General features: G+C 71.0%; 44 protein-coding genes and 1 tRNA gene (2 of these 45 running past the window's edge). 22 read left to right on the top strand and 23 right to left on the bottom strand.

The features are described 5' to 3' along the window. A protein-coding gene (locus ACYVLP_RS16325) for a LacI family DNA-binding transcriptional regulator (protein WP_460628400.1) crosses the window boundary here: on the bottom strand, nt 1-384 show its start. Its footprint begins 693 nt before the window's first position; only the first 384 of its 1,077 coding nucleotides appear in the window; its start codon is at nt 382-384; the stop codon falls past the left edge of the window. Between the two features lie 190 nt (nt 385-574). Here ACYVLP_RS16325 and ACYVLP_RS16320 point away from each other — a divergent pair, with 190 nt between their 5' ends. The 6 genes from ACYVLP_RS16320 to ACYVLP_RS16295 all read left to right on the top strand — a co-directional run bounded on the left by ACYVLP_RS16320 (nt 575) and on the right by ACYVLP_RS16295 (nt 8,654). Then, entirely contained in the window at nt 575-1,888 is a 1,314-nt protein-coding gene (locus ACYVLP_RS16320; protein WP_460628399.1) for an ABC transporter substrate-binding protein, read from the top strand. A 78-nt stretch (nt 1,889-1,966) separates the two neighbouring features. Then, nucleotides 1,967-2,881, top strand: a complete 915-nt coding sequence (locus ACYVLP_RS16315) for a carbohydrate ABC transporter permease (protein ID WP_452270227.1) — start codon at nt 1,967-1,969, stop codon at nt 2,879-2,881. A 3-nt stretch (nt 2,882-2,884) separates the two neighbouring features. Further along, nucleotides 2,885-3,805: a carbohydrate ABC transporter permease gene (locus ACYVLP_RS16310; RefSeq protein ID WP_460628398.1), complete on the top strand. Its 921-nt coding sequence runs from the start codon at nt 2,885-2,887 to the stop codon at nt 3,803-3,805. A gap of 27 nt (nt 3,806-3,832) precedes the next feature. Continuing rightward, a complete protein-coding gene (gene yicI / locus ACYVLP_RS16305) occupies nt 3,833-6,214 on the top strand; it encodes an alpha-xylosidase (RefSeq protein ID WP_460628397.1) in 2,382 nt (793 codons plus the stop codon). Further along, nucleotides 6,211-7,665 (top strand): GH1 family beta-glucosidase, encoded by a 1,455-nt coding sequence (locus ACYVLP_RS16300; RefSeq protein WP_460628396.1) that lies wholly within the window; start codon nt 6,211-6,213, stop codon nt 7,663-7,665. Before yicI ends, ACYVLP_RS16300 begins: the two co-directional genes overlap by 4 nt. 116 nt (nt 7,666-7,781) lie before the next feature. After that, on the top strand, nt 7,782-8,654 hold the full coding sequence (locus tag ACYVLP_RS16295) for an LLM class F420-dependent oxidoreductase (RefSeq protein WP_460628395.1): 873 nt from the start codon (nt 7,782-7,784) through the stop codon (nt 8,652-8,654). Nucleotides 8,655-8,675: 21 nt separating this feature from the next. Here the strand turns inward: ACYVLP_RS16295 and ACYVLP_RS16290 are convergent, their stop codons facing one another. The 6 genes from ACYVLP_RS16290 to ACYVLP_RS16265 form a co-directional block, all read right to left on the bottom strand. Beyond that, a complete protein-coding gene (locus ACYVLP_RS16290; protein ID WP_460628394.1) occupies nt 8,676-9,356 on the bottom strand; it encodes an alpha/beta fold hydrolase in 681 nt (226 codons plus the stop codon). Between the two features lie 12 nt (nt 9,357-9,368). Next, nucleotides 9,369-10,265 carry an ABC transporter permease gene (locus ACYVLP_RS16285; protein ID WP_460628393.1) on the bottom strand — a complete coding sequence of 299 codons (897 nt, stop codon included), beginning with the start codon at nt 10,263-10,265 and terminating at the stop codon, nt 9,369-9,371. Beyond that, nucleotides 10,262-13,117: an alpha/beta fold hydrolase gene (locus tag ACYVLP_RS16280; RefSeq protein WP_460628392.1), complete on the bottom strand. Its 2,856-nt coding sequence runs from the start codon at nt 13,115-13,117 to the stop codon at nt 10,262-10,264. Before ACYVLP_RS16280 ends, ACYVLP_RS16285 begins: the two co-directional genes overlap by 4 nt. Nucleotides 13,118-13,249: 132 nt before the next feature. Next, nucleotides 13,250-13,519, bottom strand: a complete 270-nt coding sequence (locus ACYVLP_RS16275) for a hypothetical protein (protein WP_460628391.1) — start codon at nt 13,517-13,519, stop codon at nt 13,250-13,252. Between the two features lie 230 nt (nt 13,520-13,749). Further along, nucleotides 13,750-14,007, bottom strand: a complete 258-nt coding sequence (locus ACYVLP_RS16270) for a hypothetical protein (protein WP_460628390.1) — start codon at nt 14,005-14,007, stop codon at nt 13,750-13,752. Then, nucleotides 14,004-14,693 carry a ceramidase domain-containing protein gene (locus ACYVLP_RS16265; RefSeq protein ID WP_460628389.1) on the bottom strand — a complete coding sequence of 230 codons (690 nt, stop codon included), beginning with the start codon at nt 14,691-14,693 and terminating at the stop codon, nt 14,004-14,006. The genes ACYVLP_RS16270 and ACYVLP_RS16265 overlap by 4 nt, the downstream gene beginning before the upstream one ends. Before the next feature lie 103 nt (nt 14,694-14,796). On the opposite strand from ACYVLP_RS16265, the gene tpx reads away from it, so the two are divergent. Further along, nucleotides 14,797-15,288: a thiol peroxidase gene (gene tpx, locus ACYVLP_RS16260; protein WP_460628388.1), complete on the top strand. Its 492-nt coding sequence runs from the start codon at nt 14,797-14,799 to the stop codon at nt 15,286-15,288. Here the strand turns inward: tpx and ACYVLP_RS16255 are convergent. Further along, a complete protein-coding gene (locus ACYVLP_RS16255) occupies nt 15,258-16,604 on the bottom strand; it encodes an MFS transporter (RefSeq protein ID WP_460628387.1) in 1,347 nt (448 codons plus the stop codon). The two genes, tpx and ACYVLP_RS16255, sit on opposite strands and share 31 nt — an antisense overlap. Before the next feature lie 89 nt (nt 16,605-16,693). Between ACYVLP_RS16255 and ACYVLP_RS16250 the strand changes: the two genes are divergently transcribed. Next, complete coding sequence (locus tag ACYVLP_RS16250) at nt 16,694-17,197, top strand: MarR family winged helix-turn-helix transcriptional regulator (RefSeq protein WP_460628386.1); 504 nt, start codon at nt 16,694-16,696, stop codon at nt 17,195-17,197. An 89-nt stretch (nt 17,198-17,286) separates the two neighbouring features. On the opposite strand, the gene glpK is transcribed toward ACYVLP_RS16250, so the two are convergent. Next, on the bottom strand, nt 17,287-18,813 hold the full coding sequence (gene glpK / locus ACYVLP_RS16245; protein ID WP_460628385.1) for a glycerol kinase GlpK: 1,527 nt from the start codon (nt 18,811-18,813) through the stop codon (nt 17,287-17,289). A 79-nt stretch (nt 18,814-18,892) separates the two neighbouring features. Between glpK and ACYVLP_RS16240 the strand changes: the two genes are divergently transcribed. Continuing rightward, nucleotides 18,893-20,617, top strand: coding sequence for a glycerol-3-phosphate dehydrogenase/oxidase (locus ACYVLP_RS16240; protein WP_460628384.1), 1,725 nt, complete (start codon nt 18,893-18,895; stop codon nt 20,615-20,617). Between the two features lie 108 nt (nt 20,618-20,725). Beyond that, nucleotides 20,726-21,628, top strand: coding sequence for a carbohydrate kinase family protein (locus ACYVLP_RS16235; RefSeq protein WP_460628383.1), 903 nt, complete (start codon nt 20,726-20,728; stop codon nt 21,626-21,628). Between the two features lie 276 nt (nt 21,629-21,904). Here the strand turns inward: ACYVLP_RS16235 and ACYVLP_RS16230 are convergent, their stop codons facing one another. Continuing rightward, nucleotides 21,905-22,348, bottom strand: a complete 444-nt coding sequence (locus ACYVLP_RS16230; RefSeq protein WP_460628382.1) for a VOC family protein — start codon at nt 22,346-22,348, stop codon at nt 21,905-21,907. Between the two features lie 72 nt (nt 22,349-22,420). After that, nucleotides 22,421-23,227: a DNA-formamidopyrimidine glycosylase family protein gene (locus ACYVLP_RS16225; protein ID WP_460628381.1), complete on the bottom strand. Its 807-nt coding sequence runs from the start codon at nt 23,225-23,227 to the stop codon at nt 22,421-22,423. A gap of 86 nt (nt 23,228-23,313) precedes the next feature. On the opposite strand from ACYVLP_RS16225, the gene ACYVLP_RS16220 reads away from it, so the two are divergent. Next, a complete protein-coding gene (locus tag ACYVLP_RS16220; RefSeq protein ID WP_460628380.1) occupies nt 23,314-26,388 on the top strand; it encodes a glycosyltransferase in 3,075 nt (1,024 codons plus the stop codon). On the opposite strand, the gene ACYVLP_RS16215 is transcribed toward ACYVLP_RS16220, so the two are convergent. Both ACYVLP_RS16215 and ACYVLP_RS16210 read right to left on the bottom strand, forming a co-directional pair. Next, complete coding sequence (locus ACYVLP_RS16215) at nt 26,360-27,568, bottom strand: glycosyltransferase family protein (RefSeq protein WP_460628379.1); 1,209 nt, start codon at nt 27,566-27,568, stop codon at nt 26,360-26,362. The two genes, ACYVLP_RS16220 and ACYVLP_RS16215, sit on opposite strands and share 29 nt — an antisense overlap. A gap of 13 nt (nt 27,569-27,581) precedes the next feature. After that, the gene (locus tag ACYVLP_RS16210) at nt 27,582-29,462 is read right to left on the bottom strand and encodes a glycosyltransferase family protein (protein ID WP_460628378.1); all 1,881 of its coding nucleotides are present in this window, start codon (nt 29,460-29,462) and stop codon (nt 27,582-27,584) included. Between the two features lie 187 nt (nt 29,463-29,649). Between ACYVLP_RS16210 and ACYVLP_RS16205 the strand changes: the two genes are divergently transcribed. Genes ACYVLP_RS16205 through ACYVLP_RS16175 form a run of 7 tightly spaced genes read left to right on the top strand, consistent with a single transcriptional unit; the run spans nt 29,650 to nt 38,266 of the window. Beyond that, the gene (locus tag ACYVLP_RS16205) at nt 29,650-31,362 is read left to right on the top strand and encodes a glycosyltransferase family 4 protein (RefSeq protein ID WP_460628377.1); all 1,713 of its coding nucleotides are present in this window, start codon (nt 29,650-29,652) and stop codon (nt 31,360-31,362) included. After that, entirely contained in the window at nt 31,359-32,264 is a 906-nt protein-coding gene (locus ACYVLP_RS16200) for an ABC transporter permease (RefSeq protein ID WP_460628376.1), read from the top strand. Before ACYVLP_RS16205 ends, ACYVLP_RS16200 begins: the two co-directional genes overlap by 4 nt. Then, a complete protein-coding gene (locus tag ACYVLP_RS16195) occupies nt 32,251-33,192 on the top strand; it encodes an ABC transporter ATP-binding protein (protein WP_460628375.1) in 942 nt (313 codons plus the stop codon). The genes ACYVLP_RS16200 and ACYVLP_RS16195 overlap by 14 nt, the downstream gene beginning before the upstream one ends. Before the next feature lie 5 nt (nt 33,193-33,197). Beyond that, nucleotides 33,198-34,565, top strand: coding sequence for a glycosyltransferase (locus ACYVLP_RS16190; protein WP_460628374.1), 1,368 nt, complete (start codon nt 33,198-33,200; stop codon nt 34,563-34,565). Continuing rightward, on the top strand, nt 34,499-35,761 hold the full coding sequence (gene wecC / locus ACYVLP_RS16185) for a UDP-N-acetyl-D-mannosamine dehydrogenase (RefSeq protein WP_460628373.1): 1,263 nt from the start codon (nt 34,499-34,501) through the stop codon (nt 35,759-35,761). The genes ACYVLP_RS16190 and wecC overlap by 67 nt, the downstream gene beginning before the upstream one ends. Before the next feature lie 21 nt (nt 35,762-35,782). Next, a complete protein-coding gene (gene wecB / locus ACYVLP_RS16180) occupies nt 35,783-36,976 on the top strand; it encodes a non-hydrolyzing UDP-N-acetylglucosamine 2-epimerase (RefSeq protein ID WP_460628372.1) in 1,194 nt (397 codons plus the stop codon). Nucleotides 36,977-36,994: 18 nt separating this feature from the next. After that, nucleotides 36,995-38,266, top strand: coding sequence for a nucleotide sugar dehydrogenase (locus ACYVLP_RS16175; RefSeq protein ID WP_460628371.1), 1,272 nt, complete (start codon nt 36,995-36,997; stop codon nt 38,264-38,266). 12 nt (nt 38,267-38,278) lie between these two features. Here ACYVLP_RS16175 and ACYVLP_RS16170 read toward each other — a convergent pair whose 3' ends face one another. Then, the gene (locus ACYVLP_RS16170) at nt 38,279-43,393 is read right to left on the bottom strand and encodes an Lhr family helicase (RefSeq protein ID WP_460628370.1); all 5,115 of its coding nucleotides are present in this window, start codon (nt 43,391-43,393) and stop codon (nt 38,279-38,281) included. A 242-nt stretch (nt 43,394-43,635) separates the two neighbouring features. Here ACYVLP_RS16170 and ACYVLP_RS16165 point away from each other — a divergent pair, with 242 nt between their 5' ends. After that, on the top strand, nt 43,636-44,265 hold the full coding sequence (locus ACYVLP_RS16165; RefSeq protein WP_460628369.1) for a hypothetical protein: 630 nt from the start codon (nt 43,636-43,638) through the stop codon (nt 44,263-44,265). A 54-nt stretch (nt 44,266-44,319) separates the two neighbouring features. On the opposite strand, the gene selB is transcribed toward ACYVLP_RS16165, so the two are convergent. The 4 genes from selB to ACYVLP_RS16145 form a co-directional block, all read right to left on the bottom strand. Continuing rightward, nucleotides 44,320-46,104: a selenocysteine-specific translation elongation factor gene (gene selB / locus ACYVLP_RS16160; RefSeq protein WP_460628368.1), complete on the bottom strand. Its 1,785-nt coding sequence runs from the start codon at nt 46,102-46,104 to the stop codon at nt 44,320-44,322. A gap of 2 nt (nt 46,105-46,106) precedes the next feature. Further along, nucleotides 46,107-47,399 carry an L-seryl-tRNA(Sec) selenium transferase gene (selA, locus tag ACYVLP_RS16155; protein WP_460628367.1) on the bottom strand — a complete coding sequence of 431 codons (1,293 nt, stop codon included), beginning with the start codon at nt 47,397-47,399 and terminating at the stop codon, nt 46,107-46,109. Nucleotides 47,400-47,436: 37 nt separating this feature from the next. Next, a tRNA-Sec gene (locus ACYVLP_RS16150) sits at nt 47,437-47,532 on the bottom strand. Nucleotides 47,533-47,651: 119 nt separating this feature from the next. Continuing rightward, nucleotides 47,652-48,671 carry a patatin-like phospholipase family protein gene (locus ACYVLP_RS16145; protein WP_460628366.1) on the bottom strand — a complete coding sequence of 340 codons (1,020 nt, stop codon included), beginning with the start codon at nt 48,669-48,671 and terminating at the stop codon, nt 47,652-47,654. 292 nt (nt 48,672-48,963) lie between these two features. Between ACYVLP_RS16145 and ACYVLP_RS16140 the strand changes: the two genes are divergently transcribed. Further along, nucleotides 48,964-50,217 carry a M48 family metallopeptidase gene (locus tag ACYVLP_RS16140; RefSeq protein WP_460628365.1) on the top strand — a complete coding sequence of 418 codons (1,254 nt, stop codon included), beginning with the start codon at nt 48,964-48,966 and terminating at the stop codon, nt 50,215-50,217. Nucleotides 50,218-50,249: 32 nt separating this feature from the next. Here ACYVLP_RS16140 and ACYVLP_RS16135 read toward each other — a convergent pair whose 3' ends face one another. Then, a complete protein-coding gene (locus ACYVLP_RS16135; RefSeq protein WP_460628364.1) occupies nt 50,250-52,220 on the bottom strand; it encodes a right-handed parallel beta-helix repeat-containing protein in 1,971 nt (656 codons plus the stop codon). A 220-nt stretch (nt 52,221-52,440) separates the two neighbouring features. Between ACYVLP_RS16135 and ACYVLP_RS16130 the strand changes: the two genes are divergently transcribed. After that, nucleotides 52,441-52,968, top strand: coding sequence for a DivIVA domain-containing protein (locus tag ACYVLP_RS16130; protein WP_460628363.1), 528 nt, complete (start codon nt 52,441-52,443; stop codon nt 52,966-52,968). Between the two features lie 37 nt (nt 52,969-53,005). Here the strand turns inward: ACYVLP_RS16130 and ACYVLP_RS16125 are convergent, their stop codons facing one another. Beyond that, nucleotides 53,006-53,839: an AraC family transcriptional regulator gene (locus ACYVLP_RS16125; protein ID WP_460628362.1), complete on the bottom strand. Its 834-nt coding sequence runs from the start codon at nt 53,837-53,839 to the stop codon at nt 53,006-53,008. A gap of 217 nt (nt 53,840-54,056) precedes the next feature. Between ACYVLP_RS16125 and ACYVLP_RS16120 the strand changes: the two genes are divergently transcribed. Continuing rightward, nucleotides 54,057-54,833, top strand: coding sequence for a class I SAM-dependent methyltransferase (locus ACYVLP_RS16120; RefSeq protein ID WP_460628361.1), 777 nt, complete (start codon nt 54,057-54,059; stop codon nt 54,831-54,833). Between the two features lie 84 nt (nt 54,834-54,917). Here the strand turns inward: ACYVLP_RS16120 and ACYVLP_RS16115 are convergent, their stop codons facing one another. The 3 genes from ACYVLP_RS16115 to ACYVLP_RS16105 form a co-directional block, all read right to left on the bottom strand. Continuing rightward, the gene (locus ACYVLP_RS16115; RefSeq protein ID WP_460628360.1) at nt 54,918-55,577 is read right to left on the bottom strand and encodes a VOC family protein; all 660 of its coding nucleotides are present in this window, start codon (nt 55,575-55,577) and stop codon (nt 54,918-54,920) included. A gap of 83 nt (nt 55,578-55,660) precedes the next feature. Then, a complete protein-coding gene (locus tag ACYVLP_RS16110; RefSeq protein ID WP_460628359.1) occupies nt 55,661-57,364 on the bottom strand; it encodes a sialidase family protein in 1,704 nt (567 codons plus the stop codon). 246 nt (nt 57,365-57,610) lie between these two features. Next, nucleotides 57,611-57,671: the 3' end of a Type 1 glutamine amidotransferase-like domain-containing protein gene (locus ACYVLP_RS16105; RefSeq protein WP_460628409.1), read on the bottom strand. Its footprint extends 611 nt past the window's final position; 61 of the gene's 672 nt are visible here — the last part of the coding sequence; its start codon lies off the right edge, out of view; the stop codon is at nt 57,611-57,613.

The following is a 57,671-nucleotide window of genomic DNA, read 5'->3' as shown; positions in this document are numbered from 1 at the left end:
GCGGCTGACGGCCTCGGGCCCTTCGTCCTTGGTGAGCAGCAGGACGTCGTAGTCGAACCGCCGGCACTCCAGGGTGATCGCCGCGACGAACTGCATGATGACCGGCACGTTGACGTCGGTGCGCAGCGGCACGACGAGGCCCACGATCTTGGTGCTCGCGCTGGCGAGGGCGCGGGCTCCGGCGTTCGGGCGGTAGCCGAGCCTGGCGATGCCGGCCTCGACCCGGGCGCGGGTCTCCGCGGAGATGGCGCGCTTGCCGCTCAGCACATACGACACGGTGCTCGGTGCGACCCCGGCCTCGCGGGCCACATCGGCGATCGTCGGCATGCGATCACCATAGGCGAGCGACGGCGCGCCGGCGGTCGGTGCCAGCGTGGGTCTCACGGTCGGCCTCCTTCGGGTCGGGTGCGCGCAGGTGCACCATCGCACAATAAGTCTTTTCGCGAAACTATTGACGCCCTCCGGTCGGGGATGGGACAGTCGAAGCGCTTCGACACTCCCCACCCTCACCGTACGGGAGAACTCGCGGCTGACGAGTCGAAGCGCTTCGACAACTCTCGACCAAGGAGCAACAATGAGGTTTTCCTTCCCCCGGGCGGCCCTGGCGGCAGCGGCCGCCGGCGTCCTCGCCCTCACCGCCTGCAGCGGCGGCTCGTCCGGAGCGGGAGGCGACGACTCGAGCGCCACCACTCTGCGGCTCTGGCACTACGAGAGCGCCAACGGCGCCATGGGTGTGGCCTGGGACAAGGCCATCGAGATCTTCAAGAAGGAGCACCCGGGCGTCACCGTCGAGTTCGAGCGCAAGGCGTTCGAGCAGATCCAGCAGAACGCCGGCATGATCCTCAACTCCGACCAGGCGCCTGACGTCATGGAGTACAACAAGGGCAACGCGACCGCCGGCCTGCTCGCGAGCCAGGGCCTGCTCACCGACCTCACCGACGTCGCCAAGGACCGCGGCTGGGACAAGAAGCTCAGCCCCAGCCTGCAGACGACGGCCAAGTACGACGACAAGGGCGTCATGGGCGGCAACACCTGGTATGGCGTGCCGAACTACGGCGAGTACGTGATGGTCTACTACAACAAGAACCTCTTCACGAAGTACGGGGTCAAGCTGCCGACGACGTTCGCCGAGCTCGAGACCGCGCTGGCCGCCTTCAAGGCCAAGGGGGTTGCAGGGCTGGGGATGTCCGGCGCCGAGTACCCCGCCGGCCAGCTCTACTACCAGCTGGCCCTGTCCAAGGCGGACCGCACCTTCGTCAACAGCTACCAGCTCTACAAGGGCGCGGTCGACTTCCACTCCGACCCGTTCAAGTACGGTGCGGAGACCTTCGACAAGTGGGTCAAGGCGGGTTACATCGCCAAGGACACCGCGAGCGCCAAGGCCGAGGACATGGGCACCGCGTTCATCGCCGGCAAGACCCCGATGATCGTCTCCGGCAGCTGGTGGTTCGGCCGGTTCACCGACGAGATCAAGTCCTTCGACTGGGGCACGATGCTGTTCCCGGGCAACACCCTCGACGCCGGCTCGTCAGGGAACCTGTGGGTCGTCCCGACGAACTCCAAGGCCAAGTCGCTCGCCTACGACTTCATCGACATCACCATGCGACCCGAGGTGCAGAACCTCCTCGGTGAGAAGGGCGGCCTGCCCGTCGCCGGTGACCCGTCGACCATCAAGGACGCCCGCACCCGCCAGATGACGGAGAACTTCGCGACGCTCCTCAAGCAGGACGGCCTCGCCTTCTACCCCGACTGGCCCGTCCCCGGCTACTACGACGTCATCGTGGCGAGCCTGCAGGGGCTCATCAACCAGTCCCAGACGCCGAGCGCGGTGCTCGACTCGCTGGCCAAGCCGTACCAGGACGGCATCAAGGAGATCCAGGCCAAGTAGGCCTGGACCCGCGACTCGAGTGCCGCGGGGTGGGGCGGGCCGACCGTCCGTCCCACCCCGACGCCGGAGGTGACCTCAATGACGACCATCACCCACAGCCGCCGTCGGACTCGCGACGGCTCCTACTGGACCTACTTCCTGCCGGGCGCGGTGCTGTTCACCGTGGTCATCGCGATCCCGTTCGTCTACAACATCTACCTGTCGCTGACCCGGTGGTCGGGTGTCGGCCAGCCTCGGTTCGCCGGGCTGCACCAGTACACCAGGCTCTTCGCCGACGAGGTCTTCTGGCAGTCGTTCCGCAACTCGCTGTCGATGATCGTGGCGATGGTCGTCATCCCGACCGTCATCGGGCTGGTCCTGGCCGCCGCCTTGTTCGACGTCCTCGGCCGCAGGTTCGGCCAGCGGGTCGTGTCGGTGCTGCGAGCGACCTTCTACCTACCGCAGATCCTGCCCGTCGTCGTCGCCGGCATCGTGTGGGGCTGGATCCTGCGCCCCGACGGCGCGCTGAACGGCATACTCGACGCGGTCGGGCTCGGCGGGCTGACGCAGGACTGGCTCGGCGACCCGACCTATGCGATGCCGTCGGTGATGCTCGTCATGGTGTGGGTGCAGATCGGCTACCCCGTCGTCATCTTCATGGCGGCGCTGGGCCGCGTCGACCCGGAGCTCTACGAGGCGGCCGAGCTCGACGGTGCCGGCTGGTGGGCTCGCTTGCGCCACATCACGATTCCCCAGATCAGGCCCGAGGTCTACGTGGTGGCACTGACCTGCACGATCGCCGCCCTCAAGGTCTTCGGCCCGATCTTCGCGCTGACCCGTGGCGGCCCCGAGAACGCGACGATCGTCCCGTCCTACTTCGCGTACACGACGTTCTTCAAGAAGCTCGACGTCGGCTACGGCGCCGCGATCGCCACCGTCCTGACGCTCATCATCGTCGTCGTGGCCGCGGTCTTCATGTCCTTCCAGACCCGGTCCGAGCGAAAGGACGGCTGAGTCATGGCCACCATCCTCACGACGCCCACGACCACCGGATCGGTCGACGAGACGCCACCGAGGTCGCCGGTCGCACCCGACCCGTCAGGGGCCGGCCGGTTCACCCGGGGACCCCTGCGCTGGCTCGTGCTCGTCCTCGTCACGCTCTGTGCCCTGGCCGTGCTCGCGCCCTTCCTGCTCATGCTCCTCAACGCGTTCAAGTCGCCGTCGGACTACAGCACCAACGGCCCGCTCAGCCTGCCGACCGAGTTCTACACCAAGGGATTGACGATCTACTGGACCCAGGTGAACTACCCGCAGAAGCTGTTCAACTCGATCCTGATCTCCGGCACCGTCGCGGTGGCAGCCACCCTCATCTCGCTCTTCAACGCGTTCGCGCTGGGCATCGGCCGGGTCCGCGGGCGGGTCTGGATCGTCGGAGTGTTCCTGCTCGCCAACATGCTGCCGCAGGAGGCGCTGGTCTACCCGCTCTACTTCTTCTCCAAGCAGGTCGGCCTCTACAACACGCAGCTGTCGGTCATCATCATCTTCACCGTCATCCAGAGCGCCTTCGGCACCTACCTGCTCTCCTCGGTGCTCAGCACGTTCCCGCGGTCGGTGCTCGAGGCGGCGGCCCTGGACGGGGCGAGCCGGTGGCAGACGCTGTGGCGGGTGGTCTTCCCGATCGCACGCCCGACCCTGTCGGTGCTGCTCATCTTCTTCTTCATCTGGACCTGGAACGAGTTCTTCATCCCGCTGGTCATGCTCATCTCCAACAGCACCCAGACCGTTCCGGTGGCCCTCGCGACGCTTCAGGGCGACCGCATCATGGATGCGCCGACGACCAACGCGGGTGCTCTCATCTCGCTCATCCCCTGCATCATCTTCTTCCTCATCTTCCAGCGCACCCTGACCCGCGGGGTCATGGCCGGCGCCGAGAAGTGACCCCAGGAAAGGGAACTCGGTCTTCTCATGAAGTTCACTGACGGTTACTGGCAGTCGCGCGAGGGCTACACGCTGCTGCGCCCCGCCGAGGTGCGCGAGCTCGTGGTCGGCGACGACGGGACGACCCTGACGGCATACGCCCCCACCTCGCGCATCGGGTCGCGCGGCGACACGCTCAACCGCCCGCTCCTGACGATGCGGTTCAGCTCACCGATGACGGACGTCATCGGGGTCCGCGTGACCCGTCACGAGGGCGGCCTCCCCCGGCTGCCGCAGTTCGCGCTGACGGGTGCTGACGGCGCCCGCGCCACCGCGAGCGTGGACGACACGGCCGGGGTCCTGCAGGCGGGGCGCCTCAGCGTCCGCGTCGCCAAGGGCCCCGGGTATGCCGTGAGCTTCGTCGCCGACGGACGCACCCTCACCGGGTCGATGCCGCGCGGGACCACGGTGGCGCTCGGGCCGGGTGGGGACATCTGGGCAGCCGAGCAGCTCGCACTCGGGGTGGGCGACCTCGTCTACGGGCTCGGCGAGCGGTTCGGGCCGGTGGTCAAGAACGGCCAGACGGTCGACATCTGGAACGCCGACGGCGGAACCAGCAGCGAGCAGGCCTACAAGAACGTGCCCTTCTACCTGACCAACGCGGGCTACGGCGTCTTCGTGCGCCACCCCGAGGAGGTGTCGTTCGAGGTCGGCTCGGAGGCGGTGTCCGCCACCCAGTTCTCGGTCGCCGGTGAGCAGCTCGAGTACTACGTCATCTACGGCCCGACGCCGAAGGAGATCCTCGCGAGGTACACGGCCCTGACCGGCCGCGCACCCCAGGTGCCGGCGTGGTCGTTCGGGCTGTGGCTCTCGACGTCGTTCACGACGAGCTACGACGAGGCGACGGTGACATCGTTCGTCGACGGCATGGCCGAGCGCGGGCTGCCGCTGTCAGTGTTCCACTTCGACTGCTTCTGGATGCGCGAGCTCCACTGGTGCGACTTCGTCTGGGACCCGGCGACGTTCCCGGACCCGGAGGGCATGCTGCGCCGGTTGAAGGCCAAGGGCCTGCGGATCTGTGTCTGGATCAACCCGTACATCGCCCAGCGATCGGCCCTGTTCACCGAGGGCATGGAGAAGGGCTATCTCGTGCGGCGAGCCGACGGCAGCGTCTGGCAGTGGGACAAGTGGCAGGCCGGCATGGGCCTTGTCGACTTCACCAACCCCGCCGCCGTGGACTGGTACACCGCTGCCCTCGGGCGGCTGCTCGACATCGGCGTCGACTGCTTCAAGACCGACTTCGGCGAGCGCATCCCGACGGACGTCGTCTGGCACGACGGCTCCGATCCCGAGCGGATGCACAACTACTACACGCACCTCTACAACCGCGCCGTGTTCGACCTCCTCGAGAAGCGCCGCGGCGAGGGCGAGGCGGTGCTCTTCGCGCGGTCTGCGACCGCCGGCGGCCAGCAGTTTCCGGTGCACTGGGGTGGCGACTGCGACTCGACCTTCCCGTCGATGGCCGAGTCGCTTCGTGGCGGGCTCTCGCTGGCCTACTCGGGCTTCGGCTACTGGTCGCACGACATCGGCGGCTTCGAGGGCACGCCCGACTCCCCGGTCTTCAAGCGCTGGCTGGCCTTCGGGCTGCTGTCGAGCCACAGCCGGCTGCACGGGTCCGACTCCTACCGCGTGCCGTGGGCGTTCGACGACGAGGCGGTCGAGGTGACCCGGAGGTTCACGCGGCTCAAGCTCGCGCTCATGCCGTATCTCGCGCGTGTGGCGCGGGAGGTGACCTCCGAGGGCGTGGGTGTCATGCGTCCGATGCTGCTGGAGTTTCCCGCCGACCCGGCCGCTGCGCACCTCGACCGCCAGTACCTGCTCGGCGAGTCCCTCCTCGTGGCACCGGTTTTCGCCGCCGACGGCAGGGTCGACTACTACGTCCCGGAGGGCCGTTGGACATCGCTGCTCGACGGCTCGACGGTGACCGGACCCCGCTGGGTGCGTGAGGAGCACGACTTCGACTCGCTGCCGCTGCTCGTGCGCCCGGACACGGTGCTGCCATTGGGGTCGCGCACCGACACACCTGAGTACGACTGGGCTGACGGCGTCACCCTGGCCCTCGTCGAGCTCGCCGACGGCGACCGGGAGGTAGTGGTTCCCGGCTTCGCGGGCGTGGGTGACACAGTCTTCGCTGTGGCGCGCAGCGGTGACCGCGTCACGGTGCGTCGCGCGTCCGGTCCGTCGGTAAGCGTCCCGTGGCGGCTCATCGTGCCGGGAGCGACCTCGGCCACCGTCGAGGGCGGCGTCGGGGTCGACCCGGCCGATGACCTGCCGTATGCCGCGTCCGGCCTTGTCGTCGAGGCGTCGGGTGACGTTGTCACCGTGGTGCTGGGACACGACTCCGGCGACGTGGACGGAGGAGCTCGATGACCGGCGACGCGTCGCGCGAGAACCTCGCCGCGCGCTTTCCCGCGGGTTTCCGTTGGGGGGCGGCCACGGCGGCATACCAGATCGAGGGCGGCATGCACGCCGACGGACGCGGCGCCTCTATCTGGGACACGTTCAGCCACACGCCAGGTCGCACACTCGGCGGGGACACCGGCGACGTGGCTGTCGACCACTACCACCGCTGGCGCGACGACGTGCGCCTCATGGCCGATCTCGGCCTGCAGGCGTACCGGTTCTCAATATCCTGGCCGCGCATCCAGCCCACGGGTCGCGGACCGGCCAACCGGGCCGGTCTCGACTTCTACTCCCGCCTCGTGGATGCCTTGCTGGACAACGGAATCCAGCCCGTGCCGACGCTCTACCACTGGGACCTGCCCCAGGCGCTCGAAGACGCGGGTGGGTGGCCCGAGCGCGACACGGCATACCGTTTCGCCGACTATGCCGGGCTCGTCGCCAAGCGGCTCGGAGACCGGATCCCGCTATGGCTGACGCTCAACGAGCCGTGGTGCACGGCATACCTCGGTTATGCCGCGGGCGTGCACGCTCCCGGTCGCACCGACGCCGCCGCGGCGATGGCAGCGGTCCACCACCTCAACCTCGCGCACGGCCTCGGCGGCCGAGCGGTCCGTGCCGTGGTCGGCGAGCAGGCCGGCATCGGAGCAGCGCTCAACTTCCACGTGCCGCGGCCCGTCGACCCCGACGACCCGCACGACCTCGATGCGGTGCGCACGGTCGACGCGCTCGCCAACCGTGCCTTCCTCGGGCCGATGCTCGAGGGCCGCTACCCCGACGACCTGGTGCGCGACGTCGCGTCCGTCACCGACTTCGGGTTCGTGCGGGACGGGGACCTGCAGCAGGCGGCGATCCCGATGACGACGCTGGGCGTCAACTACTACGCGAGCTGTCTCGTGCGGCACTACTCCGGTCAGGAGCCGCGCGCCACCGCCGACGGGCACGGCGAGGGCGCGAGCCCGTGGGTCGGCGCCGACGACATCGAGTTCCCCGCCACGGCGCCTCCGCACACGGCGATGGGGTGGAACATCGACCCTGCTGGCCTGACCGAGCTGCTCACCGGTCTCTCCCAGCGCTACCCCGGGCTGCCGCTGCTCATCACCGAGAACGGCGCCGCGTTCGCCGACACGGTGAGCCCGGACGGAGGGGTGCGCGACGACGGACGCACCGACTATGTGCGGCGCCACCTCGGGGCGGTCGCCGACGCGCTCGAGGCCGGTGCGGACGTGCGGGGCTATCTCGTCTGGTCGCTGCTCGACAACTTCGAGTGGGCCTACGGCTACGACCGCCGGTTCGGCATCGTCCGGGTCGACTACGACACGCTCGAGCGGACCGTGAAGGACTCCGGGCGGTTCTATGCCGGCCTCATCGCCGAGCACCACGCCACCCACAACGCCCAGCCCGCCGTCCCAACCCCCTGACCTCGCCACGACTCCGCAACACACCCGGTAATCGCAAACCCCGACGGTTGTAACTCACGGGACTTAGCGGTTTCCGGGTGTGTTGCGGGGTGCGAGGCCGACGTAAGGTGCGAGTCATGGACCTTGGACTCCACCTTGCCAACTTCACCTGGAGCGGCGGGCCGGCCACGTTCGTCGACGACCTCGCCCGCACCGCCAGGACCGCGGAAGACGTCGGCTACACCAAGCTGTCGGTCATGGACCACGTCTGGCAGATCGGGCCGGTCGGGCCGAAGGAGCACGAGATGCTCGAGGCCTACACCGCGCTCGGCTTCCTCGCGGCGGTCACCGAGCGGATCGAGCTGCTGACGTGGGTCACGGCCGCCGTCTACCGCGAGCCGGGTCTGCTCGCCAAGGAGGTGACGACCCTCGATGTCCTCTCGAAGGGCCGCGCCTGGCTCGGCATCGGGGCCGCCTGGAACGAGGAGGAGTGCGCGGGCCTCGGGCTGCCGTTCCCACCCACTGCCGAGCGCTTCGAGCGGCTCGAGGAGACCCTGCAGATCTGCCTGCAGATGTGGTCTGACAGCGAGGAGCCCTACGAGGGCAAGCACTACCAGCTGGGCAGAACCCTGAACTCGCCCCAGTCCGTGCAGCGCCCGCACCCGCCCATCCTCATCGGAGGCGGAGGCGAGAAGAAGACGCTGCGCATGGTCGCGCAGTACGCCCAGGCCTGCAACCTGTTCGACAGCCCCGAGCTGCCGCGCAAGCTCGAGATCCTGCGCGAGCACTGCGACCGGCTCGGCACCGACTACGACGCGATCGAGAAGACCGTGATGTCGCCGATCGACCCGGGACCCAACGGCGAGAAGGTCGACGACGTGCTCGAGCACCTCCGCGAGCTCGCCGGCTTCGGCGTCACGCACACGCACATGCGGGCGCTCGATGGGTCCCGCACCGACTGGCTGGAGCTCATGGGCGAGCGGGTCATCCCGGAGGCCTCGAAGCTCTGAGCCCAGGACGTGCGCTCGCAGTCAGAGCAGGGCGCGCACGGCCGCCGGATCCTCCAGGTGCGCGTTGTGCCCGAGCCCGGGCAGCGTGACCGGATCGGGCACCAGCGCGGCCAGCTGCGCATCGCTCACCATCGGGTCGTGCTCGCCACGCGCAAGGGTCACGACGGCCGACGAGTGGTCCAGCAGTCCCGCCATGTCGGGTCGGCCGACGCCGAACGCCCTGGCGTCCAAGGCGAGTCGCCAGACACCACCGGCCTCGAGCACCCCTTCGTGTGCGACCCGGTCGTCCACCAGGTCACCGACGCCCGAGATCTTGCGGTGCCGGGCGACGGCCTCGGCCTCGGTCTCGAACCACGCGATCGGGCGTCCCGCCAGCTCGCGCCCGCGGGCCAGCTCCTCGTCCGTCCACTCGACCTTGATCCCGAGACCCACGACCCGTCGCACCGCCCGCACCTGTCGTGCCAGCTCCAGCGCGACGACGCCGCCGAGCGAGTGGCCGATGACGGCATACGACGAGGCCTCGGGCAACCCCGCGGCAATCTGCTCCGCCATGGTCGCGAAGGTGTACGAATCGAGCCACGGCGCGGTGCCGTGGCCGGGCAGGTCCGGCACGTGGACGGGACCGTGGACCAGCCGGGCGAGCCGGTCCCAGATCCCGTGAGTGCCACCGAGCCCGTGCAACAGCACGACGACTTCCGTCACCGCGCCCTCCCCTCAGCTCAGGATGTCGGCGCGCCTGAACCGGCGGTAGCCGAGCATCGTGAAGGCCACCGCCCAAACGAGTGACCACAGTGTGCCGTGGATGACGGCGTTCCACTGCGGTTCCAGCGCGATGAGGTCCTGCCAGGCGCGTGAGTAGTGGCCCGGGAAGGCGTTCCGCCACGGGTCGAGCGCGTCGATCTGGTCGAGGATGTTGAAGAGGATCGCGGCGAGCACCGCACCGCCGACCGCCGCAAGGGGTGCGTCCGAGCGCACGCCGATCCAGAACGCGATCGCGGCGGTCGGCAGGAGCGTGACGAACACGTAGAGCACCGCCACCCCGAGCCGCGGCAGCAGCTGAGCCCACGCGAGGCTCTCGCCCGTGGGGCTGGTCAGTGGCGCCCATCCGTAGGCCAGGCCACCGACGAGCATCGCCCAGCCGATGAGCAGGACCGTGGCGGCGGCAGTGGAGGTCAGCCCGATGACGAGCTTGCTGGTGAGCAGGCGGGTCCGCTGGACCGGAGCGACGAGCAGGTAGCGCAGCGAGGACCAGGACGCCTCGGCCGGCACCGAGTCGCCGCAGAACAGTGCAGCCACCAGGACGAGGAGCAGCTCGGAGGACGCGAACAGGGTGAAGAGCGTGAAGTTCGCGGAGCCGTCCTGCGCGAGGTCGATGAACCGCGGCGTCGCACCCGGTCGCGGGGGGTCACCGAACGCGAAGGCCCCGACGAGGATGAGCGGCAGGGCGAGCACGAGCGCGAAGGCGACCTTCGTGCGCCGGCGTCCCCACTGACGCCCGAGCTCTGCCCGCCACGACAGTGGCTCCCGGACCATCGCGATGTCGCCGTCGCGCGGAGCAAGCGCCGTGTCCCCGTATGCCGTCGGGTTGCCTTCTCGTGCAAGCTCGCTCATCGGGCGCGCACCTGCCTCAGTCGGTCGATCAGGGAGGCGCCGGACTCGGCCGGCCTGCTGCCGTTGCCACTGGACGACGCGGTGGAGATGACACCGAGGAAGACCTCCTCGAGGTGACGCCGGCTGCTCACCCCGACGACGGGCAGCCCCGCCTCGACGGCGGCCTCGACCACCGCCGCACGACCGAGCTCCGCGACGACGACGAGCCGCGTGGGCGTGTCGACGCGCACCTCGGTGACCCCGGGCGTGGACTGCAGCGCGGCGGCCAGCTCCGTGAGTCGCGCGGGTGCCACGCCCTCCTCGACATCGAGCAAGGTGGTGTCGTCGCTGTCGACGAGGTCGGCCACGAGCCCTTGGGTGATGACTCGCCCCGCGTGCATGACGACGACGTGGGTGCAGGTCATCTCGACCTCGGCGAGCAGGTGGCTGGACACGACGACGGTCCGGCCGGTGTCGGCATACCGCCGCAGGATCGGCCGCATCGCGGCGATCTGGGGTGGGTCGAGACCGTTGGTCGGCTCGTCGAGGATGAGCAGCTCGGGAAGTCCGAGCATGGCCTGCGCGATCCCCAGCCGCTGCTTCATGCCGTGGCTGTACGACTTGACCGGCCGGTCGACGGCATCGCCGAGCGCCGCGACGTCGAGGGCCTCGTCGACGTGGGCGTCCTCGGGGCGCCGCCCGGTTGCGGTCCAGTAGGCCGCAAGGTTCTGCCGGCCGGTGAGGTGGGGCAGGAACCCAGGTCCCTCGATGAGAGCGCCGACGCGGGCCAGCACCGGGGCCCCGGCAGTGACCGGCTCGCCCATCACGTGCACCGTGCCCGAGTCGGCCGAGATGAGTCCCATGATCATGCGCATCGTCGTCGTCTTGCCGGCGCCGTTGGGGCCGAGCAGGCCGACGACCTGGCCCTTCTCGGCTCGCCACGACACGTCGTCGACGGCGCGGTGGCCGTCGGAGTAGGTCTTGACCAGGCCCTCGACGACCAGCGGCACGTCGGCGAGGTCGGGCCGGGAGGCGATGTGCTGTCGCCTGCGCCGGCGCACGAGCCACCCGGCGAGCGCCAGGACGAGCAGGCCTGCCAGCACGGAGGCTGCCACCACCGTCTCGGTGTCCGGTCCCGACGAGGCTCCCCCGGCGGCCAGGCCGGCCGTGACGGGCAGGACCAGGCCGCCGTCGGCCTGAACGAGGACCCGGCCGGCCGTGCGGTCGTTGGCGAACGTCGACTCGGTCGTCGTGAGCAGGACTCGCCACTGGCTGCCGCTCGGCATCGAGTAGGTCGCCGCCGGCAGCGAGACGAGCACGGGGGTCGGCCGCCCGGGCTCGACGGTGACCCGTAAGGGCGCGACGAGGGCGTGCGGGAGGGTCGCGGGCCCGGTGCCGACGCGCCACAGCGAGGCGAAGAGGGTGACGGTCGGGGTGTCGGAGGTGACCGTCAGGCGCAGGGTCGGCGAGCCGACGACGGTGACGGCAGTGGCGACCGGCGCCGTGCCGAGGGCGACCGACTGCCCCGGGAGCGCGGCGATCTGGTACGTCGAGAGGGCCAGGCCCAGGGCCGCGAGGCCGGGCACCGCGACCATCGAGGCGGGCTGGCCGCCGGGCGGGTGCACCATCGCGCCCTTGGTGACCGTCAGCGGGAGGGTGCTGCGCGGGTCGGCGCTGCCGCCGAGACCCGGGTATGCCGCCGCCGTCCACAGCGTGCCCGGCTGGCCGCGGCGCGTGGAGGCCAGCGGGTAGGTGAACTTCGCGGTGGGCAGCGCGGAGTCGTGCGGCGCCTTGTCGCGGACATAGTGGTCGAGCCAGGCGTAGGACGCATCGGTCTCCTCGGCCTCGTGGGTGGAGGGCGCGTCGTGGCCGCCGTCGCTCCACCGCATCGCCCAGGGCGCCCCGGAGGCATCGAGCGCGGTGGCTGTCGCGTCCGACTGGTCGAGCCCGAACAGCGAGTCGGCAATGCCTTGGACGAGCAGGGTCGGGGCCTTGACGCGATCGAGGGTCGGCGCCGGGCTGTGTGCCTCGAGGAGTGCGAGGAGCTCGGCGCTGGGCGTGCCCGTCTCCGACGTCTGCAGGAACAGGCGGCACACCGTCGGGTCGAAGCGGCCGCACGACGAGGGCTGTGCACCCGAGCCGTTGGAGCCGCCGGCACCGAGGAAGAAGTTCGTCGCCCAGACCTGCTTGAACGGCCCAGGCTGCGCCACCGCGGGCCGCTCGGCGGCAGTCCGGGGCTCGGAGGCGAGCGCCGACTGCGGGAAGAACGCGGTCGCGAGGTCGTTCCAGGTCACCGCCGCGACGACGCCATCCACGCGCGGGTCGGCTCCGGCGAGCATGAGGCTGAGGGCACCGCCGTACGACCCGCCCATCACCCCGAGGCGGGGGTCGCCTGGGGCGTCGAGCTCGACGTCGGGACGCTTCGCGGCGAGGTCGATCATGACCTGGGCGTCGGCCACCTCGTATGCCGGGTCGTCGAGGTGGATGCGCCCGCCCGACTTTCCGTGCCCGCGGGCGCTCCAGGCCACCACGACGTAGCCGCGGTCGTGCAGCTGGGCGGCCTGGCCGGCGACCGAGTCCTTGCTCCCGCCGAATCCGTGCGCGAGCAGCACCACCGGGTGCCGGCCGGTCGGCTGGGGCCAGATGCTGACGTCGAGCTTGACCGGGGTGCCGTCCGGTTCGGCACCCACCGGGACGAGCTCGGTCTGCGTGACGACCGGTGCAGACGGGTCCGAGGCGAGGGCCGGCACGGCCCGCGCAGCCACGGCCGATGTCGCCGATGGTGAAGCGATCGCCGCCGCCGTCGGGGCGGAGGTCATCGCCAGGCCCGCCCCGAGGACGAGCGCGGTGAGGAACGGGGCCCGGACCGGCATGGCCACATCACATCACGGCCGGCCAGGACTCCTCACACCACCACCCGGTGCACGCGGGCTTCCTGGCGTACACGCCGGCGGGGACTCAGCGTCCGAGACGCGAATCGCGGGCCGATGGCACGGTCAACGAAGTCAGGCGGCCTTCTTGGCATAGCGCTGACGCGCCGCCTCACCGCTCGTGCCCACCATTCGCCCTATCGCGGCCCAGGAGAGACCTGCGCCACGCGCCTGCCGGACCGCCTCCACGATGTGGCGCTCGGCGGCCGACCGCTCTTGGACGGCAGCCCGCAGTGCCGACACGGCGGCGGCGTCCACCTCGTCGGAGTCGTTGGGCTCGTACTGCTCAAACCGCGAGGCGAGCTCGTCGGCATGGGCAAGGATCTCGTCAACTGTTTGTGGCATCTAGGTCACCTGACCCCCATACAGCGCCACGTGACGTCATCGGCCATGGCGTCGAAGAGTGGCCCGACCCTGCCATGTGACATCGAGTCCATGACTCGCCGAACGCGTTCCTTGGGATCCATGAGTCGACACGGTAACGCCGCGCAGGCACGTCAGCGTGAGGCGTTTCGGCGACGGAACCACGCTGCGTCTGCGCCTGGATCCCAGTCTCGGTGCTGAGCGCCCCGGGGCTACTCGAGACGCTTCTCGAGGCGCTTCTCGAGCAAGTAGGCCACGACGATGCAGACGACGAGGACGATGACAGGCGGCAGATAGCGGGCGGCCCCGTCGAGCTGCAGCCAGTCGTACGGCGCGACGGCGAAGTCGAAGATCGACAGGTCCAGCAGATAGTGCAGGATCGGCAGCACGCCGAACACGAGCCCGACCACGCCGACCAGGTTGATGACGAAGCGCAGCCCGGCACCCGTCGACTCCCGAGACTCCGTCATGGCCCCAACCTACGCGGTCGCTCCGGTCTCTCGGCGGACCCCTCGTAGTGCTTGGCGAGGCACCAACCCGCACCCGCGCCGAGCAGGTGCCACAGGGCGTGGCCCTGAAGCCAGCCGGGCGGGTCGCACCAGACACCCGTCTGGTCGAGGACCCAGACGAGGTATGCCGTCACGAGCAGTCCCAGCCCGACGTAGAGCCAGCGCGCCGACGTCGGTGACGTGCGCGCCCGGACGAGCTCGAGCACGATGCCCGGCAGGAGCACGGCCGCGAACAGGACCCTGCGCGACTCGGGCAAGACCCAGAGCGCGACCCCGAGCAGCACCAGCAGCGCCACTCCCCCCACTTCCGCGGTACGAGGGGCGACCCAGCCCAGGCGCACGACCGCACCGGCGAGCAGGACGCACCCGACGGCATACATCGGCAGCACGTCGAGGAACTGCCCCCACAGCGTCAGCGTCGCGTGGAACAGGAAGCTGCCCACGCCCACGGCGACGAGCGAGCTGCCGAGCAGGACGACGAGCGTGCGCTCGCGGCGGGCAGGCGGGCGGAGAGCGAGGACGGCGGCGATGCCTGCGACGACGAAGCCGAGCGACGACCAGGCGTTCGCCGGCTGCGCGATGCCGTCCGGGCGCACGAGCTCGCAGAAGCAGTGGCTCGTCAGACATGTGGCCCCGTCACCCGGCATGGCTGCGACAGTACGGCGCGGGCGCCCACCGACGGCGGTGAGTCTGGAAAGCCAGCCTCGACCGCTGGCGCTGCCTCGCCTGCGTCGGTGCTAGAAACGGGCTATGGCTACGACTCTGCTCGGCGGCTCCCCAGTCCACACGGTGGGCGACCTGCCCGCCGTCGACGCTCCCGCCCCAGGTTTCACCCTGACCGGCACAGACCTGCTCGACTTCGACCGTCCTGAGGGGGTCCGCCTGGTGCTCAACATCTTCCCCAGCATCGACACCCGCGTGTGCGGCCTCAGTGTGCGCACGTTCAACCAGCGGGCCGCCGGCCTCTCCGACGCGACCGTCGTCTGCGTGTCGCACGACCTGCCGTTCGCGATGCGCCGGTTCTGCGGGGCCGAGGGCATCGAGAACGTCACCGTCGGTTCCGGCTTCCGGTCGACGTTTGGGCACGACTACGGAATGACCTTGGTGGACGGGGCTTTTCGCGGCCTGCTTGCGCGCTCGGTCGTCGTGCTCGACACCGACGGAACCGTGCTGCACGCCCAGGTGGTGCCGAGCATCGACCAGGAGCCCGACTACGACGCGGCCATCGCGGCACTCGGCTGAGCCTCACCTTCACTCGTCGCGGCGGAGGGAGCGCCGCCGCCACGAGTGAAGGCTCGGACACTGCGGATGAGCAGGGGCCAGCAGCCCGCGAGGAGCATCCACGCGGCGATGGCCAGCATGAGCGGGGTGGTGTCGAGGCGCGCACTGAGGGGCCCGGCCAGGATGTTGCCGATCGGGAGCGCCACGAACGAGATGAGGATGTCCCACGACGCCACCCTCGCCAGACGGTCGTGCGGCACACCCTGCTGAAGGGCGGTCTGCCAGCCGACGTCGAAGAACAGCAGGCCGGCCTGGGCTATGACGGCCAGCGCCATGATCGGCGCGAGCGACGAGGAGACTCCGAACGCGAGCGGCAGCGCGGGGAACAGTCCGAGGGAGACGAAGGCGGCCAGCAGCATGCGACGTGGCTGCACGCGGATCCCGACGAGACCGCCGATGATGCCGCCGATGCCGAGTGCCGCAGTGATGAGGCCGAGGGCGTGCGCGCCCCCGAGGTCGCGCACTGCAGTCACCTCGGCCAGGACGATGAAGACGCCGCCGGCGACGTGGAACATCGCAGCCGACAGGAGGCTGGTCCAGAGCCAGTCGCGGCTGCGGATCTCCCCGAGCCCCTCGCCGATCTCCGTGAGCATGGAGCGGCGCTCGGCAGCATGGTCGGCGCGGGCGCTGATCCGGGCCACGCAGACGGCGGACCACACGAAGGTCAGTGCGTTGACGGCGAAGCCCGGCACCGGACCGAACTGTGCGACGACGAAGCCGGCGAGGACCGGGCCTGCGACCTGTGCCGCCGACTGGAGGAAGCTGATCACGGCGTTGGAGGTCTGGAGGCCGCCGCTCGGCACGATGAGCGGCCGCAGCCCGACGAACGCCGGGTAGAAGAACGCGCCGGCCCCGGATGTCACCGCGGCGAGGACGGCGAGGAGCGCAACGGGCGGGTGCCCCACTGCGAAGGCCGCGGCGGTGGCACCGACCGACAGCGCTCGCACGACGTCGGCAAGGACCATGATGCGGTGCGGTGTGACCCGGTCGGCCCAGACGCCGCCGAGCAGCGAGCACGCGAGGCGTGCGACGACGCCGGCGGCCAGGATCACGCCGAGCTCACCCGCTCCCCCGCCCGACAGGACGACCGCCACGGAGAGCGCGATCGGGTTGAAGGCGTCGCCCACCCAGGACAGGCCCTGCCCCGTGACCAGGAGCCTGAAGTCGCGCACGCCGAGGAGCCGCCGCGCGGTGAGGTGGGGCGCGGTCCCGCGCTTCGTGTCGCTGACCGTCTCGCTGCTCGTGTCGCTGCTCGTGTCGCTCTTCGCGTCCGTCATGGTCGTGACGTTAGTTAGTTATCTAACTATCTGTCAATGAACAGTTAGACTTCTGTGTCATGTGCGACGGTATCTGCGACACTGACGCCATGGCGGACGAGGGACAGGACTCGGTCGACCGGCATGTCGCCCGGTGGGCCGGCCTGTCGGGCATCAACCCCGAGGTCGAGGGCGCGACCACGCGGATGCAGGCGCTCATCAAGCACCTCGACCGCGGCACTCACGCACGCTTCGCCAACACCGACGACACCCTCGAGGACTACAAGACGCTGCACGCCTTGTTCGTCAACCACTACCCCGAGGAGGCGACGCCGGCCCAGCTCGCCGACGACTGCCACGTGACCCGCGCGGCCATGACCTCCCGGATCGACCGGCTCGTCGACCGCGGCCACGTGACCCGGGACGTCGACCCGATGGACCGGCGACGCATCCTGATCCGACCCACGTCGTCGGGAAGGATGCTCTGGGAGCACGCCTTGGCCGACGGCATCGCGGCCGAGAACCGCACCTTCGAGCCGCTCACGCAGCGCGAGCTTGCCCAGCTGAACTCCTTGCTACGCAAGGTGCTTCGCCAGATCGAAGCCGATCGCTGAGGCACCGCGCCGCGGCGTCACGCCTGGGACCGGGCGCTCACTCGACCGCGTGGTCGGCCGCGTGGTCGGCCGCGGCAGCGCGGCTTCAGTCAGGCCGTGTCGTCGTCCACCCAGTCCAGGGTCCGCTCGACGGCCTTCTTCCACTGCCGGTAGAGACGCTCCCGCTCCGTGACGTCCATCTGCGGGCTCCAGCGCCGGTCCTCGCCCCAGTTCGCCCGGATGTCATCGGTGCTGGGCCAGTACCCCACAGCCAGCCCAGCCGCATACGCGGCCCCGAGGGCTGTCGTCTCGGCGACCTTGGGGCGCACGACGTCGACACCGAGCAGGTCGGCCTGGAACTGCATCAGCCCTTCGTTGACGACCATGCCGCCGTCGACCTTGAGCTCGGTGAGCGGCACACCGGAGTCGGCGTTCATCGCGTCGAGCACCTCGCGGGTCTGGAATGCCGTGGCCTCCAACGCTGCCCGCGCGATGTGTCCCTTGTTGACATAGCGAGTGAGGCCGACGAGCGCGCCCCGCGCGTCGGGTCGCCAATGCGGCGCGAAAAGACCCGAGAACGCCGGGACGAAGTAGGCGCCGCCGTTGTCGTCGACCGTCGCGGCGAGCTCCTCGACCTCGGCGGCGTCCTTGATGAGGCCCAGGTTGTCGCGCAGCCACTGCACGAGCGAGCCGGTCACCGCGATCGAGCCCTCGAGCGCGTAGACCGGATCCGCGTCGCCGAGGCGGTAACAGACCGTCGTCAGCAGGCCGTTGCGGGACTCGACGATCTCGGGCCCGGTGTTGAGCAGCATGAAGTTGCCGGTGCCGTAGGTGTTCTTCGCGGTGCCCACGTCGAGGCACGCCTGGCCGAAGGTCGCCGCCTGCTGGTCACCGAGGATTCCGGCCACCGGCACGTCGATGAGGATGCCGGGCTTGCACGTGCCGTACACCTCGGAGGACGAGCGGATCTGCGGCAGCATCGACACCGGCACGCCCATCGCACCGGCGATCGACTCGTCCCAGGTGAGGGTGCGCAGGTCCATGAGCAGCGTGCGGGACGCGTTCGTGACGTCCGTGACGTGGATGCCGCCGTCCGTCGCGCCACCAGTGAGGTTCCACAGCAGCCACGTGTCGATGGTGCCGAAGAGCAGGTCCCCGGCTTCGGCCCGCTCTCGTGCCCCATCGACGTTGTCGAGGATCCAGCGGATCTTCGGCCCGGCGAAGTAGGTCGCGAGCGGCAGCCCGGTGACGTGCTTGAACCGCTCGGGCCCGGCGTCGCCCGCCAGCTGCTCGCAGATCGACTGCGTGCGGGTGTCCTGCCAGACGACGGCGTTGTATGCCGGCAGGCCCGTTGCACGGTCCCACACCACCGTCGTCTCCCGCTGGTTGGTGATGCCGACTGCGGCGACATGGGTCGCGTTGAGGTTCGCCTTGCCGAGCGCGCCACCCACGACGGCGCGGGTGTTCTCCCAGATCTCCATCGGGTCGTGCTCGACCCAGCCCGCGCGAGGGAAGATCTGGCGATGCTCGAGCTGGTCGACGGCCACGACCCGGCCGGACCGGTCGAAGACCATGGCCCGGCTGCTCGTCGTGCCCTGGTCGATCGCGACGACATGGCTGCGTTGCTCGGTCGGCATGTCCAGACCGTAGCGCTGCCCACCCCGGACAAGCCCCCTCGTTAGAGTGGCGGTCTCGGCACCGAGCGAAGGGGAGTCGATGACGAGCCCAGTGCAGCTCGACCCGCACTACCGCGTCAAGGCCTGGAAACGCCTGGCCACCAAGCAGTTCGACGTGCTCGTGGTCGGGGGTGGCATCACCGGCGGTGGTGTCGCGCTGGACGCGGCGACGCGCGGCCTGTCGACGGCGCTCGTCGAGCAGCGCGACTTCGCGTCAGGCACGTCGTCGCGCTCCTCGAAGCTCTTCCACGGCGGTCTGCGCTACCTCGAGCGGATGAACTTCGACCTCGTCCGCGAGGCCCTGCGCGAGCGTGAGCTGATGCTGACCCGGATCGCCCCACACCTGGTCCGCCCGGTCCCGTTCCTCTACCCGCTGACGAGTCGCGGCTGGGAGCGGCCCTACGTCACCGCCGGGCTCACCCTCTACGACTCCATGGGCGGCACGCGCTCGACGCCGCGCCACAAGCAGCTCACCCGCACCGGCGCGCTCAAACGGTGCCCGGCGCTCAAGCGGGACTCGCTGACCGGGGGGCTGCTCTACTACGACGCCCAGGCGGACGACGCACGGCACACCCTGACCACGGTCCGCACGGCGGCGGCATACGGGGCGACCGTCGTGTCGTCGGCTCGGGTCGTGGACCTGCTCCGAGCGGGCGAGCGGGTGGTGGGCGCGCTGGTCGAGGACGTCGAGACGGGCGAGCGGGTCGAGGTCAGGGCGTCGGCCGTCATCAACTGCACCGGCGTGTGGACCGACGACATCCAGACCATGGCGGGTGGGCACGGCCGGTTCCACGTGCGCGCCTCGAAGGGCGTGCACATCGTCGTCGCGCGGGACCGCATCAGCTCCGAGACCGGCCTGATCCTGCGCACGGAGAAGTCCGTGCTGTTCGTCATCCCGTGGGGCACGCACTGGATCATCGGCACGACCGACACCGAGTGGGACCTCGACCGAGCGCACCCGGCCGCGACCCGCGCCGACATCGACTACCTGCTCGAGCACCTCAACGCCGTGCTCAGGGAGCCACTCACCCACGCGGACATCCAGGGGGTGTATGCCGGCCTGCGCCCGCTGCTGTCCGGCGAGAGCGAGGACACCAGCGAGCTGTCCCGCGAGCATGCGGTCGCCCGGCCCCAGCCAGGGCTGATCTCGATCGCGGGCGGGAAGTACACGACCTACCGTGTCATGGCCGTCGACGCCGTCGACGCCGCACGGGAGGACATCGGCGGGGACGTACCCGGCAGCGTCACCGACCTCATCCCACTCTCCGGCGCCGAGGGCTATGTCGCACTCGTCAACCAGATCGACCGGCTGGCCCGCCACCAGGACCTCCCCGTGTGGCGGATCCGGCACCTGCTGGACCGGTACGGCTCGCTCGTGCCCGAGCTGTTCGCGCTCGCCGAGGGAGACCGCAGCCTCTACGAGCCGGTGCCCGGCGCCGAGGAGTACCTCAAGGTCGAGATCCGGTATGCCGCCGACCACGAGGCGGCCCTCCATCTCGACGACATCCTGGCCCGGCGCACCCGGATCTCGATCGAGACCCCGAGCCGGGGCGTGGACAGCGCCCGGGCCGCCGCCGAGATCGTCGCTCCGGTGCTCGGCTGGGACGACGAGCGGGTCGATACGGAGGTCGCGGCATACCTCGCCCGCGTCCAGGCCGAGCTCGACTCGCAGAAGGAGCTCGCCGACTCCGAGGCGAACGAGGAGCGGCTCAGCGCACCCGACGCCCGGCGGATCCCGGTGAGCCGGGCCCCCGAGGTGCCCTGATCGACAGCCCTTGGCCGATGGGTCGGTGACCAACCGACCACCCACTCGACCACCCACTCGACCACCCCACTCGACCGGGTGGGGTGGGGCGGCGGCCATGATGGGCGCATGACCACAGACGTCCTCGTCGTCGGCGGAGCGGGAGTCGACACCATCGTCCGGGTGCCGGAGCTGCCCGTGCCGTTCGCCGACTCGCACGTCGTGCCGCCGATCGACATGCACGTCGGGCATACCGGCAGCGGGGTCGCGCTCGGCTGCCACCGGCTGGGCCTCGAGACGCGGTTCGTCGACGTCATCGGCGACGACCACGAGGGCCGCCTCGTGCTGGACCGCTTCACCGCCGAGGGTCTCGCCTTCGACCACGTCGTGCACGAGAGCGGCACCCGCCGCGCGGTGAACCTCGTCGACGACCTTGGTCGGCGCATGTCGTTCTACGACCCCCGCCACCCCTACGACCTTGTGCCCGACGCCGCCCTGTGGCGAGAGCCCCTCGCGGAGGCCCGCCACGTCCACGCGTCGATCATGCCGTGGACAGTGCGCGCCCTCGAGGACGCGACGGCAGCCGGGGCGACGACCTCCACCGACCTGCACGACTGGGACGGTCACAACCCGCACCACCGCCCGTTCGCGTATGCCGCTGACGTCGTCTTCGTGTCCGGCTCCCGGCTCGACGGGGTGGAGGAGGACGTCGTCGCCGACGTACTCGACCGCGGACGGGCGCGCCTCGTCGTCGTCATGGACGGCGCTGCGGGCTCGCGGGTCCACGTTCGGGAGGGCGGCGCGTTCAACGTGCCGGCAGTCCAGATCGAGGGACGCCCGGTCGTCGACACCAATGGCGCGGGCGACAGCTACGTCGCCGCGTTCCTGCACACCTGGCTCCGCGGCGGCGACGCACGCGCCGCGGCGAAGGCGGGCGCGGTCGCGGGATCGTGGGCGTGCGGCACGGCCGGCACGCACACGAGCTTCATCGACGCGGACGAGCTCACCCGGCAGCTGGCCCGCTCGAGGTAGCCGACCGGCTGCCCGGCGACCCCGGCGACTCGGGCCCACCCGGCGACTCCGGCCCACCCGGCGACGTGGGTCGGTCTCCGGCCGGTCTCGGGCCGGGGCCACCAGCCCACGCCATCGCCCTCTGATTCTGCTCCGGATTCCGGAGCAGAATCAGAGGGGCCAGGACCAAGGGGTCACGCAGGGTCACGGCCCAGGGCCCCGGAGGTCGGGCCGGGTCCTGCTGGGCAGGGCCCAGCCGGGCGGGAACTCGCCCGCCCAGGCTGCTGCCGGCCGGGCTCAGGTGGCCGGCGCGGCGTCGCCCGGCGCGGCGTCGCCCGGCGTGCCGGCGATGTTGACCATCCAGCCGACGCCGAACTTGTCCGTCACCATGCCGAACTCGTCGCCCCACATCTGCTTCTCGAGCGGCATGGAGACCGTGCCGCCGTCGGACAGCTTGTCCCAGTACCCCCGCAGCTCGTCGCCGTCGTCGCCACTCAGGCTGACGGTGATGCTGCTGCCGGGCTCGTAGGTCATGCCGGGCGCGGTGTCCGAGGCCATGATCGTGTAACCGCTCGGCGACTCGAGCTGGGCGTGCATGACACCGCTGGCCTCGGGCCCGTCGGACCCGAACTCGCCGAAGGTGCTGACGTTCAGCTCGCCGCCGAAGACGGACTGGTAGAACTCCATCGCGTCGCGCGCGTTGTCCTTGAAGCTGATGTAGGGGTTGAGGCGGGATGCCATCACACTGCTCCTCACTGCACTCAGGTCATCGGGTCTCTCAGCCTAGAACGGTCCGCTGACATCGGCGCGAACTCAGAGTGGCGGCTGGGTGCCGGGCTGGCAGGTCGGGCAGTAGTTGAGGATGCGTTGGCGCGGAGGCAGCCCGATGGGGGCGGCCCGCACGGTGGTCCCGCAGCGCCGGCAGGGGCGACCGGAGCGCCCGTGCACGTAGGTCGACTCCCCGGACCGGGTCGAGCCGGTGGTGGACTGCACACCGCTGTCCCTCGAACGGACGAGGAACCGGTGCACCCGGTCGACGATCCGCTCCACGGTGTCGCGGTCCAGTGCGGCGACCGGGGTCCACGGGCTCACGCGCTCGGCGAACAGCGTCTCGTCGGACCAGATCGTGCCGACACCGGCGAGGTTGCGCTGGTCGAGCAGAGCCGCCCCGATGGTCCCGGGGTCGGCGAGCAGGTTGGTCACCGCTGTGGGTGCGTCCCAGTCGGGACCGAGCAGGTCCGGGCCCAGGTGACCGACGAGCTCGTCCTCTCGGGACGTGCTGACGAGATCGAGCATGCCGAGGCGCAGCCCGAGTGCCGTCCAGTCGGGGGCCGCGACGAGCGCCCGCAGCTGCGGGTTGCGCAGCCACCCGGCGGCCAGGGTCGGGGTCGCCTCGATACGCCACTGGCCTTCCATCCGCAGGTGGGAGTGGAGCGTGAGACCGCCTTCGATCCGGTGCAGGATGTGCTTCCCGCGGCTGACCACCTCGAGCGTCGCGCGTCCGCGCAGGTCGGCGGTCGAGATCTCCGGCCAACGCAGGTCGGACTCGACGATCGGCTTGCCCGCGAGCGCCTGGTCCAGGCGCGTCGCGGTGCGCCACACGGTGTCCCCTTCCGGCATGACGCTCACCCGTCCTTAACCCGACGTTCACCTGCGCTGCCCCGCGCCCGACCAGCCTATTCAACGAACCGGACTACCTTCGCCGGGTGCGTGACCTATCGGTGGTGGTATCCGCTCTCGGCTCGTGCGAGGGTGTCGCTCAGTGTATGGAATCCCTTGCCCGACAGTCACTTCCGCCTGACCAGTTCGAGGTCGTGGTCGTTCTCCACGGGCCCGGTGACGAGGCACACCGCGCGGTCGAGCGAGTCACGCTGGGTCCGCTGGCCGGGCATGAGGTCGAGCTGGTCGACCGCCGAGCCGACACCCGCGCCGAGGCGCGCAACGTCGGCGTCGGCCTCGCGCGCGGGGCCTGGACCACGTTCGTCGACGGAGCCGACACCGTCTCGGAGACCTTCCTCGAGCAGCTGTATGCCGCCCGGAGCCTCGACCGTGTCCCCGCCGGCCGGGTCGTGGGCACCCCCGCGCCCGCCGAGGACGCGCACCACGTGCCGCCGGACCGGGCCCTGGGTGTCGCCCGGGCTCGCGGCGGCAAGCTGTTCCCGACCGACCGGCTGCGCGAGATCCCCTTCGACGGCCGCCTCCACACGGGCGAGGACGCGGTCCTCAGCGGCCACCTGTTCAGCAGGTTCGACCGCCAGTTCGTCACGTTCGACCTCGAGCCCGGCCGCAGCGGCGCCGACTACCTCACGGGCGGTTCGGCAGCACCCCAGTCGGCGGAGGGCGCCTCGCCGGCCAGCAGCCCACCTCCCGCCGAAGAGCACGCAGGCCGGCCTCGGACCGGCTCGACGCAGAGCGACTTCGAGACCGAGGTCGTCGACCGCATCGCGGTGATCGCGGCGCTGACCACCGACACCCAGGCCGACCCCGCAGACCGCAGCACCCTGACGAACGCTCTCGTCGCGGCGGAGCTGGCCGACCTGCGCCGCTGGGCCGAGCGTCATCCCGAGCGCCGGCCCGAGGTCGAGCGCGCCCTTCGCGCAGCTGGGGTCAGGGGCGTCACCTCGCTGCGCCCTGGCCCGCTCGACGGCGCGGCCGAGGGTTTCGCGCTGTTCCACACTCCCCCACCGGGGCTGCGCTCGCTGGTCGTCGTCGCGGGCAGCGCCCGAGCGATCAACGACCACGCCAGGATGGTCACCTTCCTGGCCAGGAACGGCTTTGGCGTCAGAGTGCTGCACTACCGCGGACGACTCAAGCAGATGCTGCGCAAGCTCCCCGAGGTCCACCGCGTCGGGCTCCTGCCCGAGACGGTGCCGTGGGTCGAGTCCCGCGTCCGCGCAGACTCGCCGCGGCGGCACCGCGCCGTCCTGCGCGCCTCGCGCGAGGCCATGCGCGTCGGTCGCCGGGTGCTGCCCGCGGTCGTGCCCGCTGGGCTCGGCCGTCCGGCATACTCGCGCATCGACACGGAGGCGGCAGCGCTGCTCGCCGAGCCCGGCCCGCGGGTCATCCTCGACCGTGAGGGACGCACTCTCCTCAGGGCATACGGCGACGGCGACTCCGTGTCGACCGCGCTCGACGCCCACGAGCTCGCGCTCCTCACGATGCGCACGGCCGGCAGCCAGCTCCGAGGATCGCTCGCGGACGCCCACGCTGCTCGGCTCGCGTCGCGGGTCCTGTGCGACGACGCGGCCCGGACGCGCGGCGAGGTGGAGCCGGGCCTGTGGGCCATGGTCGGCTACCGCCTCATCCGCGCAGGGCGGCTCGAGGCGTCGGCCGAGGTGCTCGACAACGGCCGAAACCTCTTCAGCGACAAAGAGGTCGAGGGCACCGGCCTGCCAGCTCTCGCAGCCCTCCAGGAGATCCTGACCAAGGGCAACCGCGGCACCATCGACGTGCCCGGTGTCGTCGGCAGCACACTGCGCGACGCCGACACAGCGCTCGCGGACGACCTGGACCGCGCGGTCTTCCTCACGACAGTCGCCATCGACCTGCTCTTCACCCGACGGCTGCACACGGCCGAGCCCCGCTCCCCCATCGTCTCCGAGCCGGAGACCTTCCTCGCTCCGCTCCGCGAGACCGAGGTCGGCAGGCTCCTCGGGCGCACCACGCCGGCCCGACCGCCTGGCACTCCCCGCACCACGGCACCGAACGGCCGGCGGCGGGTCACGGTGCTGCCCGGCGCATATCCGAAGTTCGCCAAACCGGTCGTCGACGAGCTGTCCGTGGCGGCGGACGTCGAGGTGCTCGACCTGTCGGAGCGGCAGAAGCGGTTCACCAACACCGGCGTCGACCCGGCGACCGTGCGTGAGCGGCTGCTCGCCGCGACCGGGCACCCTCCTGCTGTGGACGTCGCGACCGCTGACGCGCTCGCGGCCGACGTCATCTTCGTCGACTGGGCCGACAAGGGGCTGACCTGGGTGACCGAGGTCGTCCCGGAAGGCACGCGGATCGTCGTGCGGCTCCACGGGGTCGACACGCTGAGTGCCTGGCTGCACACCGCCGAGTGGGAGAAGGTCAGCGACGCCATCTTCCCCGCCGAGCACATGCGGCGCTCCGCCGCCGCTGCCCTGGGCGGCCGGCTCGACCACGTGCGCCAGCATGTCGTGCCCCTGCCGCTCCAGGTCGACACGTACGCCCTGCCGAAGTCGCCCGCGGCAGCCAAGACGCTCGGGATGGTCGGGTGGGCCCAGCAGGTCAAGGACCCGCTCTGGGCGCTCGACGTCCTCGCGGAGCTGCGACGGCACGACCCCGAGTGGCGCCTGCGGCTGATGGGCGCCGACTTCGACCTGTCGACCCGCAACCCCGTCGAGAAGGCGGCCGCGCGCGCCTTCCACCAGCGCATCGCGCAGGACGAGCTGTGGGACGCCGTCGACTACGTCGGCTACACCTCCCGCCTGCCCGAGCACTTCCGCGACGTCGGCTGGGCACTCAGCACGAGCCGCCGCGAGGGCTTCCACACAGGCCTCGTCGAGATGGCGGCGAGCGGGGCCGTTCCGGTCGTGCGCGACTGGCCGGTCTACGCGGCGATCGGCGGCGCCAAGGACCTCTACCCGTCCGAGTGGGTCGTCCCTACACCGCAGGCCGCGGCCGAGCGCGTGCTCACGATCAGCGAGGCCGGCGAGTGGGCGGAGCTGACCGAGAAGACGGTCGCGTCGGCGCGCGCCAGGTTCAGCGGCGCCGACGCGGGAGACCGCCTCAGGACGATCGTGCTGGGCTCGCGCTGATCCGCGTCAGCACCTGCACCGCCGCACTCACGTGCTCCACCGGCGACCGGTGGTCCAGCGCCTGGTCGTCGAGTGCACTGCCCTCCTCGACGACGCCCCAGACCGGCGTGCCGCTGCCGCGGTAGTCGCTCCACTTCGAGGGTAGGTACGGGTTCCGCGCACCGCGGGGGCTCACCGCGTCGTTGACCAGGAGGCAGTCCATCCGCTTGGCCAGCGCGAGGAAGTCGAGATAGCCGACGAACGGCCCCACCCGGACACAGTCGCCCAGGCCCCGGCCCGAGACGACCTCCTGCAGCTCCTCCGGCTTCGAGGTGAAGACGTGGAGCATCACCGTGGACCGCACCGGCTTGGTCAGCAGCGCCAGCGCGTCGAGCACACCAGTGACGCCTCGGTTGGCGTAGAAGTTGCCGAAGTAGCCGATGTGCCGGCGGGCCGGGTCGAGCCGGTGGTCCGACGGGCGAGCGCCGTAGAATCGCGGCGACGGTGTCGGGTGCGGCGAGACGACCGCGACCTTCTCGACCCTGGCCGCCAGCTCCGCGTCGTGGCAGTTCTCCAGCATGAAGTCGCGCTGGCGCTCGTTGGTGAACATCACCGAGTCGGCGAGGGCGAACGCGATGACCTCGCACCACTCGAAGGCGTTGAGCCCCGACGGCGGCGCGAAGCCCGCGCCGCCCACGGCCGTGCGAAGCCGGGCGATGGTGCGGTCGTCGTTCGCCAGCGACTCGCGGACCTGACCCTCGACATCGTGCGACAGCGGGTCGGAGAACTCCGCGTCCCAGACGACACCCGGCCGGGCCAGCTTGATCTGCGCAGCGAGGAAGTGGGAGGCGGCGAACTGGGCCCGGCTGTACACCGACTCGTACTCGCCCTGCATCGACTCCCACCGCAGGTAGGTCTCGAGACCGAGGCGCTCGTAGTCGACGATCGCACCCCACGAGCTGAAGGCCGTCCGCGAGGGGACGGCGGCGAACCGGCGGACGAGCCCGCCGCAGAGCTGGACGAGGCTCGGGTCCTGGTGCCGGATGGAGTCCATCGCGTTGCAGATCACGTCGACGGGCTCGCCACGGTCGAAGACCCGCTTCGCCGCGACGATGGCGGCCGTGTCGCTGTAGGGCGGGAAGCAGTAGGACGCGACGAGGCGCCGCGCGGTGTCGCGTGGGGTCGGGTCGGGTGCACTCAAGGGTGTGGGCCTTTCAGATGGTGACGTGCTCGGTCGGGTCGCCGTGGAAGACGAGGCGGCCCTTGCGGGACAGCAGCTCCACGTCGGAGATCGGCCAGGTGTGCCCGTCGGGCGTCGCCGCGCGCACGGACACGAAGTTGAACCGGTCGGTGGAGTAGACCTTGGCGCCCTCGGCGCGGACCTTCTCGAGGAAGGTCGTGTCGACCCGGCGCGGGAGGTCCTCGAACCGGAGCCGCGTCGCCAGCTCGCGCTCGAGCAGGAGCGTGCCGCCCTGGACCAGGTCGACGTACCGGTGCTCGGAGTCAGGGAACCGCAGCAAAGTGGCGCCCGTGGCGGTCAGGTGGGCATAGTGCGCCCACTTCCCGACGACGCTCGCCTGGGTGTAGTCGAAGGCCCGGACGAGGTCGCTGAGGTAGTGGGCGGCATACACGTTGTCGTCGTCCATCTTCGCGACGTACCGGCCGGCGGCGGCGTCGACGCCGGCGTTCATGAGCGCGCCGAGGGTCTCCGAGCCGTCACGGCTGACGAGAACAAGCCGGTCGGCGGACAGCCCGGCCTCCTCCGCCTGGACGCGAGCCTTGTCGGCGTCGAGGTCGAAACCGTGCGTCACGAGCACCAGCTCGACGTCCGCGTGCGCCTGGGCGGCCACGAACCGCATCACGTGGGTGACCTGGTCCGGCCGCATCGTCGGCACGACGGCGGAGATCGAGCGGTCGCGCGCCGGACGGGCGATCCCGACCGACTGGAGCACGGTGTCCACCCGGTGGCCGTAGAGGTGCTCGTCGAACACCCGCCGGTGGGCGCGCAGGGCGAGGCGGTCGCGGTACTCCTCGTGCTGGAGCAGCGCCCGCAGCTCGCGCTCGGTCTCCGCCGCGTCGTGGCTGACCCGGACCGTGTCGCCGAAGAACGGCTCGATCGAGGCGGCCGGCCCGGACAGCACGGGCGTCTGCGCGGCCGACAGCTCGAAGAGTCGCCGCGCGCACATCGTCGGCGAATCCACGACGGAGTTGACGTTGAGGAACACCTTGTATGCCGTGTAGGCACCGAGCATCCGACGGTACGGGAGGCTCCCGACCAGCGAGCCGGCATACAGCCTCGGGAACTGGTACCGCTTGTCCCGGCCGGCCATGCGGGAGAAGATCTCGAGGCCGAGCGGGAGCGCGGGCTCGAGGATGTACTCCATCTGACGGCGGCGCTCGTCGTGCTTGTCGGCGAAGTAGCTGCCTGCGAAGGCGACCTCACGGGAGCGGCCGGCGCCGCGCCGCACCGGGGAGTGGATGCGCGGCTGGGCTCCGAACGGCAGCAGGCCGACCCGCGAGTGGCCGAGGTCGCGCTCGTAGTCGGGGATCCGGCCAGCATCGACGGTGAAGACGTGGTCGAACAGGCGCGCCGTGTCGATGAAGCGGTCGTAGTTCGGCGGGTCCTCCTTGTTCCAGAACACCGTCGGGATGCCGAGCGACCGGCAGCCGTCGACGAGGGCGCGCAGCTCGTCCGACGGCCCCTGTTCACCGGTCATCGCCAGGCGCCACGCGCCGGAGCTGCCGTTCCACGCCGACTCGACGAAGAGCAGGTCGGGGCGGGTGCTGTCCACCTGGGCCCGCCAGCGCTCCGGAGTCACCGGCACCTGCCGCCACTCGTAGCCGAGAGCGAGCTCGGAGAAGTCGTCGAGAATGACCGCCGCGGTCACGTCGGGGCGCGCCACCGGACCGGTCGGGATCTCCGGTGCCGGGATGTCGACCCGGAGACGGGCCGACCGCACCTTCGGGAGCCGTCGTTCGACTTCCTTACGCACCTTGCGGGGCAGGTCCGCCCGGGCCAAGGGGTCACGGGCAGCCCGGACTGCAGCGGTCCGCGCCCGGCCTAGGTCCGCGAGCACCCGCTGTCGCGCGTTCACCACAAACTTCTCTCTCTGTTCGACTGACGTTCTGTCTGGGCAAGCCGGCTGTTCGGCGAGCGTCTGCAACGTTCCATGCGTGACCCCCAGACTCGGCGCCACTGTGGCACCTGCGCTTAGCGCGCCCGGCTCCCGTGATGTAACGGGAAGCCAAACAGTTGGTGACATCCCGTCCACGACAGCGCTCATGCTCGCGAACCTTCCCGTCGCGGCGTGCGTCGCGCGCGTCCATCTGGCGCGCAACCCGTGGCAGGCGGTCTGGGTGGGTGCGCGGCTGCTGCCACGCGGGGCCTCGCGTGAGCTCGCCCGCCGCACAACGGGGCCCGTGTCGGTCATCGCCGCAGCCGCGTCTGGGGAACGCGAGCTCGCACGACGCCGCCTCACCGACGGGCTCCGCGCCGGGGACAGCCGGCGCGCCCAGGGGCTGCTGGCCGCTGCCGCAGCCACTGGCCAGTGGTCGGCCGTTGAGTCAGGGGACGGCCGGCCACCGCAGTCCACGGCGCCCGCTCGAGGCGGCGCGGCGGCATACCTCGCGTATGCCGCCGGAGACGTCGCGAAGGCCGAACGGGCCCTCGTGGGCGTCCATTCGCTGTTCGCCCGGACCCACCGAAGGTGGCTGTCCGGTGAACGAGCGGTGCTCAACGGGTCCGCGCTCGATGACCTGGAGCCCCAGCGGGTGAACGTCGCCCCGAACGGCGGCGCCGTGGTGCACCTCGTCACCAACTCGCTGCCCGAGGTTCAGGCCGGCTACACCGTCCGAACCCAGGGGATCGTCGCGGGACAGCGCGCCGCGGGCATCGACGCCCACGTGTGCACGCCCCCGGGATTCCCGGTCGCCCAGGGACATCTGGCAGCCGCGCCGTTCGCCAGCCTGTCCGGGGTGCCCTACCACCGGACCGTCGCCGGCGCCTGCCGGGTCGACCGACCCGACGCCCACCTGGAGTCGTATGCCGCGGCCGTCGGTGCGCTCGCCGGCTCCGTCGGCGCCTCGGTGCTGCACGCACACTCCAAGCACGTCAACGCCCAGGCCGCGCTGGTCGCGGGCCGGCGACTGGGCCTTCCCGTCGTCTACGAGGCCCGCGGCTTCCTGGAGGAGACCTGGCGCAGCCGGGGCGGCCGCGCCGAGAGCGACTTCTACCGCTGGACGCGGAGGACCGAGACGCGGTGCATGGAGCTCGCCGACGCGGTGGTGACCCTGTCGGAGTCGATGCGCGACGACATCGTGCGCCGCGGCATCGACCCTGAGACCGTCCACGTGGTCGGCAACTGTGTGCCCGATGACCACCTCACGGCCGCTGTCGACCGGGACGGCGTGCGTGAGGGCCTCGGCATCGGCCCCGACGACGTGGTGGTCGGCACCGTGTCGACGCTCAACGACTACGAAGGCATCGACGTGCTCGTCGAGGCCGGCGGGATCGTGGACAGCCCTCGCCTCGTCGTGCTCGTCGTCGGCGACGGGCCCGCGCTCGACCGGCTCTCGGCCCGCGCGGCCGAGCTGACCCGGAGCGGGAACCGCACCCGCTTCGTCCTCACCGGCCGCGTCCCTCACTCGCGCAGCCGCGACCACCACGCCGCGCTGGACGTCTTCTGCCTGCCGCGACTCTCGACGCCGGTCACCGACCTCGTCGCCCCGCTCAAGCCGGTCGAGGCGATGGGGCTCGGGGTGCCGGTGGTCGGCAGCGACCTCCCGCCGGTGCGGGAGCTGCTGCGCGACGGCCGCGGCGTCCTCGTGCCCCCGGCCGACGCCCCCGCGGTCGCGCGGGTGATCGAGTCGCTCGTCGACGATGCGCCGCGGCGCAAGGAGATCGGCGAGCAGGGCCGGTCCCACGTCGCGCAGGAGCGGACCTGGTCCGCCGCCGCACGGACGTACCAGCGGGTCTACGAGGGGGTCGCCTCATGACGGGAAGCGCCACCATGACCGAGCAGCAGCGGTTCGCGCCCGCCACCATGACACCCGAGCAGGCCGAGGCGCTTGCCAGGTCCGCAGGACTCGACGAGCTCGGTGTCCGGCCGCCGTTCTGGTCGTATGTGCGGGAGGTCTGGCACTACCGGCACCTCATCTGGCACCTCTCGTCGGCCCAGTCCTACACGGCGAACCAGAACAACTACCTCGGGCAGGCGTGGGCTGTGTTCAACCCGCTGCTGCTGGTCGGCTCGTACTACCTGATCTTCGGCCTGCTGCTCAAGACCCGCGGCGGCACCGAGAACTACATCGCGTTCCTGACGATCGGCATCTTCGTCTTCGGCTACACCGCGTCGTGCCTCATCGCCGGGGCGCGGGCGGTGACGGCGAACATCGGGCTGGTGCGCGCGCTGCGCTTCCCGCGGGCCGTCCTGCCGATCTCGGTCACACTGACGCAGTTCCTGACGAACGTACCGGCCTTCCTCGTGCTCATGATCATGATCCCGATGACGGGCGAGCCGTTCTCGCTGCACTGGTTCCTGTTCCCGGTCGCGCTACTGCTCGTGACGCTGATCAACCTCGGTCTCGCGTTCTTCCTCGCGCGCATCGTCAACGCCGCACGCGACACCGCCAACCTCGTGCCGGTGGGCGTCCGCCTCGGCCGGTACGTCTCCGGCGTCTTCTTCAGCATCCCGCACTACGCGGGCTACGGGCTGATCAGCGCGGTCCTGCTCTACCAGCCGCTCGCTGTCGGCATGACCATCTCGCGAGAGGCGCTGATGGCCCAGTACCACCTCCAGCTGTCGAGCTGGATCGCCGCCGCGGTCTGGGGCGTCGTGCTCTGCAGCACCGGCCTGGTCTTCTTCTGGCGCGGGGAGGGTCGCTATGGCAGCAACTGACCCCCTGGCCGCCGCCGAGACGCGCTCGACCTACCCGGACCCGACCATCTCCGACCCGGCCATCTCCGGCCCGGACACCGCCGACTCGCCGCGACGCGACCAGGGTCACGAGACGACGGAGCCGGGCTCCGCCCGACCGCGCCCGACGACCCCCGTCTCGACGAAGCCGAGCGTGGTCTGCTCCGAGCTCGACATCATCTACACGGTCTTCGGCGCGAAGAAGCGCGCGACCGCCACCGAGGGTGAGCTGCCGTTCGTGGAGCGGATGTTCAGCAAGCGCAACGCTGTCTCCTCGGTCCGCAAGGTCCACGCCGTCAAGCAGGTCTCGTTCGTCGTCAACCATGGCGAGGCGGTCGGGATCATTGGGCGCAACGGCTCGGGCAAGAGCACGCTGCTGCGCGCCATCGCCGGGCTCATCCCGCCCAGCGGTGGCAAGCTCTGGGCGCTCGGCCGACCGTCCCTGCTCGGCGTCAACGCGGTCCTGCTCCCCGGCATCACCGGTGCGCGCAACGTCATGATCGGTGGTCTGGCGCTCGGCCTGACGCCGCGCGAGGTGCGCGCGCGCTATGACGACATCGTCGAGTTCTCGGGCATCGGCGACTTCGTCGACCTGCCCATGAGCGCCTACTCCTCCGGCATGGGAGCGCGCCTGCGGTTCGCCATCTCGACCGCCGCCGCACCCGACATCCTCATGATCGACGAGGCACTGGCCACGGGCGACGCGGACTTCCAGCAGCGGAGCAAGGACCGCATCGCCGAGATCCGCCAGGAGGCGAGCACCGTCTTCCTCGTCAGCCACTCGAACTCCGCGATCCGCGAGTCCTGCGACCGCGTCCTGTGGATGGACCAGGGCCGGATCATCATGGACGGCCCGACCGAGGACGTCGTGGGCGCCTACGAGGAGTCGCACCGGAAGCCGCCGAGGTGAGCCGGATGCCCGCTGACCGTGCCCTCGTCGTGACCGTGGTGCACCATCCGGAGGACGCCCGCATCCGCCATCGGGAGATCGGCGCCTTGCTCGACGCCGGCGTCCAGGTCACGTATGCCGCACCGTTCTCCGCGCACGGCCTCGACCTTCCCGACGTGCCGGGATTGCGTCCCCTCGACCTGCCGCACGCCACCGGCCGGGCTCGCGGCGAGGCGTTCCGGGCGGCCCGTCGCCTGCTCGCCCAGGAAGGACCGGAGCACGACGTCGTCCTGGTCCATGACCCCGAGATCGTCGCCGCCGCCATCGGGCTACGGATCGACAACCTCGTCTGGGACGTGCACGAGGACACCGCGGCGGCGATCGAGGCCAAGCCGTGGGTGCCCGAGCGGGCCCGAGGCGCGATGGCACGCGCCGCCCGGGCGATCGAACGCCGTGCGGAGCGCAGCCACGAGCTGATCCTCGCCGAGTACGCCTACGCGGAGCGGTTCGAGCGCGAGCACGTCGTCGTGCCGAACACCGTGAGCGTGCCGGCCACCGTCGAGCCGCCGGGCGACACCCGCGCGGTCTATCTCGGGTCGATCACCATGGCCCGTGGCGCGGCGACGCTGCTGCAGACCGGACGGCTGCTCACCGTGGCGATGCGCGGCTCGGTGCGCGTCGAGATCATCGGTGCCGCCCGTGACTCCCGCACCGCTGACACCCTCAGCTGGGGCGTCAAGTGCGGGCACGTGCGGCACCTCGGGTTCGTGCCGAGCGCGCGGGCGCTCCCGATGCTCGACGGCGCGCTGGCCGGCCTCTCCCTGCTCGAGGACCGCCCGAACTACCGGCACTCCATGCCGACGAAGGTCATCGAGTACATGGCCCACGGCATACCCGTGGTGACGACCCCGCTCCCCCTCGCCGCGGACCTTGTCAACGAGGCGGGCTGCGGCATCGTCGTGCCGTTCGACGATGCGGAAGCCACGGCGTCCGCGCTCGTCGAGCTGGCCCGCGACCCGGAGCGGCGCGCGGCGATGGGCCGGGCGGGTCACGAGTACGTGCGCGAGCACTACGACTGGAACGTCATCGGCCGCGACTTCGTGCGCCACATCGCCGATCTCGCCGAACAGTCCCGACGGCGCCGCGGCACGTCCTCGACCGCCGAGCCGGGCTCGCCGCCCTGGCCGCCACCACAGGTGGGTCCGAGCGACGCACCGACGGTCTCATCCACCGTCGCACCCATCATCGCGGCCCCGGCAACAGCCGGGCCGACGAGCATCCCCACCCCAGCCCGACCAGCAACCTCACCAGACACGGGAGTTCACGTATGTTCGACGACGGAATCGCCGTCATCGGTCTCGGCTACATCGGTCTGCCGACCTGTGCTGCCCTGACCCGTCAGGGCCTCAAGGTCACAGGCGTCGACGTCAACGACCGCACCGTCAGCGAGATCAACGCTGGTCGGGTGCCGATCGTCGAGCCGAACCTCGACGTCGCCATCGCGAGCGCAGTCTCCAAGGGGCTGCTCACCGCGACCACGGAGACGCCGCACGCGTCGGTCTACCTCATCGCGGTGCCGACGCCCTTCCAGGGCGACCACGAGCCGGACCTCCGGTACGTCCGAGCCGCCACCGAGGCCATCGCCCCGATGCTCACCGGCGGCGAGGTCGTCATCCTCGAGTCGACCTCCCCGCCCGGGACCACGTGGCAGATCTCCGAGTGGATCTCACAGCTCCGACCGGACCTCAAGCTCCCGCACATGGGGGGCATCCCGGACGTGCACCTGGCGCACTGTCCGGAGCGCGTCCTGCCGGGCCGGATCATGGTCGAGATCTTCTCCAACGACCGGATCGTCGGCGGTCTGACGCCCGAGTGTGCGACCAAGGCAGCCGAGGTCTACCGCACCTTCGTCACCGGCGAGATCCTGCTCACCGACGCCAAGTCGGCGGAGATGGCCAAGCTCACCGAGAACGCCTTCCGCGACGTCAACATCGCCTTCGCGAACGAGCTCGCCGAGATCTGCGAGCACCTCGGGCTCGACGTGTGGGAGGTCATCTCGATGGCCAACCACCACCCGCGCGTCAACATCCTCCAGCCGGGTCCTGGCGTGGGTGGCCACTGCATCGCGGTCGACCCGTGGTTCATCGTCTCGGCCGCGCCGGAACAGGCGCGCATCATCCGGGCAGCGCGAGAGACCAACGACGCACGCCCCGGCTCGGTGCTGCGCAAGGTCGACGCGGCACTCGCCGACGCCGGCCTGCCGACGGACGGTTCGGGCGCGACGATCGCGTGCCTCGGTCTCGCGTTCAAGGCCGACATCGACGACCTGCGCGAGTCGCCGGCCCTCGCGATCACCGCGGCCCTGGCGGCCGGACACCCGGACGCCCGGATCCTGGCGGTCGAGCCCCACGTGGACGAGCTGCCGCCCCGTCTCGCGGACCTGCCCAACGTCGCCCTGGCGCCGACGGACGACGCGGTGCGCGAGTCCGATGTCGTCCTGCTGCTCGTCGACCACGCGCCGTTCCGCTCGATCAGCCTCGGTGACCTGCGCGGCCGCCAGCTCGTCGACACGCGCGGCGTCTGGCGCTGAGGGGCTGACATGCACCGTGTCATGACCATCTACGGGACGCGTCCCGAGGCGATCAAGATGGCGCCGCTGGTGGCGGCGCTCGAGGCTGACGAGCGGGTGGCGCCCATCGTGGCGGTCACGGGTCAGCACCGCGAGATGCTCGACCAGGTCAACACCCTCTTCGGCATCGAGCCGGCATACGACCTCGACCTCATGACCCCAGGCGCCTCACTCGCCGAGATCACGTCGCGGACGGTCGTCGCGACTGCCGAGCTGCTGAAGGCGGATCGGCCCGATGTCGTTGTCGTGCAAGGCGATACGACGACTGTGCTCGCCGCCGGGCTGGCCGCGTTCTACGAGCGGATCCCGGTCGTGCACCTGGAGGCCGGGCTCCGCACCGGCGACGTGCAGTCGCCGTTCCCCGAGGAGGCCAACCGCCGCCTCACCGCTCCCCTGGCAGCGCTGCACCTGGCGCCGACCGCGACGTCGAAGGCCAACCTCATGCGCGAGTCAATCGCGGAGTCGATGATCCCCGTCACCGGCAACACCGTCATCGACGCGCTCCAGTGGACGACGGCGCAGCCGGTCGACTTCGCGGACTCGCGCGTCGAGGAGCTGGTCGCCGAGGCGAGGGCCGGCGCCGAGCTCGTCCTCGTCACGTCGCACCGCCGCGAGTCATGGGGTGCCCGCATGGTCGAGTCGATGACCGCTATCCGGGACCTGGCCGTCGAGCGTCCCGACCTGCGCGTCCTGCTGCCGATGCACCGGAACCCGGTCGTCCGGGACGTCATCGAGCCGCTGCTCGGCCGCCTGGACAACGTGCTGCTCACCGAACCGCTCGACTACCACCAGTTCGCGCACGCCCTCGCCTCCGCCACCGTCGTGCTCACCGACTCCGGTGGCGTCCAGGAGGAGGCGCCGAGCCTGGGCAAGCCGGTGCTCGTCATGCGCGACACGACCGAGCGGCCCGAGGCCGTCGAAGCCGGCACCGTCCGCCTCGTCGGCACCGACGGCGCCACCATCCGCGCCGGGCTGGAGGACCTGCTCGACGACCCGGCGGCATACGCGGCGATGGCGAACGCGGTGAACCCGTACGGCGACGGCCGGGCGGCCGAACGCTCAGTCGCGGCGATCGCCGAGCTGCTGGGCATCGGCCACCGGGCCCCCGACTTCGACCCGGCGCGCTCCGACCTCGGCATCGGCGGCGACCTCGACGATGACCTTGTAACAGCCTGAGCTGTAGTGGGGGAGAACATGATTCGCCGCAGATATGACGCTGTGGTCGTCGGGCTGGGGTACGTCGGTATGCCGCTCGCCGAGGCAGCCGTCCACGCCGGGTTGCGCGTGGCGGGGCTCGATACCAACGCTGCCGTCGTCACGTCGCTGGGCGCCGGCAGATCGCACGTCGACGACCTCTCCGACGAGGACGTCATGAAGATGCTCAATGCGGGCTTCGAGCCGACGACCGACGCGAACGTCCTCGCGGACACCGCAGCGGTCATGCTCTGTGTCCCGACGCCGCTCAGCTCGGAAGGCGGGCCGGACCTCACCGCGGTCCGCGCGGCGGTCGCGGCGCTCGCCGAACACCTGCAGCCGGGCACCCTCGTCGTGCTCGAGTCCACGACGTACCCGGGGACCACCGACGAGGTGGTGCGCCCGATCCTCGAGGTCGGTGGCCTCAAGGCCGGCGTCGACTTCAACCTCGCCTTCTCGCCCGAGCGCGTGGACCCCGGCAACCCGATCTACGGCATCCGGAACACGCCGAAGGTCGTCGGCGGGCACACGCCGGCCTGCACCGAGGCGGCCTGCGACTTCTACTCGCTCTTCGTCGACACCGTCGTGCCGACCCGCGGGACCCGCGAGGCCGAGACCGCCAAGCTGCTCGAGAACACCTACCGCCACATCAACATCGCCCTCGTCAACGAGATGGCGCGGTTCTGCCACGACCTCGACATCGACCTGTGGGAGGTCATCGCCGCGGCGAGGACGAAGCCCTTCGGCTTCCAGGCGTTCTATCCCGGTCCGGGCGTCGGCGGCCACTGCATCCCGATCGACCCGAACTACCTGTCGCACAACGTCCGGACCCGGCTCGGCTACCCGTTCCGGTTCGTGGAGCTCGCGCAGGAGATCAACGCGGCGATGCCGTCCTACGTCGTGCGCCGCATGCAGGACGCTCTCAACACCGACGGCAAGGCGCTGCGCGGCTCACGCATCCTGCTGCTCGGGGTGACCTACAAGGCGAACATCGCCGACCAGCGCGAGTCACCCGCCGTGCCGCTCGGCCGCAAGCTCATCGAGAACGGCGCGCACCTGTCGTTCCACGACCCTCTCATCGCCCGCTGGGATGCCCTCGGCGAGCGCGTGACGGCAGTGACGGACCTCGACGCAGCCGTGGCCGAGGCCGACCTCGTCGCGCTGCTCCAGCATCACCGGGCCTACGACGTCGACGCGCTGGCCGAGCGGTCGCGGCGATTCCTCGACACCCGGGGTGCGGTCACGCCACGCGAGCGCGTCGAACGCCTCTGAGGCCACCCACCCTCAGCGGCGCAGCCGGAGCCCGCGCGGGGTCATGTGGAAGCCGGCCTGCGAGAGTGCCTGCACCAGAGGGTGTTTCGAGCCCAGGATGGCTGCTCCGTCTGCCTTCTCGACGGTGAGGCGACCCAAGGCGCCCTCGCGGACGGCCAACGCCAGCGCGTCTGCCGCGGCCTGCAGCGCGTCGGGGTCATCGGACCAGCAGAGCATCGTCTTGCCGCCGCGCTCGACGTAGAGCACGAGGTCTCCGTCGACGAGCACGACCAGCGCACCGGCCTTGCGCGCCGGCTGGTGGCCCTTGGGGCGGCTGTCTTCGGGGTCGACGACTCCGCGCTCCGGCCAGCGGATCGCGGCGCCGTAGGGGTTCGCCGGGTCGCTCGCCGCGAGCACGAGCGTCGGGGGTCCGGACCGCTCGTCGCGCCGGGCCGGTCGCCGGTCCCGCCCGGCAGACCACGCAGGTATGCCGCCGGGCCCCGTCCGCGCGGACGCCCACTCGTCCCGCTCGAAGGGGTCGACCCGCCCACCGACAGCACCGGCGTTGCCGGCGTCGGAACCGCCGGGCGTGCCGTCAACCGCTTGACCAGAGACACCGGCCGGGCCACCGCCGGGGAGTCGCGACATCGACCTGAGCCGGTCGACCGCACCGGTCGAGGCGAACTGCGAGGCGCCGAGCCCCTCGACGAAGTAGCCACGGCGGACCTTGCCCGCCTCCTCCGCGGCAGCCAGCACGCGGTAGATCGCGGCGAAGCCGCCCGGCACGTCCTCGCTGACGACCGAGCCACGGGTCAGCACGCCGTAGCGGTCGAGCAGGAGCTCGGCGCTGGTCACCGCACGCACGGTCGGGTCGGTCTCCGCCTGCGGAAGAGCCGTCCACCGGCCGACGCCGGTCGGCGGGCCGGACCCGGCAGCCCGCCCGGCCTGCATCGCGCGCGCGGATGCCACCGTCTCCGCAGCGGCAAGCTGGTCCGGTGTCACGCCCGGCGGCACCCCCTCCGGCGAACCCGCCGCACCTGCCGACGCGCCCGAGAGGCCGGCCGATCCCGGCGAGCCCTGTGAGCCCAGCGAGGAGCCTGCCAACGAGCCCCGCAGCGAGCCGAAGCGGCCGAGCGAACCGCGGCGGCCGGCATACCTCGTCGCGCGGGGACCGGCCGTCGACCGCTTGTGGGCGGTGCGGCCTCCGGCCAGGAGCGCGCGCAGCGGTGCGATCGTGTCGTTCGTGACGCGACCCGACCACAGCAGCGTCCACAGTGCATCGTTGAGCTCGGTGTCGGCGAGGCCCGTGCGGTCGGCCAGGGCACGGAAGAAGTAGGCGCCACCGCCCGCGAGTGCGTCGAGCACGACGTGCTCGGCCTGGCCAGGCTCGGTGTCATCAGGTGGCGTCAACGTCAGCGGTGCGGTGTCGGACAGGTGCAGGCTGACCCACCCGTCGTCGCCCGGCAGAGACCCGTGGCCCCGCCAGACGACCTCGCCCGAGCTCATCACCTCGTCGAGCAGCGCCGGACGGTAGTCGACGACGCGCGTCGGCAGCACCAGGGTCTCCAGGGCGCTCGCCGGGACGATGGCACCCGTGAGCTGCTCGATCGCCCGCAACAGACCCTCACGCCCTCGCAGCCCGCCACCCACGCCCTGCCACTGCGGGAGGAACCGGGCCAGGTCGGACTGGGAGACGGGCTCGACCTCGTGACGCAGCGCCGCCAAAGAGCGGCGGCGGAGCAGGCGCAGCACCTCGGCGTCGCAGAACTCCGGGCCGTGCCCACCGCCGCTCTCGGTGGGCAGCAGCTCGCCCTCGACCACTCGCCCCACGGACACGAGCCGGCGCAGGGCGTCGTGCGCGACCGATGGACCGACACCCCACCAGGCGGCGACCGTGTGGACCGTGAAGGGGCCATGGGTGCGAGCGAAGCGTGCGACCAGGTCGCCGAGCGGGTCGGGCACCGGCTCCAAGAAGGCCTGCGGCACCCCGACGGGCAGCGCCGTGCCGAGGGCGTCGCGCAGTCTCGCGGCGTCCTCGATGGCTGCCCATCTGTCGTCCCCGGCGATGCGCACGGCGATCACCCGTCGCGCCGCGTCGAGCTCCTTCAACGCCGCCTCGACGTCCGCCGGGTCAAACCCCTGCGCCACCCGCGCAAGGATGTCCGTCGATGACAGCGGCCCGAGCACGCGAAGCAGGTCGGCGAGGTCTTCGGCGTCGCGCGCGCCCCGCTCGGGGGTGAGCCGCTGCAGCTCGGCCTCGGTGCGCGCCACGGCCTCGGGGTCGAGCAGGTCGCGCAGCGCGAGCGCCTCACCTTGACCGAGCAGCTCGGAGAGCAGGGACGGGTCGAGGGCGAGAGCTGCCGCGCGCCGCTCCGCGAGGGGGGAGTCGCCTTCGTAGAGGTATTGGGCGACGTAGCCGAACACGAGCGACTTCGCGAACGGGCTGGGCTGCGACGACTCGACGTCGACGACCTTGACCGCGCGAGAGCGGATCTCGGTCATGAGCGCGACGAGGCCGGGCACGTCGAAGACGTCCTGGACGCACTCGCGCACCGCCTCGAGCACGATCGGGAACGAGGGGTACTGGCTTGCGACCTGGAGCAGCTGGGCCGCTCGCTGGCGCTGCTGCCACAGCGGCTGCCGGCGGTCGGGGCGGCGACGCGGAAGCAGCAGCGCTCGGGCGGCGCACTCACGGAACCGCGCTGCGAACAGAGCGGATCCGCCGATCTCCTGTGTGACGAGCTCGTTGACCTCTTCAGGCTCCAGCGTGACCAGCTCGAGCAGCTGCTGTCCTACCCCGGAGCTGGCAGGGCCGCGACCGCCGGCTGCGCCACCCGAGCCGGCCGGGCCGTCGTCGTCGAACTCGAGGTCGGGCAGCCGGAAGACGATGCCGTCGTCGCCGTGCATCGCCTGGACGTCGACGCCGAACCGCTCCCGCATCCGGGCCGCCACGCACAAGGCCCACGGGGCGTGCACCTGCCCGCCGAACGGCGAGAGCACCGCGACCCGCCAGTCGCCGATCTCGTCGCGGAAGCGCTCGACGACGATGGTGCGGTCGTCGGGCACGTGACGCGTCGCCTCGCGCTGCTCACCGAGGTAGCCGATGAGGTTGTCGGCTGCCCACTCGTCGAGGCCCGCGGCACGCACGCGGTCGCGCGCGCGCTCAGGCCCGAGGCCCACGATCTCGCGCACGAACGCGCCGACCGCACGCCCGAGCTCGGCCGGGCGGCCCTGCTGGTCGCCCTTCCAGAACGGCAGCCGGCCGGCCTGACCGGGCGCAGGCGTGACGAGCACGCGGTCGTGGGTGATGTCCTCGATGCGCCAGGACGACGTGCCGAGCGTGAACACGTCGCCGACCCGCGACTCGTAGACCATCTCCTCGTCGAGCTCGCCGACCCGGCGACCGGGGCCGTCCCCGGAGGCGAGGAACACGGCATACAGCCCGCGGTCGGGGATCGTGCCACCGCTCGTCACCGCCAGCCGCTGCGCCCCGCGACGCCCGGTCAACGTGTCGGTGACGCGGTCCCACACGATCCGCGGGCGCAGCTCGGCGAACTCGTCGCTCGGATAGCGGCCGGAGAGCATGTCGAGGGTCGCCTCGAGGACCGAGCGCGGCAGCGACGCGAAGCTGGCCGACCGGCGGACCAGCGACTCGAGCTCGCCGACCGTCCAGTCGTCCATGGAACACATCGCCACGATGTGCTGGGCGAGGACGTCGACCGGGTTGGCGGGGACGCGCAGGCTCTCGATGGCCCCGTCGCGCATCCGCTCGACCACAACGGCGGTCTGGACGAGGTCGCCGCGGAACTTCGGGAACAGCACGCCCTGGCTGACCGCGCCAACCTGGTGTCCTGCGCGTCCGACCCGCTGGAGTCCGCTGGCGACGCTCGGCGGGCTCTCGACCTGGATGACGAGGTCGACCGCGCCCATGTCGATGCCGAGCTCGAGGCTGCTCGTGGCCACGACGGCCGGCAGGCGCCCGGCCTTGAGGTCCTCCTCGATGGCAGCCCGATGCTCCTTGCTCACCGACCCGTGGTGGGCGCGGGCGAGGACAGCGGGTGCGCCGCGACTCGCGCCGGACTGGGCCATGACCTGCGCAGGGGTATGCCGCCCCGGCAGCCCGCGCGACGTTGTCGCCTCGCTCAGAGTCGGGGAGCCGCCGGGCGCGGAGGGCTCGGGCAGCTCGGCCGCCTCGGCGAGGCGGTCCTCCCAGATCTCGTTGAGCCGGGCGGTCAGGCGCTCGGCGAGCCGGCGGGAGTTGGCGAACACCAAGGTGGAGCGGTGGTCCGCGATGAGGTCGACGATCCGCTCCTCGACGTGCGGCCAGATGCTCGCCTGTGGGGCGTTGCCGGCCGCGGGGCCGGACAGGTCGGGCACCCCGGGAGCGATCTCGACCGGGGAGCCCGCGAGCTCGGCCATGTCGGGCACCGGGACGACGACGTCGAGGTCCCACTCCTTCGTCGACGGCGGCTGGACGACCTCGATGGGACGGCCACCGGCGAGATAGCGGCCGACCTCCTCGACGGGGCGGACCGTCGCCGACAGGCCCACCCGCTGAGCCGGCTGCTCCAGCAGTGCGTCGAGCCGGTCGAGGCTGAGCGCGAGGTGCGCACCGCGCTTGGTGCCGGCCACCGCGTGAACCTCGTCGACGATGACCGTCTCGACCCCGCGCAGCGCCTCACGGACGGAGGAGGTCAGCATGAGGAAGAGCGACTCGGGCGTCGTGATGAGGATGTCGGTCGGCGTGCGGGCGAAGGCGCGACGCTCGTTCGCCGGGGTGTCGCCAGAACGGACCGTGACGCCGATGTCGGGCACCGGCAGGCCCATCCGCGTGGCGGCATGGCCGATGCCGACCAGCGGCGCCCGGAGGTTGCGCTCGACGTCGACGGCGAGGGCCTTCATCGGCGAGACATACAGCACTCGGCACCGCGACAACCGGTCCTCGGGGACCGGCTCGGTGGCGATCCGGTCGATCGCCCAGAGGAAGGCCGAGAGCGTCTTGCCCGACCCCGTCGGCGCGACGACGACACAGTGGTGGCCGGACGAGATCGCCTCCCACGCGCCCTGCTGGGCGGCGGTGGGCGCACTGAAGCTGCTCCGGAACCACGAAGCGGTCGAGGGAGAGAAGCGGTCCAGCACGTCTGCCATCACGCTCAGCCTGCCATCACGCACCGACACTGCGACAAGGCCTGCGACACGGGCTGCGACACGGGCTGCCACACGGGCTCCTACACGGACTGCGACACGGGCTGCGACACGGGCTGCGACACGGGCTGTGACAAAGGACAGGTGCCGGATCGTGACCTCGTTGGGTCCCAGGTCCTGCGCCGCCCCTCTAGCATTCGGGCGGCGCACAGATCACGCCCAGACTCGACCCAGACGAGGCACCGATGCATGACCCCCAGTCCGAGACCACGTCCGAAGCCTCCAGCGAGGCGGCGGGCAACACCCCGTCGTCCGGCAGCTCGACATCGTCACCGACGGCTGTGCCGATGGCGCCCGCCCTGCCGCCACCGACCGGACGTCCGGTCGTCGCGGAGACGTACCAGTGGCCGCGTCCGGCGGCGGCGCCGATGGCTCCCGTGCCTCCCCCCGCGGTGGCGGGCCAGCGCACGGACACCTACCGCGGGCTGGCCATCGCCGGCTTCGCGCTCTCGGTCCTTGCCGTCATCGGGGTGCTGCTCCTCGGCCTCGGCTTCCTCGATCGAGGGTCATTCACCCCGTCGATGGCCGACTCCGTGTCGTCCCAGCCCGATGATGCGAGCAGCATGCCTGTCGGTCCGCTGACCGGCACCGTCCCTGTGGCAGCGGGCAAGTCGCTGCCCGGCGACGACCTCGCCAACGCCGTCGAGCAGCGGCTCGACGACGGGTCGAGCGACATCACGATGGACTGCCCGAAGACGCGCAAGGTCGCCCAGGGGGTCGTGACGGTCTGCCACGGTCAGATCGACGACGAGGACTGGGCAGTGGTCGTCTACTTCGAGGACGAGCTCGGCACCTTCACGCTCAACCTGCTCTGACACCGCCGGTCTGCGTGCCCCTCTGCCCGACTCAGCGTCCGCGTCGGCCCGCGCTCAGCGGCATACCTCGCGGTGCGAACCGTCGAGCCTGCGGGTCCAGCCCCGGGCGTCCAGATGCTCGAGCAGGGGGATGACCGTTCGGCGCGTCGAGTCGAGGGCGACCCGCGCCTCGCTCGTCGTGAACGGCTGACGAAGCGAGGCGAGCACGCGCATCGCGTGGGCGGGGGCGCTGGGCTGGAGCAGCACGTCCTCGGGCAGCCGCACGAGACGTCCGGCCCGGACGGCCGCGGCGATCTCTCGCGGACCCAGTCCTGCGGCATCGAGCTCCTTCTGCTCCGGCGAGGCGAACGGGTGATCGGCCAGGCGTCGCTCGATGCCGCGAAGTCCGAGCTCCGCCCGCTCTCCCAGCGCGGCGCCCTGCCCTTTGAGACCGACACTGCCGTTCCGCAGCTCGAGCCCGGCCGCACCCGCCAGCTCCGGGAGCATCGCGCGGTCGGGGACCCCGACGGCGGCGCGCGCCGCTTCGAGGGTCATCGTCGGGTCCAGTGGCTCGCCGCTCGCCCGGGCCTCCACGGCAGCGCGAAGGTCGGTCGTCCAGCGCGACCACGCGGAGTCGGCAACCAGCCAACGACCCTGTCGTGCAACGGTTTCCGCGGGCCGATCGCCGCCGGGGACGAGGATCCCCAGCGCTTCGGCCTCGGCGACCGTCATCGCGTCCCGGCGCTCCACCTCCGCCGCCAGATCGGCTATGCCGCTCATCGCCGACACGTCGACCGCTCGCCGCGACGCGGCGCCGCGGCGGGTCAGCCGGGGAGGGTCAGCGTCGACGACCAGTGCTCCAGCGATGCGGCGCGTGCCTGGGTCGCGCAGGATCAGTCGGTCACCCGCGGCGATGGGTAGCGGCGACGGGAGGGTGAGGCGAGCGGCCTCTGTGCCGAGCGCCCGCAGCCGCGCCTCGACTGCCACGGTGCCCGCGTGCACCATGACGTGGGCGGGCAGCCGGTCATCGGCAGGTGTGAGCCGCAGGTCGAGTGTCGTGGTGAGGTGCCAGGCGTCGGGCGTCAGGAGGAGGTCGCCACGACGGACCTCGTCGACAGAGATGCCGCGCAGGTTGACGGCGACGCGAGCTGTCGCCAAGACCGAGTCCTTCGGCTGCTCCAGGCTCTGGAGCCCGCGCACCACGGCTGCGTGGCTTCGGCCTCCGGCACGATGCACGACGACCTCGTCGCCCACCCGGACTGCGCCCTGTCCGAGGGTGCCCGTCACGACCGTCCCACTCCCCCGCACCGAGAACGAGCGGTCGACCCAGAGCCGCATCCGGTGCTCGGTGTCGGCCCGTGGCAGCGCGGTGACGAGGCGGTCCAGGGCCGAGCGAAGCTCCTCGAGCCCGGCGCCCGTCCGCGCCGAGACGGCGACACTCTCGGCGCCCGCCATCGACGACCTGGCCGTCCGTGCCATCGCCTCGGAGAGCGTGCCTCGGGGGTCGGCGAGGTCAGCGCGTGTGACGACGACGAGCCCGTGGCGCAGGCCCAGCGCGTCGACCGCGGCGAGGTGCTCGCTCGACTGTGGCATCCAGCCCTCGTCGGCGGCGACGACGAAGACGACGGCCGGGGCGGGTCCGAGCCCCGCGAGCATGTTGCCGATGAAGCGCTCGTGGCCGGGCACGTCGACGAAGGCGATGTCCTCGCCCGAGGGCAGCGTCGTCCATGCGTAGCCCAGGTCGATCGTGAGCCCACGGCGGCGCTCCTGCTCCCACCGGTCCGGCTCGATCCCGGTCAGCGCGCGGACGAGCGTCGACTTGCCGTGGTCGACGTGGCCGGCGGTGGCGACGACGTACACCCTCAGCCCAGCCCCGACAGGGCGGTGCGGACGGCATACTCGACGTCGCCGTCCGAGTCGCTCGGCACGCACCTCAGGTCGACGAGACACTGGCCGCCCTCGATGCGCGCGACGACCGTCGGGTCGCCGGTGCGCAGCAGCTCGGCACAGCGCTCGGGCAGCGCCACCGCCCACCCGGGCAACTGGACGCCGGGCGCACCGCCGCCGCCCACGCGCCCGTCCACCGCAACCACCGGCATACCGACCGCGTCCGCGAGTCGCTCTGTGCGAGAACGGAGCTCGCCCTCCGATGCGTGGAGGTAGCCCTGCACGGGTGGTGCCGGACCCCGCAGGGTCGCCTCCAGGGCCGCGAGCGTCAGCTTGTCGACACGAAGGGCGCGCGCCAGCGGGTGCCGGCGCAGACGCTCAACGACGTCGGCATCGCCGAGCGCGAGTCCCGCCTGCGGGCCGCCGAGCAGCTTGTCCCCGCTGGCCGTCACCACAGAGGCGCCCTCGCGAAGGGTCGTGGCGGCGTCGGGCTCGTCGGGCAGCAGCGGGTCGGGGGCCAGGAGACCGCTGCCGATGTCCACGACGACGGGCACGCCGAGCCCGGCCAGGTCGCGAACGGACGCCGAGCTGGTGAAGCCTTCGACACGGAAGTTGCTGGGGTGCACCTTGAGGATGCAGCCGGTGTCGGGGCCGATGGCGGCGGCGTAGTCGGAGACGGTCGTGCGGTTCGTCGTGCCGACCTCGCGCAGGTGCGCACCGGTCGAGGCGATGAGGTCCGGGAGCCGGAACCCGTCACCGATCTCGACCATCTCGCCCCGGCTGACGACCACGTCTCGGCCCGCGGCGAGGCACGTCGTCGCGAGCACGAGAGCGGCGGCGCCGTTGTTGACGACGAGCGCGCCTCCGGCCTCCGGCACGGCAGCACGCAAGGCTGCGAGCGCGCCTCGGCCGCGGCGAGCGCGGGCGCCCGTGACCACGTCGTACTCGACGTCGACATACCGCGCAGCCGCGACCATCGCCTCGATCGCTCCGTCCGACAAGGGCGCCCGGCCGATGTTCGTGTGCACGACGACCCCGGTGACGTTGATGACCGGCCGCAGCGTGGTCGCGCGCCGGGGCAGCGAGGCCCTCGCCTCCGAGACGACGTCGCCAGGGGCGATCTCGCCCGCTCGCGCACGTTCCTGAGCAGCGCGGACCACCGCCTTGACCGCCGCGACACCGTGGCGTTCGACGGCCGCCGCGACGGTCGGGTCCGAGAGCACGGCGTCGGTGCGCGGGATCCGGCGCCGAGGGTCGGTCTGGGTCACGGCGTCCTCCAGTCGCACGATCGGGCCGGGAGTCAGTTGGCGGAGGTGGACGGGAATCGAACCCGCCAGACCGAGATCCTCGGTCTCACCGGTTTTGAAGACCGGGGGGACCACCAGGTGCCCAGACACCTCCACGCTCACCGTACCCACCACCGGTCACACCGACAGCGACCACCCGCGCCACGGCGTTCCTCGGGTGACAGCCGCGCTCGCTCCCGCGCACACGCTGCAGTCATCGGTGGTCCGCCGGCGTCAGCGCCAGAACTCGGCGAGCCGCTCGGCAAGGGCTCGCCCTTGCTCGTAGCCTCCTCGCGCGGCCTGCAGACGAGTCGACGGATCCAGGGCGTTTGCGTCGAACACGTCCCCCGCGCCGCCGTCCGGAAAGACGGTCTCGACCCTGCTGCCCCACCTGCGCAGCTCTTCGACCTGGGTTGCCAGATCCATGCCCCACTCCGGCGGCATGCGCGACCTGCCGCCGAACGGTGACAACACCAACACGCAGCCGAATCCAGCCGCCAGGTCCGCATTCTCGCTGCGTCGATAGCCGCCGTTGAGGTATCGCTTCTCGCCGATGCGGTAGGGCGTCATCGCCGAGGTGCTCGCCGCGACGGCGTCCACCAGGTCGACTCCGCTGCTGCGGTCGAACACCACCGGATCCCCGGTATCCGCGTCGACAGCGGTGATGAGCACCGGCTGCCGCGGCCAGTCGTGCCTGGGGAGCCGCGACGCGACGATGTCGCGCCAGCGCGTCCCGGCAGAGCCGTCGGAAGAGTCCCGCTCGATCGCCGCGGCGCCCATCCTCCGCCGCATGTCCGAGGCGTCCTGAGCGGAACCGATGATCCCGTTCGACCACTCCAGGTAGCTCGGTCCCGAGACGCTGGGAGCCCGTCCCCGGTCCGAGCCGGCGCCGGCAGTCCGTGGCTGGGGCACCTCGGCGAGGATGGCGGCATACAGCTCGGCGGGGCGTGTCCCGCTGGTGACCTGGGCGGCCACCGTCGACCCTGCCGAGGTCCCGACGATGAGATCGGCCTCCGTCACATCGACCCCGGCGTCGGACAGCCCTGCGATGAGACCGAGCTCCCACGCGTTGCCGGCCGCTCCGCCGCCGGCGAGGACCAAGGCCCGCCCGTCCCGGCTGCCCGCCTGGCTGGTGGCGTCGACCTGCTGGTCAGGCGCCGGCCAGTTCCCGCGCTGTGGGGTTCGCGTCACCGCCCCGCCATCGGACGTGGTCGTCGAGCTGGTGCGCGGCGTCGAAGAAGGTGTGTTCGTCATAGGAGTCGCCTTTCGCGAGGTGCGGGGTGGGCGCTCCCGGTCGCGACTACCTCGGTCGCGCGATCGTGGACTGCAGGGGAGCACCCGCTGTGGATACTGCGTACATGGGTCTCACCTCCTGCCGACGATCACGATCACCGGAACGCTAGCAGGCCGGTGACGCGGCGCGCAGGGTAGTTTCGACGCCCGACAATGGGCCAGGTGGCGGCTTGTTGAGGACCGCGGGCCAGGTTGGCCGCGACGAGTGCGCACGTGGTCGACTGTCGCGATGCGAGAAGGGACGGCGCCGGCCATGACCTCGACCTCCTGGGCGGTGGTGGCGATGGCCGCGCTCGGCGTCGCTGTAACCGTCGCGACGGTGGCGGTGGTGCCCTGGCGGGTGCCCAGGCCGAGCCGCGCCGACCAGGCGGCGGCGCTGCGCGACGTTCCGGCCGACATCGTCATCAGAGGGCGGGCGCTGCACGCAGCGCTGCGCCCCAGCTCGTACGCCTCCCTGTCGCTCGGACTGGCGGTGCCCCTGCTGCTCGGGCTGACCCCGGCCGGCGCCCGGATCGTCACCTGGGCGGCACAGCCGTTCGGCGGGCACTGGCTGGCCCAGGCACTCCTCGGCGGGCTGGTCATCCTGATGGTGCTCTGGTTGGTCTCACTGCCTTTCAGCGCCTGGCGCCACATCGTGCTGCGTGACTTCGGGCTGTCCACCCAGGGCTGGGGTGGCTGGGCGGTCGACCTCCTCAAGGGCTGCGCCGTCGGAGCGGTGACCAGCGGGGTGGTGCTCGCCGGGTTCTACACGCTGACCCACGTCGCGCCCGACTGGTGGTGGGCGTTCGGTGCGATAGGTGCCGCAGCGCTGGTGGTCGTCCTGGCTTTCGTCTTCCCGCTCCTGGTCGAGCCGGTCTTCAACTCGTTCACCCCGATGCCGGCGGGGCCACTGCGTGACGAGCTGGTCACCATGGCCGCTCGCGACGGTATGCCGGTGCGTGACGTGCTGGTCGCCGACGCGTCGCGACGCACCACCGGGCTGAACGCGTATGTCTCCGGGCTCGGGGCGACGCGGCGGATCGTGGTCTACGACACGCTGCTGCGTGAGGCACCGCCAGGACAGGTACGCAGTGTCGTCGCCCACGAGCTGGGCCACGCCCGGGACCGTGACCCCGAGCTGGGCGCGCTGCTCGGCGCGCTCGGCGCCGCCGCGGCGGTCGTGGCGCTCTACCTCTTGGGTCAGTGGGGAGCCCTGCTGGCCCGAGCCGGCGTCAGCTCCATCGGATCGCCGACGGCGATCGGCCTGGTGCTCGCCGTGGGCGCGGTGGCCGGCCTGGTCGGGGGTCCGTTAGAGAACCTGGTCTCCCGTCGGGTCGAGGCACGCGCCGACCAGCATGCGCTGCGGCTGACCGGTGACTCCGCCGAGTTCGCGGCGATGCAGCTGCGCCTCGCGGAGACCAACATCGCCGATGTTCACCCGCCCCGGATCGAGTACCTGCTGTTCGCCACTCACCCCGATACCGTCGAGCGCCTGGCCGCGGCGCGGGAGCCGACTGGCGCTCCCTGACCCCAGCCGCTGCCCGCGAAGCTCCCGGACGCTCACCAGAGGCGAGTGCGCGAGCTGCCGGCCGACAACGTGCCGATCGGGCCGGCGGGGTAGGTCGCGTCCGGGTCCTTGCGCGCCCCGAGGAGGTCCCGGTCGATCGTGACGGGTGAGCCGTCGCGCTCCTCGAAGTCGGCATCGACGAAACGGACCCTCGGCAGGTCGGCTCCGGTGACGACACCGACCTGCAGCCCGTCGAACGAGGTTGGGAGGTCGGCCTCGAGCCAGACCGCGTCGCCCTCCTCGACGACCGCGAAGGTCGCCGACTCGAGTCGGAGCGAAGCGTCCTCTGCGGCATACGCTTCGGCGCCACCGGCATACGCGTTGTGGCGGATGTAGACGGGCTGGGGCACGCCGGGGAAGCGGTCGTGGTCGCCCGGGGGCTGGGCGTCGATGAGCGCGAGGTAGTCCTCGAAGGTCGATGGGTGGCCGTCGTAGCCGGAGGTCCCGACCCCGGCGCCGCCGTGGGTGTGGGCGTCCGGGCCGTATGCCGTCTCGACGTCACCGCCGGCGAACACGTTGCCGATCCAGCGGTCGTCAGCGCCGTAGATGACGGCGTAGCCGGCGACCTGCGTGCTGTGGGGACGGTGGTAGGGGGTGGCGCGGTCCATGACCCGGATCAGCCCGAGGGTGCCGCACACGAGGTTGCCGACATAGGCACCACCCTGGCTGAAGGACTCGATCGACACCGGGGAGGCGAGGACGTTGTGGTCGACGACGTAGGGTCCGTGGCTCACCTCGACGAAGAGATCGCGCGAGTTGCCGTAGAGGACGTTGCGCGCGACCCGGGCGCCCTGGGTCTGCCAGTCGAGCCAGATCCCGAGGGAGCAGGAGTGGATGCGGTTGTGAGTGATCTCGACGTCGATGGCCGCGTGCAGCTTGATGCCGGCGATCTCGTGCCCGTAGAACTCCCGCTTCAGGGCGATGTCGTGGATGTGGTTGTCCTCGATCGTGGAGAACACACAGCCGAGATGGCCTGCGATGGCGCACTGCCCGCAGTCGTAGATCGTGTTGCGGCGGATGACGTGAGAGCCGATGTGCTCCTTGTCCCAGCCGATCTGGCGGGCGGAGAAGACAGACTCGAGCTGGTACTGGTACCCGGGCTTGTCGCCCCGGAAGGTGTAGTTGTTGTTGCCGGTCGACGCCTCCTTGCCGATGGAGACGGCGACGCACTTGGCATCGTGGATGAGGTTGTCCTCGATGACCCAGCCCTTGGCCCAGTTCGGCCCGATGAGTCCGGGCTGGTCCGCCGTCGGAGGCGCCCACGGAGTCGCGGCCTGGCACAGCTCGAAGCCACGGACGGTGATGTAGTCGATGTGGTGCTCGGTGGGGTAGAAGACGGACCGACGGACGTTGATCTCGACGAGCCGCGCGTTGGGGTCGGCTCCCTGGAAGTTCGCCCAGACGGTGGTCGCGTCGCGACCGACCTGCGCATGCCAGACGTATGCCGTCTGGTCGGGGTCGCGGACCGGCACCGGTCGCGTGGTCCAGTCGTCGACGATCTCGTCGCGGCGGGCTGCCGTCGCCACCTCGTCCGGGCTGCCGACCTCGTAGAAGCTGCGTCCGTCGAGGTAGACGTCGCCCAGGTGCTTGCGCTGGCCGGCTTCGATCGGCCGCACGACCCAGTCGCCAACGATCTCCTCGGCGAACGGGTTGAAGGAGCCGAAGAGCTCGTTCGGCACCTCGACACGCCAGACCGTTCCCTCGGTGCGCTCCCAGCCGGTCACCCGCTCCGAGCCCTTGACGACGACGCGCTCGCCGCCGGCAGCCTCGTAGGTGATCCGACGAGAGTCGCTGAGACCACCACGAGCCGGGCGGACCCACTCGCGGTACTCACCCTCGTGGACGACGACCCGGTCGCCGGGGCGGGCCAGCTCGGCAGCGCGGCCGATCGTGCGGAACGGGCTGGAGTCAGATCCGTCCGCTTCGTCGGAGCCGGTGGTGGCGACGTGCAGCACGCTGGTCACGGCGCTGTCCTCTCGGTGGGGCTTGCGTGGGGCGCCCGGGTTGTGCCGGTCGACGGGCTCGAACGGTGCGCGTTGACGACACTACGCAGATTGCATCCGGACACGCTGGATTGGCGCCACCTGGGTTTGCTCATCGCTCTCCGGGGTGTCGGGTGATGACGCCCGGCTCCGCCCGCCGACGTCCTCACCCAGGCTCCCGACCCTCCCTCATCATGGATACATGCTGACTTCGAGTGACGTCCTGAACCACAGCTTCACATCGACGTCCTTCCGGCGGGGGTACGACGAGTTCGAGGTCGACGAGTTCCTCGACGAGCTGGTCGAAACCCTGCGCTACTACGAACGCGGCGGACAGCCCCCACGGGAAGTGCCGGCATCCCACGTCCTGCCAGATCCGGAGGCACTGGAATCTCCGACTCCCTCGGACCCAGAGACGCTGGGATCCGCGACCCCCTCAGACCCAGAGACGCTGGAATCCCCGGCCCCCTCAGATCCAGGAGCGACGCAAGGCCCGGCAGCGACAGGTCAGCGGACGTCAGAGGACCAACGATCCTCGGACCCGGAGCCGCTGGAACCCGCGACCGCTTCAGACCCGGAGCCGCTGGAACCCGCGGCGTCGCCGGTCCCTGACGGGACGGAGACCACCGCACCATCAGCCCTACCGGTCATGGTCTCTCCGACGTCTCGCAAGTACATCGAACGAGCACAGCGGGCCAGCCGCTGGCTGCGCGAAGACCCGCTGCCCTGAGCCGCGTCGTCGCGGTCCTCGGGTCACGGCTCTCCTCTCAGGGCCCGGCGCGCTCACCGAGTCGCCATTGCTGCGGGGTCGTTCCGTGGCGGTCCCGAAAGCGGCGCACGAGGTAGCTCGCGTCTCGAAGACCGGTCCGCTCGGCGATCACGGCGAGCGTCAGGTCGGTCTCCCGAAGCATGCGCCTGACCTCGGTCATTCGCCGTTCGGTGATCCAGTCGAGAACGGGGCGGCCGGTGCGCTCACGAACCACGGTGGTCAGGTGTCCGGGCGTGTACCCGAGCGCGCGGGCAACGTCTCCGGCAGAGACCGGCTCGCGAAACGTGGCCTCGATCTGGTTGAACACGCGCTCGACGAGCGGGTCGGGCGCGCGCGTCGAAGCCGGCGACGCCAGACGTGCGGTGGCTACCAGGATCCTGGTGAGCAGCCCGGCCGCTGCCTCCCTCGCGCCGAGGCGCCCCGGGTCTGCCAGCTCCTCGGCCAGGTCCGTCAGCCACGCCGACCAGCGTGCCCGCTCCGGTTCGGCGACCTGGCCGCCTTCGACCCCCGGCGCGAACATGGCGAGCAACGGATGGTGAGCCCAGGCGAGCGGAGACAGGGCGGCGAGGTCAGGCACCGCGTCCGGTGTGAACGCGACCGACCAGCCCCAGCACCGGGCCAGCTCGTCGATGGCCGAGATGCCGATGGTCTGCCCGGGCGGCACCGCATAGACCTGTCCGGCGCAGAGCCGGCGCTCCGCGCCGTCGAGGGTGAACGACCCGGTGCCCTGTTCTATGTAGACCAGGACGAGGAAGTCGTGGGCGTGCCGGTGACCCGGGGGGAGGCCCGTGTGCGCCTCCGTGTCGAAGCGGATCACCGACGCCGATGGCACGCCAGGGCGATGCTCGTATCGGTAGACCGGGGTTCCGTCCGGACGCACCGCACGCAGGCGCGCGGGAACCGAAGGCGAAGGTCTGACCGAAGAATGTGCCATGGTGTGCGACCTCTGTGCTGTCCTGGAACGGAAGAACGTCGAACACTGGAATGAAGCAAGACAGGTCTACCACGATCACTGATCTCACCAACACCGCACACACCTGGGGGCACCCGTGACGACAACCAAGACCACCGTCCGCATCCTCGACCAGCGCACCCCGGATGAGCGAGACCGCCCGTTCCTGCCGGGCATGGGCAAGACCTGGCTCCTGCCCCTGTATGACGTGTTCACCCGGACGGCAGGCGTCCACGCGCTGCACGTGCGCGCGGTCGAGCTCGCGGGCATCGCCCCCGCCGACGCGGTCGTCGATGTGGGCTGCGGGACCGGAAACCTGTCGCTCGCAGTGCTCGCGGCCGAACCGGACGCGGTGGTCACCGGTCTCGATCCCGACGCGGCTGCACTCCACAGGGCCGCGCGCAAGGCCCGGCGCCGCGGCATACCCCTCACGCTGGTCCAGGGGTATGCCGACCACCTGCCGGCAGAGGACGCCACCCTGGACCACGTGGTCTCGTCCCTGGCACTGCACCACGTCGACGACGACAGTCGCGTCGCGTTCGCCCGGGATGCCCTGCGTGTCCTTCGGCCGGGCGGCAGGGTCACCATCGTCGATATCGGTGGTCCGGCGGCTAGCGCCGAGGGCGGCCACGACCACGGCCATGACAGTGGCCGTGACGATGGCCATGGCAGCGGCCACAGTCCCGCCCATGCCCTGCGGCACCTGCCCAGGCTGCTGCGGTCCCGTCTGGCCAGGAACCCCGTGGTCGCGCGCAACTTCGGCGACGGGATCGTCGCGCTCCTGGCCGAGGCCGGTTTCGAGGACGCTCGCGAGGTCGAGCACGTGGACCACCGCTTCGGACCGGTCACCTTCGTTCAGGCGACCCGCCCATAGACCCGGACGACCGCCTGCGCACCACTGCGTGACGTGACGGACCGGTCAGCATCGGTTCACGGACGAGGCCGCGGACCGGTGTTCTCAGCCGGCCGGCCTGGGGTCGCGCCCCTGCCACGTGCAGACGCACGCTTCGTTGCCTTCTGGGTCCGCCAGGATCCAGAAGGCCGGGGCGCGCTCGGCGGAGACCAGCCGCCCACCGGCTTCGAGCGCCCGCTCGATCCGGCCGGCAGCTTCGTCATGGGCAACGGTGACGTCGATGTGGATGCGGTTGCGTTGCGGTCTCGGCTCGTCCATCTGCTGGAACCACACCGCCGGACCGAGGCGCCGGCGGTCCTGGAGGTCGTCCGCGGCGATGGTGTCCCAACCGAGCACGGCCTCCCAGAACGGGCGAACCGCCTCTATGTCGAGTGCATCGATCGCGATCTCCAGCACCGTCAGGGCGTTGGGGTCGCAGGAGAGACCCATCTCCTGAACGACGGTCTCGATGGCCCGTCCGAGCATGACGTCGGCCTCGGTGACACCGCCGCCCGCACGCGTCGAGAGGACGACGTGGACGAGGTTGCCGCGCACATCCAGGTCAGGTGAGCTGCCCAGGCCGGCCGAGAGCCGGCCCACCCGGGCGACGAGCTCGAAGGCGGTGGCAACGTTCGGCGTGCGCACCGAGAGGTGCATGCGCTGGAGCAGGAGTCTCCAGCCAGGCAGGGCCTCAGAGGCGGCCTGACGGCTCAGCTTGTCGGTCACGGCCCCAGCGTATGGGCGACGACGGCATACTCGGCCCTGCGGGCGCCCGGGGCAGCTCGAGCGCCACACAGGACCAATAGGTGTCAGCGGAGGCTGACCGCCTGGGAGTACACGTCCTGGTTCGGTGTCCCCACGCCCGGGTTGCCGCGGAAGTCGGTCCACGTCGGGTGGGCGACCAGGTCACTGCCCATGGCGATGGCCGTGTTGTCGCCGATGAACTCGCCCTGGAGCACCTCCCCTGACACCGCCCCGATGCCGACGAACTGGACCTGCGGGTTGCTCGTCTGCGTGGTGACTCGCGCCGTTCCCGAGTTCCTCAGGTTGCCGATGCCCGTCCCACTGCTCATCCCGACATCGAGGCCGATTCCGTTCGGGTCGTACTTGCGGGTGTAGTAGGACACGGCCAGACGCCCGTTGTGGGCCGCCACCGCTGGGAAGACCTCGTCCTGGGGCGAGCCGAGGGTGAATGGCGCCTGCCACTGCACGCCGTTGCCGGAGGTCGAGACGAGGACGTCACCGTTGGTCCGCACCGAGGCGCCGGAGGCGTTGTAGATGCCGTTCCGGTCATCGGCCCAGGTGACGTAGAGACGGTTGTTCGTCCGGTCGATCGCCAGAGACGGGAAGCTGTTGATCCGGAAGTTCTCGCCGGTCAGGCTCATGTCACCGATGTCGCCGTTGAATGGGAAGTCGAAGTCCGCCGCCACCTGAGTGTTGACGAAGGTCGCGCCCCCGTTGGTCGACTTGGCGACGACGATCGCGTCGTGGTCGGTCGGCTGGTCGCACGCGAGGGTCTGGCACACGGAGCCCTCATAGGCGACGTAGAGCGCACCGTCCGAGCCCACGAGCGGGAACGAACCCTGGTCGTAGGGCGTGATTCCTCCGGTGCTGAATGCCGGCGTGACCGTGGTCCGGGGACTCCAGCTGACACCGCCGTCGACGGACTTCGACATGACGATCGGGTTGTCCGCGGGGCCGTACCGGGTCCAGGTCACATAGACCGCACCAGAACGCTGGTCGACGCCGATCCACTCCTTGTCGTTGAAGATGGGGGTGGGGCTTGGGTTGCCGTTGGCGTCGACGCCGTCGAGCTGCACGATGGATGGCTCGCTCCAGGTCAGACCGCCGTCGTGCGAGACGTTGACGGCGATGCCGTTGGCTTCATTGAGGCGGCTGAACACGATGTTCGCGTAGTAGACGGTGTTGTTCGGTCCGAAGGCGACCGCCGGGTCACCTGCGGCGTCCATCTGCGACAGCGCTCCGGTGGCTCCGGTCTGGAACGTCAGGTGGGGCAGCTGCACATTGGTCCACGTGTGGCCGGAGTCCGTGGTCGTGTAGGCCCACCCAGACGTGTCGTTCCGGTTCTCGCGGGAGTTGAAGACGCGGTAGTCGTTGGCACCCGCCACGAGGTTGCGCGGGTTGGCGGGGTTCACCGCGATCGTGGTCTCGTTCTGGGCCGCGGAACACCCCGTCTGGGAGCCGACCGGCACGACGGTGTCACCGACAATCGCGTCGACGTTCGGCGCGGGGTTGCCATACGGGTTCGGCTGACCCAAGAAGTCCTGGCACAACGCAGAGAGCCTGGGCTCGCCTGGGCCCTCCTTGTCATGGCCTCCATTCAGCAGCGGGTTGCGAGCCAGGGGGTGGGAGTGTTTGAGCTGCGGCGACGAATGGGCGTGACCGGCAGAGGCCGCCGTGGCGGACAACTCGGCCGAGAACGACGTGAAAGCGAAACCGACAAGGCTGAGGGTGGCCAGCGACGCCACCCTTCGCCGACTCTTCTTGTCCATGAGGCACCTCCGGGTTCCGTGACTATCCCTGGGCCTCCCCCATCCTTGGGACGGTACGCGGCCCCGATGGAGGCCGCAGGCGATTCGACAACACCCCGCCGACCACGCCTGAGGCGCTTGCGGGACCGATGTGACTGGCGTCAATCTCGTTTCATCAGGGCGGCGAAGCCCGACGTGAGCGAACCCGGACAGCGACGTATGCCGTCATGTGGGCCCCGTCGTTCGCTCGCGGTTCGCCTGGGCGGGCTACGAGGGGAACAGCCTCCAGTGCCCTTCGGAGACGACCTCGACCACGTCTTCGGTCACC

This window comes from Intrasporangium mesophilum, assembly GCF_054783095.1.
The sequence above is the reverse complement of the archived record's forward strand: the minus strand, read 5'-3'. Positions and strand labels throughout refer to the sequence as shown.

Coding starts and splice junctions, on each gene's coding strand:
- ACYVLP_RS16225 (WP_460628381.1), bottom strand. CDS start 23,227: ATGCCGGAAGGGGACACCGTGTGGCGCACCGCGACGCGCCTGGACCAG.
- ACYVLP_RS16255 (WP_460628387.1), bottom strand. CDS start 16,604: ATGACGGACGCGAAGAGCGACACGAGCAGCGACACGAGCAGCGAGACG.
- ACYVLP_RS16205 (WP_460628377.1), top strand. CDS start 29,650: ATGCTCGCGAACCTTCCCGTCGCGGCGTGCGTCGCGCGCGTCCATCTG.
- ACYVLP_RS16265 (WP_460628389.1), bottom strand. CDS start 14,693: ATGCCGGGTGACGGGGCCACATGTCTGACGAGCCACTGCTTCTGCGAG.
- tpx (WP_460628388.1), top strand. CDS start 14,797: ATGGCTACGACTCTGCTCGGCGGCTCCCCAGTCCACACGGTGGGCGAC.
- ACYVLP_RS16240 (WP_460628384.1), top strand. CDS start 18,893: ATGACGAGCCCAGTGCAGCTCGACCCGCACTACCGCGTCAAGGCCTGG.
- ACYVLP_RS16275 (WP_460628391.1), bottom strand. CDS start 13,519: ATGCCACAAACAGTTGACGAGATCCTTGCCCATGCCGACGAGCTCGCC.
- wecC (WP_460628373.1), top strand. CDS start 34,499: ATGTTCGACGACGGAATCGCCGTCATCGGTCTCGGCTACATCGGTCTG.
- ACYVLP_RS16195 (WP_460628375.1), top strand. CDS start 32,251: ATGGCAGCAACTGACCCCCTGGCCGCCGCCGAGACGCGCTCGACCTAC.
- ACYVLP_RS16130 (WP_460628363.1), top strand. CDS start 52,441: ATGCTGACTTCGAGTGACGTCCTGAACCACAGCTTCACATCGACGTCC.
- ACYVLP_RS16235 (WP_460628383.1), top strand. CDS start 20,726: ATGACCACAGACGTCCTCGTCGTCGGCGGAGCGGGAGTCGACACCATC.
- glpK (WP_460628385.1), bottom strand. CDS start 18,813: ATGCCGACCGAGCAACGCAGCCATGTCGTCGCGATCGACCAGGGCACG.
- ACYVLP_RS16140 (WP_460628365.1), top strand. CDS start 48,964: ATGACCTCGACCTCCTGGGCGGTGGTGGCGATGGCCGCGCTCGGCGTC.
- ACYVLP_RS16280 (WP_460628392.1), bottom strand. CDS start 13,117: ATGCCGGTCCGGGCCCCGTTCCTCACCGCGCTCGTCCTCGGGGCGGGC.
- ACYVLP_RS16270 (WP_460628390.1), bottom strand. CDS start 14,007: ATGACGGAGTCTCGGGAGTCGACGGGTGCCGGGCTGCGCTTCGTCATC.
- yicI (WP_460628397.1), top strand. CDS start 3,833: ATGAAGTTCACTGACGGTTACTGGCAGTCGCGCGAGGGCTACACGCTG.
- ACYVLP_RS16250 (WP_460628386.1), top strand. CDS start 16,694: ATGGCGGACGAGGGACAGGACTCGGTCGACCGGCATGTCGCCCGGTGG.
- ACYVLP_RS16295 (WP_460628395.1), top strand. CDS start 7,782: ATGGACCTTGGACTCCACCTTGCCAACTTCACCTGGAGCGGCGGGCCG.
- ACYVLP_RS16285 (WP_460628393.1), bottom strand. CDS start 10,265: ATGAGCGAGCTTGCACGAGAAGGCAACCCGACGGCATACGGGGACACG.
- ACYVLP_RS16200 (WP_460628376.1), top strand. CDS start 31,359: ATGACGGGAAGCGCCACCATGACCGAGCAGCAGCGGTTCGCGCCCGCC.
- ACYVLP_RS16110 (WP_460628359.1), bottom strand. CDS start 57,364: ATGGACAAGAAGAGTCGGCGAAGGGTGGCGTCGCTGGCCACCCTCAGC.
- ACYVLP_RS16315 (WP_452270227.1), top strand. CDS start 1,967: ATGACGACCATCACCCACAGCCGCCGTCGGACTCGCGACGGCTCCTAC.
- ACYVLP_RS16145 (WP_460628366.1), bottom strand. CDS start 48,671: ATGACGAACACACCTTCTTCGACGCCGCGCACCAGCTCGACGACCACG.
- ACYVLP_RS16320 (WP_460628399.1), top strand. CDS start 575: ATGAGGTTTTCCTTCCCCCGGGCGGCCCTGGCGGCAGCGGCCGCCGGC.
- ACYVLP_RS16230 (WP_460628382.1), bottom strand. CDS start 22,348: ATGGCATCCCGCCTCAACCCCTACATCAGCTTCAAGGACAACGCGCGC.
- ACYVLP_RS16165 (WP_460628369.1), top strand. CDS start 43,636: ATGCATGACCCCCAGTCCGAGACCACGTCCGAAGCCTCCAGCGAGGCG.
- ACYVLP_RS16190 (WP_460628374.1), top strand. CDS start 33,198: ATGCCCGCTGACCGTGCCCTCGTCGTGACCGTGGTGCACCATCCGGAG.
- ACYVLP_RS16300 (WP_460628396.1), top strand. CDS start 6,211: ATGACCGGCGACGCGTCGCGCGAGAACCTCGCCGCGCGCTTTCCCGCG.
- wecB (WP_460628372.1), top strand. CDS start 35,783: ATGACCATCTACGGGACGCGTCCCGAGGCGATCAAGATGGCGCCGCTG.
- ACYVLP_RS16175 (WP_460628371.1), top strand. CDS start 36,995: ATGATTCGCCGCAGATATGACGCTGTGGTCGTCGGGCTGGGGTACGTC.
- ACYVLP_RS16170 (WP_460628370.1), bottom strand. CDS start 43,393: ATGGCAGACGTGCTGGACCGCTTCTCTCCCTCGACCGCTTCGTGGTTC.
- ACYVLP_RS16310 (WP_460628398.1), top strand. CDS start 2,885: ATGGCCACCATCCTCACGACGCCCACGACCACCGGATCGGTCGACGAG.